The following is a 57,671-nucleotide window of genomic DNA, read 5'->3' as shown; positions in this document are numbered from 1 at the left end:
CACCGACAAACTTGGCAATTGTCTCCTGAATCAACTCTTCATTCAGTTCAGGGACTGGTTTTTCCAGCAGAATCTCTCCTTCGACATCACCTGTGGTGGTGCTATGTCCTAGAAAAACTGTGGTCTGGTAACGCTTGGTTGAATCCAGCAGATAATGCGAAAATTTGGTCGCCTCACCCAGACAGATCGGTAAAAGACCGGAGGCCAAGGGATCTAGTGCACCAGTATGTCCAGCTTTTTGCGCACGATATAACCAGCGTACTTTTTGCAATGCAGCATTCGAGCTGATGCCTAGAGGCTTATTTAATAGAAATACACCGCTGATATGACGACGCTGAATTTTAGGAGATGAAGCTTTCATGGCAAAAAGTCAGACATTTTATAAATTGGCGCAATGGTAAAACCCCTGCCAATTATTTACAACTTTTCTACAGCATATAAGGTGCAATATCTCCTATCCTGCCGAATGCAAAATCTAAAATAATCCGATAATTAAAATAAAGGTGCATAGGATATGCAGAAATATAAACTATGGATCGTGATTGCGCTCATCGTATTGTGCTTGATTACCCTGATTCTATGGCTTGCGCCCAGGGATGAAGCACAGGCACGTGTCTCAGGCCCGCAATCCACCAATGAAAGCAGTGCTCAGCAGGCAGCAGCACTGGCCAATGGCCCCGTAAATAATATATTCCCGAGTCCAAGCCAGCAGGATACGGAAATTAATTGCCAGATGCAGATGGATGCCAGCAATCGCCTGATTGTCAATGAACCGACCCGTAACTGTTTTGAATATTTTATTACCCAATATGGGGAAAAAACCCTCGAACAAATCCAGCGAGATTTTAAAGCCTATATTCAACAAAATTATCAGGATCCTGCACTCTCACAAGTTCTGGATCTTTGGGATCGTTATATCCAGTATCGTCAAGGTTTGGGAGAACTGACTCCACCTGCAGGTCTGGATCAAGAAGATCCAGCTTACTACCGCAGTATCTATGCCAGCACCCAGAACCTGCGTAAACGCTTTTTCTCTGATTATGAAATTGAAGGACTGTTTGGCACTGAAGATACCTATCATGAATATACCTTAGACCGGATGGCAGTCATGGCGGATAAAAAGCTGAGCGAAGCAGAAAAAGCCCAGAAGCTAAAAGAACTGTTTGCGCAGTTACCGCAGGACTGGCAAGAAAATCTGGAGCAACTGAATAAACTGGAAGATCTGCGTAAACTCACCGCTGATATTAAAGCCCGGGGTGGTTCTGCGGAAGAAATCCGTCAGATGCGCCTGAATCTGGTCGGTCCTGAAGCAACCCAACGTCTGGAAAAACTTGATGATGAACGTGCGAATTGGAAATCCAGTGTGACGCGTTACTTGGGCGAGCGCGATAACATCCTAAAAAGTGGCCTGAGTGAAAATGCCAAACAGCAGGCAGTTGATCAGTTGCGTCAGAAACATTTCCAGCGCCCTGAAGAACGGCTCCGTGTAGGTACATTTGAACAGGTACATGATCAGGGTGGAACCTTACCCTTTGCCAATTAATTTTCAGCTAAAATTGCTCATTGACGCCGTAGCTAAACAGTACTGCTATGGCGTCGAATATCTTCTCTTATTCCCTTTCTTTTTGTCTCATCTCTTATATAAAAACAGTAACAACGAACCTCTATTTTGAGAGTTTAACAGAGCCATTTCCCTCTGAAAGCCTTGATTTTCTTGGGCTGATTACTTTTTTTAACATTGTTATTTGTTTCTAACTATTTCAGCCTAAACATTCATCAATCTTAGATTTCAAGGAGTTAACAATAAAATACATACGTATATAAATTGCAAATTTATGTGCTCACAAGTGCTCACCGGGCGTGGCCCAAAATGACATGGAATTGGCTCATCAGCATGAAAAAATGCTTCTGCTTCAAAATAATAATTTTTGCACGTGATTGAAGATTTGGTCTGCATGATCGAGGTATTCAACTTCAATATTTATCGTGCATCAATACTCCCGAGCAATGATTGCTTTTTATAACAATAAAATGAACAAAGGAACGGTTATGCGTACTTTTATTAAAACAACACAAATGCTGGCACTTTCCTTGGCAGCAGGCCTCGGTTTTGGCTTTTCAACACAAACCCAGGCGGCAGCAAGTGCAGTTCAGGTCACCGAAAAAGCCAAATCAGACTATGCCAAAACCAAGTATCCCATTCTGATGGTGCATGGCTGGTTAGGCTGGTAACGCATAGGTACCGATACCATTGGGCTGGATTACTGGTATCAGATTCTGCCGGATATGGCTCGTAATGGCTCTACCGTTTTTGCCGCCCAATTGTCGCCTGCCAATACCACGACCCACCGTGGTGAACAGCTCATTCATCAGGTTGATGAAGTGCTGGCAATTACAGGGAAGGAAAAAATCAATCTCATCGGTCACTCACATGGTGGCCCGACTGTACTCTATGTGGCAGCGACTCGACCACAGCAGATTGCATCCATTACAGGGGTCGCAGGCACCTATCATGGCTCTAAAATGGCCGATGATATTCAGAACAATACCCTCACCCGCACTGCTTTCAATATTCTCGGTGATTATATTATTGGGCCACTGATCGCACTGGGACAGTTCAAACCTGAACTGGAAATTGATTTCGATGCATCCATGAAATCCCTGACCCAAACTGGCTCCAGCTCTTTTAATGCCAGCGTGGCCAAACAGATGGTGCAAGATGGTGTCTTAGCCTCCATAGAAAACTGTAATAAGAACCTGAAATCAAAAGACCGTAACGGTATCTATTATTATTCTTGGACCGGTGTGGCTCAAGCGACCAATGCACTGGATATCGATACCATCCTGATGCAGCTTGGCCCTTTATCTTACGGCAATAAAGACAACGATGGCATGGTTGCCCGTTGTAGTGCATTCATTGGTAAGGTGATTAATGACCAGTACAAGCTGAACCATACCGATCTGGCCAATATGATGTTTGGTCTTAAAGGCCTGTTTGCTCCGGATCCGGTGGCGATGTACCGTCAACATGCCAATCGTTTAAAACTTCAGAATCTATAATTTTCATCGCCCTTCTATCTGCGGATATAAGGGCTTTTTCGTTATTTTCACTTAAAAAAATAGGGAGATAAAACACTCAAAACGCTTAATGGGTCAGCTTTTCAGCTGGCTATTCCCCACATTATGGCGAGGATCGCCTTAACACAACAACAAGAATGAGGAAATAATGATGAAATATGGAGTATTAACGGCGAGCCTGCTCATGGCAGCGACCTGCTTCACGGCTCATGCCTCCACTCAGGCCAGTCAGGTGACGGCAAAAGCCAGTTCACAATATGCCAAAACCAAATATCCGATTGTATTTTCACATGGTATGGCGGGTTTCATCCAGGTTGGCACTGACCAGTTTGGACTGGATTACTGGTATCAGATTTTACCTGATCTGGCCCGTAATGGTGCGAATGTCTGGGCGACACGGGTCTCCCCTTTTAACTCATCTGAAATTCGCGGTGAACAACTTTTGGAGCAGGTTAAGGAAATTGCCGCAATTACCGGAGCAGATAAAGTTAACTTGATCGGACACTCACATGGTGGACCAACGATTCGTTATGTGGCTGGTTCAGAACCTAAACTGGTGGCTTCATTAACCACAGTAGGTGCACCACACAAAGGTTCGCCGGTTGGAGACCTGATTTTAAAAGCTGAAGGGACTGCTATTGAAGCGCCACTGGTCGGTACGATAAATCTGGTTTCTAAAGCCATTACCTGGGCCCAAGGTCTGGATCCAAACTCTTATCCGCATGATTCACTTGCGGGTGGCGGCAGTTTAACGGCATTAGGTTCTGCGAAATTTAACCAGAGATATCCAATTGGTATACCCACCACCGCCTGTGGTGAAGGTGAATATAAATGGAAATATGGTAATAAAGAGATCTATAACTATTCCTTTACTGGCGTAGGAACAGTCACCAATCTTCTGGATCTTGACTCTGCACTCAAAGCCACGAGCCTCTTAATTGATGAGGGTAAAGAAAATGACGGTTTAGTAGCGCGTTGTAGTGCCAAGTTTGGCAAGACGATTCGGGATAACTACAACTGGAACCATCTGGATGAAGTGAACCAAGTCCTCGGATTAAAGAGTATATTCGCACCAGACCCTGTAGATGTTTATCGTCAGCATGCTAATCGTTTAAAACTACAAGGTTTATAAAATATAAACATAAAAAATGCGCCCAAAGGCGCATTTTTTTGCTTAAAAGCAAGGCTAAAATTAACCTTGTTTACGAGCTGGCAATTTTTCACGAATACGTGCAGCTTTACCAGACAATTCGCGTAGGTAGTAAAGTTTAGCACGACGAACGTCACCACGACGTTTCACTTCGATTTTAGCAACGATTGGAGAGTGAGTTTGGAATACACGCTCAACGCCAACACCGCTAGAAATTTTACGTACTGTGAACGCAGAGTTCAGACCACGGTTTTTCTTAGCAATGACAACGCCTTCGAACGCTTGTAGACGTTCACGGTCGCCTTCTTTTACTTTTACTTGGACAACTACTGTGTCACCTGGTGCAAAAGCTGGGATGTCTTGTTTAAGCTGAGCATTTTCAACAGCTTGTACTAAAGGATGCTTACCGCTCATGGGGTATCTCCAATATGTGCGAGTCAGAAGAGGTCTGATTATCGCTGGGTATAGAGGCTGAATCGCATAGACCCGATTGACTTTCCCTTTATGCTTGACCGCTTCAATGCATAAAGAGCCTATTTTAAGTATTTAAACAACATTGCTTAAATACAGATTTGGACAACAGGTTTAGTTGTTGCCACTTTTTAAATCTTTTAGCCATTTCTTTTGCTGCTTGGTCAGTTCAACTTTTTCCACCAACTCAGGTCGGCGTTCCAAAGTGCGCTGATATCGCTGCAAAAACCGCCATTTCTCAATATTGGCATGATGTCCCGATTTCAAAATATCTGGCACATCCATCCCTTCAAAATGGTCTGGCTTGGTATATTGTGGGCAGTCTAGAAGGCCATCCACAAATGAGTCTTGCACGTGTGATTGTTCATCTGACATTGCACCCGGAAGTCTCCGGATAATACTGTCCAATAACACCATCGCAGGGAGCTCGCCACCCGATAATACGTAATCTCCAATCGACCATTCCTGATCAACATATTTCTGGATCAAACGTTCATCGACACCTTCGTAACGACCACAAAGTACAATCAATCCGTCATAGTTTACGAAGTCCTGTACCGCAGGTTCATTTAAGGTTTTTCCTTGTGGTGACATATACACCACAGGAACGTTAACTGCACCCGCTTGCGCTGCAAGCTCTTTGGCACGATGAATGGCTTTCGCTAATGGCTCAGCCATCATCACCATACCGGGACCACCACCAAATGGACGTTCATCCACCCGTTTATAGTTCCCTTCAGCAAATTCTCGTGGATTAATACAATGAATTTGCATCAAATCACGTTTTGCTGCGCGCCCGCTAATACCGTAGGCTGTAATCGCTTCAAACATTTCAGGAAAAAGCGTAATGACTGCAAAGAACACCGCAGACTCCTCATTTTCCTGCTGTGTTAACCCTTTTTAAGGATTAATAATCTACGCCCCAATTTACGTAGATACGACCAGCTTCGAGATCAACCCGCTGTACCACATCTTTATGCCATGGAATCATTCGCTCTTCGCCATCGACGCTGTCAGCAGTAGCGCGAACTACCATTACGTCATTGGCACCTGTTTCAAACATTTCATGGATTTGACCGAGATTCACTTCCTGTTCTTCTTCATCCAGACCTAATACAGTTAGACCTTTCAAATCAGACCAGTAATACTCATCCACGCCTGGTTGAGGCAGTTGCGATTTAGAAATCCAGACATTAGCACCCACCAGGCCGTCTGCTGCGGTACGATCACTCACACCTTTTAGCGAAACAACCAAGCCCTTGCCATGTGGTTTCCAACGTTTTACATCGACAATTTGCCAACCTGCTTTGGTCTCAATGTACCAAGGAAGGTAGTCAAATATGTTGCTCATAGGTTCTGTATTGGAATAGACCCAGAGCCACCCATTTAATCCATATGCTGAACGTAACTGTCCAATCTGAATACGATCTTCGGGAACATTCTGTGTTGGTGTCATGGGCTACCTGCTACCTTAAAATTAAGCAGCAGCTGCAGCTTTCTTAGCTTGAGCAGCTAAAGAAGCAACACGTTCAGAAGGTTGAGCACCTTGAGAAACCCAGTGAGCAAAACGGTCAGCATCTAAACGAAGTTTTTCTGCTTTACCTTGAGCTGTAGGGTTGAAGAAACCGATACGTTCGATGAAACGACCGTCACGTGCATTACGGCTATCAGTCACAATGATTTGATAGAACGGACGTTTTTTAGCACCACCGCGTGCAAGACGAATAACAACCATGATAGAACCTTATAGTTTTTACGGATTATCCATGTACCGACCACCGGAACACTTCAAACCCCTTTCATAGAGGGCAATATTTTACGCGAAGTTTGCCCTGAATGAAAGATTAAAAATTGGTTGGCTACAATTTTGGGTTTATTTACCGTCCCATGGCTCACATGCACCGGAAGTTTTCTCCCAGCACTGTTTGCCTGTGCTATCTAACGTTATTGCACCAGTACCTTGTAATTTTCCAGTAGGCACCGGAGTTGCTGTGAGTTTCCATGTCTGATCATTATTGGCAAGCACTAAACCTAGAGCATAATTATTCTTTACGTCATCGGGTACATTCGTTGTAATAAATGCTGCTGTCGATGAATCTTTATAACTTCCGTGTGCAACTTTGTATGCTGATAACTGTTGCGCAATATCTAACATCACACTTTGAGCTTCAACGCGTTTGGTTCTTTCTTGGTAACCCGTATAGCTTGGATAAGCAATTGCAGCCAAAATACCAATTATGATCACAACAATCATTAATTCAATGAGCGTAAAACCTTGTTTATATGATTTCATTTGACTCCTCATTGGCAATTAACTGGTACTGTACAAGAAGTATCAGACCATTCACATGTTGCCCCCTGACTATTCGATGCATAATTTTTATATAAACTTGAATCATCTAAGGCCTGATTAACACAAGACTTTATTGACCATTTTCTTAACTCTGAAGTGACAGTAGTTGTATAAACATGTTTTGTTCCTGCATTTGCTGTCACACTTTTTCCATTCATACCTTCATAACTAAAGTTACGTGACTTCTCTTTCTCAAGCTCAAGACTCAGATCAGCAATTTGTTGTAATGCAAGCTTTTCATTACCTTTACGCACATAAGCTTGATAGCTGGGCAGCGCTATAGCTGCCACAATTGCCAAGATGACAACAACGATCATGAGCTCTATTAAAGTGAATCCTTTAATACTTTTCATCATTAGTCACCACCAGAATTAAATGGTAAATATTCAAACCATCGTTTAGGTATCAATTTGTCAGACACCGTATATTCTGGTGGCTTAGGATCAATATCCTTATTAAAAATTAAGGTTCTATTAGTCGCTGTTGAGCGACCAGTACCAAATGTTAAACCTATAATACCTGAACCTAAATCTCCAATTTTCTCAGGGTTGGTGGATGTAGTCGTTCCAAAACAAGTTTTATCACCATAAGGCAGGCAAAATTTGTAAGCTGAACTACTACCTACAATCCCGCCAGTACATTCTGTTGCATCCCCATCTTTAGCAGTACTTTCATCAGGATTAAAAAGTGAATAGTACAGATCATTGTCTAATGCTATACCTTCTTCCATTGCTCTTACTTGATGCTTCGCATCTTTACCTACTTTAGGCATTGGAAAAAACCAGCCTTTATGAGTACCTCTATTAAAGCTACCAGTACCACTTATATCGTGCATCGAATCTAGGGTAATTAATGTAGGAGTACCTACTGGACTAGACGCCACAGTATCATCTTTAATTGCAACAACATAATCTTGAGGATAAGACGTGCCCGTGTCTAATGGACTACTACGATCACCTGAAGCCAAGGTCACCATTGCAAAGCGTTTACCGTTATCATCTTTATGAATGGTAAAGGTAGGAGCCTCATAGAAACGTCTTGGAGATTTACCAGTGGTATTTAGGTCTGCTATTTTGTTTGCTTGATATACTAGGTTACTACTCGCGGCACTTGAACCCAACTTTGAATTAAAATCAATACGGAAAACCTGTCCACCCAAATCACCCACATACAAGTGATCTGTAATACCATCACCATTACGGTCGACCGCTTTCACACGTGATGGAATACTATGTGTCATTGCTTTAATTTCTGTAGACTCAATAGCACCACCTTTAGAAGTGGCATTACTACTTCCCCACCACAACAAAGTACCCGCTTTGGTATTAGTATCCAAATCTTCAGCAGCAAAGATATAGATTCCATTACCATCTACCTTTCCACTTAAGTCAGCATTACTCAGTTGCTGTTCATACTTACGATCATAACCACCACCCACAATCATGGCTAACTTTTTCTGACCTTTCCAAGGAATATAAGTGATGACTGGTTTTGACCAACTTTCTCCCATATAAGACAAAGCTCCAGTCGTATGATCATCCGGTTTAATAGCAAATAGAAGTTTTGGTTTTCCAGAGGTCTTGCCCAAATTAGTTAAATCCAGTGCATAATAACTTCTACCACCCATACGTAGACCACCATAAGCATATTGCTTTTTAGCAGTCATAATTTCTTTATCACCTTCAAAGCTATACTCGTATTCAGTATGGGCTACCCATGGTCCATCTACACCATAAAAGAAATTATCAGTATTTTGTGTTGAAAAACGCCTCATTGCCAAAGATTCTGCAAAACCTTTTTCTTGAGAGTTATTTTGGCGTGTTAAAAACTCGCTTGGTAAGAAGCTAAAGACTTCTTTACCATTATCTGCATTTACAACCTGAACTAGACCTTGTGTCGTCCCTGCTAAAATATAGTCCTCCCGCTCAGAAACACCATATTCACCATCTTTTTCCTCAAAGGTACCTTTTTGCGTCAACATGATTGGCGTTGAGTGAATCACAGATCCCATTTGGAAGTCTTGATTGGCTGTTTTTGTTTGTAAATAGCTTACTTGGTCATTGTATGATTTACTTGCCAATGCATCGAAGTCACTTTGAGTGAGTTTTGAGTAGCCTAATAACCCATATAAATATTGTTTATTGTTTAAAGATGTAGTCCCATTCAGAATATCAGTCACTGCATGCTTTAAAGCACTGCCATTATTAACCCCAACATCTAAATAAACATTCCGATTAAATCCTAAATGTCCAGAAGCAGCTAATGGCTTATGATGGACTTTAAGCTTACTTAATAAACCACCCCATGCCATATAGACATCATCATCTGAACTACCATTCGCTTCAAACCAATAATCGCTTAACTTTTCTTGTATTTTTCCATCTTTAAATACAGGCTTATCTGATTGATCTACGACTGTACCCGTACTAGTTTTAACTTTAAATTTCTTGAGGTTGCCAGCCCATAACTGCTCTTTACCTCCAGCAATTGGTTTAAACATCGGGAAATATGAATAGTTTTGTAATTGTGTTGGATTCAATGCATCCACAGGAATAGTATTGGTTCCCATGGTAGAACCTTCGATTTCCACAGAAACATCATCAACAAATTGTTCAATACTTTTTACAAGATCCTGTGTTGATTGAGCATTATAAAATCCACCATTTCCATTGCTCTGTGCTTTTTCTCCCCACTTACATAATGACTTATGATCATTTTTAGTTAATGAATCACAATTGAAGAATCCCCCATTTCCTCCACTTTCTTTTAAGTCATATCCTCCACCAAACCCTACTGTTGCTGTTAATACACCATTCACCGTCCTTTTAGAAGCGGCATTAGTATGGATATTTGACCAATAATTATTACCAGCACTACTAGGCTCTCCATCGGTCAAAAAATATATCCCTTGACCTAAACAGCTTTGTTTGGCATTTACAGCAGTTTTATCAAACAACCCCCTGGAAACTTCATAAGCTTGCGATATTGGAGTCCCACCAAATGCTTTTAATTTGGTAATTTCGGATAAAAACTTTTGCTTACCCTCTTTATCCATAGCTAAGAATTTTTTTTGGTTTGTTGAGGTTCCAAAATTAATGACAGAACCATTTTGTGTATTATCTGTTAATGGATAATAACCTAAACTATAATTCATATGGGGTTGAGTCGTATCACTAGCCACTAACTCAAGTAAACCTTTTTTCATTTTTGCTAGTCTTGTTAAACACCTATATGTATCTGAACCGGAGCTTTCTGGTTCACAAGATCTTTTAATTTTATTTTTATATTCTTCTTCTACATTTGATGTTCCCATTACACCTAATTCTACTCGACAATAGGCTTCTCCTTGAGGGGCATAAATATATTCATTTCCACCAAATTGAACAGTTAAATTTTCTGGTAAATATTCACCATTGTAAATATAGTAGGTACTATATTGCTGGAATAATGCCCCCTTACAAGCATATTCATCATTACAAGATTCCACAGATTTAGTCACCAAGTTATCTTTCCAGACATATAAATTAGATCTATCCCCACGTTTAGCATCATAATAATCATCTATTTTATAATCTCCACCACTACTCACTTCATAGTAATTACTTCCATCTTTTTTATAATTCTTCCCGTTTCCATAACTTGTGAAGGTGATCACCTTTATACCTTTATTCGCAGTAAAAGTACTTACCTTTTCAAACCCTCCATAACTAACGTTTTTTGTAGTACAACTTTGACCTAATTTTTTAATATTATTATCAGAATCATAGTATTGGTAATCATCAAACAATGAATAGACCCCCATACTTCCTGAAATATCAAGCATGAAATGTACATCGATATTTCCAGTACCACCCGCCTGATAAATATCAATATCGGACGCTGAGATTTGAGTAGGAATACCACTTAAAATTAAAGCTGTCACTAATGCAGATAAAGCCGATACTTTAAATTGCATCCATTTTTTTTTCATCTGTGTGCTATTTTTCATAACGGCTCTCCTATGAGCTTGCTGGAGCAACATATTTCTTAATAAACTGTCCTAAATTGTATTCTGCGACTTGAGTTTTATAAGGCACACTTGCACCACTTAAGCACTCTGAAACCGTTTGCAAGTCAGAACTAGAATCATCGATATAACTTAAGTTTTGCATACACATATTAATAGTTTTATCTTTGGTAGAACTAAGTGTAGGCATAACAGTCGTGGAGGTAATCACTACACGTAATGTATCCTCTAACTTTGCATTTTCAACATCAGTCCCAATTTGATAATGCGCAAATGGCTCATCCTCAGGATATCCAGCAACACGTACAGCAATTTGAGTCATTGCGGCACCACGCCCACTTACATAGTCAGCTTTAGAGTCGTTGGTTTGACAAAAACCCATCTTGGTTGAACCACCTATATGTTGAATATGTACTTTATCTTCAGGTATATCATCATCATTCATCGAAATATCAGAGTAAATTAAACTCGCATTTCCTATTTGATAGAACTTTGGTGACTTTCCTCGATAACAAATAACTAATTCTTTATTCCGATTACTTTCCATCTTTGGAAAGCCGAACAACCCCGTTCCAACCAGCTGACTCTTAATAAAATCCAAGTTTTCAATATAATAAAAAGAGGCATCATTATTTTGATCCATAATATTATTCGCTTGGCTATTGGTCGCAATTCTTAACCCAAACATACCGCCACGCATAGCCATAGCACCAATGATCGTTAGTAAAATAACAACCACCATAACCACAATAATTGTTGAACCTTGTTGATTGACTTTGTTCATAACTCTTCCCCCAGTCCATTACGAAGCGCAATCGTACGTTCGACTGGAATCCACACATATTTAGTCGTTACAGATGGCGGCTTTTTGATCGTATATTTATCACCAAATATCTTATGCTCTAATTTTTCTTCCGAGTTCGTATTAATGCTATCTAAAGACCTTGCTAAAACTCCAATCTGTAGAGAGACAGCTTTAGATGTATTAGGTTCATCAGCAAACTCATCTAAAGTTTTATATGACAAATTATTATCTTTATCTTTAACACCTATTCGCACTTTAAAAAGATCAACCCCTTTCATAATAATTTGGCCCTTCCCATCTAGACCTGAAAGTGCTACACCATCTTTGTATTTCCCGGCATCACAAGCCAATACAAAGTCGTTTGCGCTGCCATTATCGTCTTTACGTATAAAGTAACGTTGAACAACTATGTCATCAGCATTAATCGTATTTCCTTCGCAATCATATTCTTTAGATTGATCTGGTTTATATTGAATAACCAATACGTCACTTTTATCAGCTATGAAAGATGATTTAACCCCCTCGCCAGAAACACTTGTACTCGCAGCTCCAGTCAGATAATTGCTCGTATTTACAATTAGCCCCGACACCTGATCAGGTTTAATTTCTGTAAATGGCAAATTAAGGTTTGTAAGCTTAATATCATCTGCAACATAAGTAATGCCTATGTTCGCATTATCTTGCAGTCCTTGAATTGATTCTTGAAACGCTAAACTGCGCTGCCCAGACAGCAACATCTGAAAAGCCGCCCCGACAATAATGAGGCCAAGTACCAGAGATACCATAAGCTCAACAAGTGTGAAACCTAGATGAGATTTATTCATTGAATGCCTCCACCACTACACACTTGGCATCAGACTTATATGCAAATTTAGCAGTTTCAGTGCAAGAACCAGGCTTAGCATCTGTCTCGCCCCAAGCAACATAAATACATTGACGCCCATTTGTCGTTTCTGGACATTTATAGACTCCTATATTCATACCTCTAGCGGCTGCCAACTCATGCATTTCATTCCAATCCTTACCTGCAAATGTATCTCCAGAACATGACCCTTTAAAACAATTCGTATAAGAGGTACGACTCACATACATCCGCTCAGATAAATTCCGAGCTATATTGACAGCTTCAACACGACTTAAAGATTCGGATGCCATTTCCAAGGTTCGATATTGCAAGGCAACAAATCCCATAGCAGCGATTGCAAGAATGACTAAAGAAGTAATAATTTCAATTAAGCCCACACCTTTTTGACTACTTATCATTCACTCAACCTCAAGAACAACTGTTACTAGTTGAAAGTATTCCCAATTTTTCTATTTTTAATGCTTTAGTTCGCTCCCCATCAATATCAGAAATACTCAAACATGATCCCTCAGAAGTGTCAGCCAAACCATTACTGTAAAAAGTTATTTTTTTACTCTTCATATTAAAATTAAATTTAGAACTATCTACATCAACAAAAATTGTATTAGATGCACCCGAACTTGATGCACTAAACACAACTGTCATAGGTTTATTTTGCAAACGTGCCTCTGTACGCGCCTCTGTAAGTGCCAATTTAATTTTATTTTCCTGTTCTTTTAACTGTTGGTTCTTTCTAAAATCATTCATAGAAGGAGCCGCCATCATCGCGATAATCGCCATCACCGCAATGGTCACCATGAGCTCAATTAACGTAAAACCTTTATTCTTTTGCACACTCTTCCCCAGCTCCAAAACTTTCCCCTATTAAAAATAATATCTATAAATTTTACAAAACCTACACAGAGTAGATAAAAGGCATAAAAAAACAGATAACTGTCATATTATAGCTATCTGTTTGTTTTTTAATAAAAAATAAATTGTTAAATAATTAACAATTTAAGCCTGTGTTACAGGAATACGTAACTCTTTTGGCAGACTAAATGTAATATTCTCTTCTCGCCCATTCAGCTCTTTGGGTGCCTGTGCACCCCAATCCTGTAAACGCTGAATCACCTGCTTAATTAAAATTTCCGGGGCGGAAGCACCTGCAGTTACCCCAATTTTAGAAATATTGGTAAACCACTCCTGCTTGAGCTCATCTGCATTATCAACCAGATAGGCCGCCTTCCCCATACGTTCCGCCAGTTCGCGCAAACGGTTTGAATTGGATGAATTCGGTGATCCTACAACCAACACAACATCGCAACGTGCAGCTAAATCACGTACAGCATCCTGGCGGTTTTGTGTCGCATAGCAAATATCATCTTTGCGTGGACCTTGAATATTCGGAAATTTTTTGCGAAGCGCATCAATGACTTTCGCTGTATCGTCAATCGACAAAGTCGTTTGGGTCACAAAAGCGACTTTCTCAGGATTGCGAACTGTTAAAGCGGCAACATCCTCTTCATCTTCAACCAGATAAATGTCACCGCCATTATTTTTATCATATTGCCCCATGGTGCCTTCAACTTCTGGATGACCCTCATGACCAATTAGAATCGCTTCTACTCCCTCACGGGCATATTTGGTCACCTCAATATGTACTTTAGTGACTAGAGGACAGGTTGCATCAAAAACTTTTAAACCACGGCGTTCGGCTTCCTGCTGCACAGCCTTAGACACACCATGTGCACTAAAAATCACGATATTGTCATCCGGAACTTCATCTAGCTCATCGACAAAGATTGCACCGCGTTGACGTAAATCATCTACGACAAATTTGTTATGCACCACTTCATGACGCACATAAATTGGTGGATTAAAGCATTCTAGGGCGCGGTTCACGATCGCAATGGCACGATCCACACCGGCACAGAAACCACGCGGGTTAGCTAAAACAATTTCCATAGAAATCCTCAATACTCACTCAATTTATGGCGCTACAATTGAAATAAATGTAAAACAATCGACGTACAACTATTTAGTTTAAAGCCGGTCTACTCTAAAATAGAGAAGATATTTTATCATATCAGGAAAAATATCATGTCGGGTCTCTTGTTTGTCGTTTCTGCAGCGTCTGGAACGGGCAAAACATCCCTCGTTAAAGCATTACTTGAACGCGTCAACAATCTTCATGTTTCTGTTTCTCATACGACACGCGGTCAACGACCTGGCGAACTCGATGGCGTACATTATCATTTCTCGACTAAAGAAGATTTTTTAAACCTGGTTGAAGAAGGTGGTTTTATTGAATATGCCGAAGTCTTTGGTAATTATTACGGTACAGCACAAGCGACTGTAAAAGAACAACTTGCTAAAGGTCATGATGTATTGCTTGAAATTGACTGGCAAGGTGCACAACAAGTCCGTCGACTTTTTCCTGAATCTAAACAGATTTTCATTCTTCCGCCAAGCCAGTTTGATTTGCGTCAGCGTCTTTCCAACCGTGGAACAGATTCTGTTGAGGTGATTGAACACCGTCTTAGCTGTGCAGTCGAAGACATGCAGCAGTATGTCAACTTTGATTATGTCATTATCAATGATGACTTTAATAAGGCATTACATGATCTTGAGTCTGTGATTATTGCCAATCGACTGGTACTTTCCCAACAAGCGACCCGCCATGAAAAACTGATCCAGGCTCTAATTACTCCAAGCGAACAGTGATTAAAACTTGAGTCTCCAGACAAAGCATTTTATACTGTGCAGTCTGTTGAAATTTACTATTCAAAACGAGAATTCTTATGGCACGCGTAACCGTTGAAGATTGTTTAGACCATGTAGACAACCGCTTTGAGCTTGTACTAGTGGCAAGCAAACGCGCGCGTCAATTGGCACGTCAAGGCATTGAACCAACTGTAGAATGGGACAATGACAAACCGACTGTAGTTGCTTTACGTGAAATCGCTGCAGGTCATGTATCAAAAGATATTTTGAAACAACGTGATCAAGATTATCAAACTTCAAGTTTAGACCTTGCTCTTTCTGCAAATAATCTAAATTTAGATGGTTTTTCTTTCCAATAAGAATAAACCATTCCGAAAAGCCTAGTTTTAAACTAGGCTTTTTTTGTTCTGTGACTTTTATATTTTGCGCAGAACGGTTATAACATAAGGGTTAGCTCTAAAGTCAGTATAAATTTTTCACTTGTTGATATGAAAAAACTGACCCACTTTATGTTATACATTTCATACGAGCTTTTTCTGTTTTATTTGTTAAAAAATCCAGTTTTAAAGGTGTTTTATGCCAGGCCCACAGGTCAGTGAAGCTAAGCAACAGTTAAAAATCATCATCGACGCGTATTTAAGTGAAAGCGATGTCGAACGTGTGCTTGCGGCCTGTGATTATGCCGATATCGCCCATGATGGCATTACCCGTAAAAGTGGTGAACCTTATATTCTGCACCCTATCGCGGTGAGCTGTATTCTGGCCCATATGCGTCTAGATACTGAAACCTTAATGGCAGCGCTGCTGCATGATGTCATTGAAGATACCGACTTCAATAAAGATGACATTACAGAAAAATTTGGCAGCACGGTTGCAGAGCTGGTTGATGGGGTCACTAAGCTCAGCCATTCCAGCGATAAAGAGTATAATAAAGCAGCCTCTTTCCGTAAAATTCTGCAAGCGACTTTACAGGATCCACGTGTCATTATTGTGAAACTGGCAGATCGCTATCACAACATGACTACGTTGGAAGCATTACGCCCGGATAAACGTGCTCGTATTGCCCGTGAAACCTTTGAAATTTTCGTTCCAATGGCACGCTTGGTCGGCATGAACGAAATGGCAGATAATCTGGAACATCTCTGTTATCAGAATCTGGATCTGGATATGTATAATGATGTCCAGGCTGCCCTTTTAGAAACCAAGCCTAAACGCTGTGAATATCAGGCCAAGTGGGAACAGAAACTTAACGAATTACTACAGCAATATGCCATTGAAGGCCGGGTTAAAAAGAAAAACAATAATATCGAGCTATTACGCCATTTTGTAAAAAATGATATTGATCTGCAGGAACTTACACATAGCCACGCATTTGAAATTATCTTACAGAGTATTGCCGATTGTGACCGCCTTGCCGATATCCTGACTGAAAGTTTTACGGTTCAAAATTATCAGGACAATATTCGCCGTCCCCTTCCAGGCGGCAACCAGTCTTTAACCATGCGCTTAAAAGGCGAAAAGACTACTTTATCGCTAACTATTCAAACTGAACTGATGCGTAAAGCTGCACGCTTTGGCGTCGTACTTGGTGAAAATGCCCCTCAAGCCTGTCGCTCTGCCATTCAAGCATCCATGCAAAATCTGAACGTATTGGTTGATGGTGAATGCGCCAAAACTACGTTCAGCGAATTACTGGATTATTTGCATCAGGAAAAAATTTGGGTTTATACCCCTCACGGTCATCTGCATGAATTACCGCAAGGTGCGACTGCAGTTGATTTTGCCTATGCTGCCAGCCTGTTCCTGGGTAACCACGCTATTGGCGCTAAAATTAATGGTGAAACCAAACCGCTTTCTACGCCATTATTGAGTGGTCAGGTCGTTGAAGTTATCACTGATGTTCTTGCAACCCCAAACCCGGACTGGCTCAGTTTTATTAACACCCAAAAAGCCCGTCGCGCGATTCAGAATATCCTGCGTGATCAGGACATTGATGAACAACGCCTTGTGGGTCAACAGGCCCTCAACCGTGCCTTAAAACTTTTCCAGTGTTCTATTCGTGATCTGACCGAAGCTGACTGGAAGAATGTACTGGAATGGCGTCATGTTCCGACTAAAGAGCAACTATTTGAACAGATTGCTGTAGGTGACTTATTACCACAACTGGTCGCCAACCATTTATTCGCACATGACCAGCATCAAAATGCGAATAGTTCAGGTCGCCTGATTCAAGGTACTGAAGGTGTAGATGTTAAATACGCCCATTGCTGTAACCCGGTACTTGGTGATCCGATTCAAGGTCATCTGACTCGTCGTGGCCTGATTGTACATCGTGCCCGTTGTCATAATTTATTGCAGGAACAACATATGCATCCTGAAAATATTATGCCTCTACAATGGACGACTGAAGACCTGGATGATGTCAGCTTTACCGCCTACCTCTGTATTGATCAGGCCATGGACGATGAACAGATTTCTGATCTGATTTATCAATGTCGTAAAGGCCATACAGGTGTAGAGATGGTACGTAATTATGATGGCAAAACTTATGTAAATATTGTGGTGCATAACCGTAAACAGATTGCCAAGATTATTCGTGATTTACGCATGCATTTTGGTTTTCCACGTATTACCCGCTTAGAACAACCGCTCAATATTGCTGAAACCTCTAAAGCCAGTTAATCATTTAAAACGATAATGCTTTTGTCAGTTGAATTGATCTAATATGATGTATGTTGATGTTGACATCCTCCAGCTAAAGCAAGCGGATTCCTACTGCTAGACGCTCATGCCCAAGCGCAAGTATGTTCTTAGCGGAATTTAAATCACGATGATTTATACTTCCACACTCACATTCCCATACTCTTATTCGCAAATCTGTTCTACCTTTGGGACTGCTAGAGGTGATTTCACCGCAGCACGAACAGATTTGGGTTGTGAATTTCTCACTGAATTCCTCAAACAATACCCCTGCGTTCTCGCATTTATACTTGAGCATTGTTTTCAGTGCTGAAAATCCTGTGTCCAAAACAGATTTCGCCATCTTGGTTTTTACAAGTTTGCTCGCACTTAAGTCACCTACAACAATCAGTGCATTTTCTTTCACAAGCAGAGTGCTTGCTTTATGCAAATGGTCTTTACGACAATTGGCAATTTTAGCGTGTAATGCACGTACACGTTTTTTATTTCTTGCTCTTTGAGCAATCCCTAATTTCTGCTCGTAATTACGGTAAAACTTAGGATTTGAAATTACAGTACCATCTGAGCAGGTGGCAACGTCTTTTAGACCAAGATCAATACCAATCGCTTTAGTTGCCGTTGGTTTGTCTTGTTTAGGTGAGTCCACAACAAGACACACATACCAGCGCCCACGACTATCCTCAACGAATGAGCCTGTTCTCACGCTGTATTTACTTATGCCGTAGCTATCCCATAGCTTAAATTTCTGCTTGCCGTATTGCACATATCCATCAGCATATTTAATCGCTACTTTTTTAAATGGTATCCAACCAAGCGAACGTCTTGCTGACTTCTTGTTACTCACACGCCATTTCAGCTTTGCTTTCTTGTGTTGTCTTCTTTTATCAACATATTCTTCTGTTATCCCTTGCACTGTTTGACTATGCAAACCACACAATTTTGAAGTTCCTTTTGTGTATTGAGTCATATCAAATGCTGAGAAAAAGTCACCTGTTCTTTTCAGGTGTTTGAAACTCAAATCATTCACATAATTCCAAACAAAGTTCACCTCAGATGCTAATTGGTCTAGCACCTTGCAATGTTTGTCTTTTATGCGTAATTTAAGTGTTTTCATGAGCTTATTTTAGATCATGTTAAATTAAAGGTGTTGATTTTAAAAAATTCAACGACATTTTATGTCGTATCGCTTATATCTCTGCCCTGAAGGACAGAGTTTTACGCTCCATTTGATAAAAGGAGAAATTAATGTTCCGCCAAGTAATCCATACTGAAAATGCCCCTGCTGCCATTGGCACCTATTCGCAAGCCATTCTTGTGGGCGATACCCTGTATCTATCTGGTCAAATAGGTTTAGATCCATACAGCATGGAACTGGTTGAAGGCATTGAAGCACAGATTCGCCGTGTATTCGATAATTTAAAAGCCGTCTGCGAAGCGGCCGGTGGCTCTCTGGCAGACATCGCCAAACTGAATATTTATCTGACTGATTTATCGCACTTCCAGCTGGTGAATCAGATTATGGGTGAATATTTTGCCCAGCCTTATCCAGCACGTGCAGCACTCGGTGTTGCCAGCCTACCGAAAGATGCTCTGGTCGAGATGGATGGCGTAGTCATCATTCAGCAATAATTTTTAAAATTTATGTAACACCTAAGCTTCTATATTTCGTTTGCAATCATGAATCACTCAAGCAAAAACCCGAGCAATAATCGGATTTTTGCTTGAGTGATATTTTTTTATCTAAATCATCAATCATTATAAAAAGCATTTTCAAATGATTTTTATTGACAAACGATAACAATTATCAATAATATCTCTTATCTTATTTATTCACTGTGGTTGTATCCTATGTACGTTTGTCTATGCCGTGGCATTACAGATCAAGACATTAAAGATGCTATTGCAAATGGCGCCGAAAGTTACCGTGATGTACGCGAAATGCTTGATCTAGGGACGTGTTGTGGCCGTTGTGCTCCAGAAGCCCGTATGATCATTAGTGATGAAATTTCCCAGATTGCTGCACGGCTAGCGGTTGCTGCCTAAAGCGGATAACGATAATTATAAAATTAATGGTCTCGTATCATTACTCCTCCCCCGCCTCTGACTCTGGCGGGTTTTTATTGCTTTATATTTCATCTGAAGCTTTTTGATTGCGATTTTCATTTGCAGTTCAATAAATTACTCGCCATTGTTTGCTCGATTGATTTAAGATAAGTTAATCAAAAACCCATAGTAATAAATGGGTCAACAGGCTATATGGAGTGATACGATGAAAGGCAATCGTGATGTAATTAATCAGCTGAACCAGGTGTTGTATCACCACCTTACAGCGATTAACCAGTATTTCCTGCATTCACGCATGTTTAATGACTGGGGCATTGAAAAACTGGGTTCGGCAGAATATAAAGAATCCATCCGCCAGATGAAGCACGCCGATAAAATCATTGAACGTATTTTATTTCTGGAAGGCTTACCAAACCTACAACATCTTGGCAAATTATATATTGGCCAGCATACTCAAGAAGTACTGCAGTGTGATGTCCGCAAAGTTAAAGAAAATATTGAAGTCATTCAGCAGGCTGTGGCTTTGGCAGAAACACAGATGGATTATGTGACTCGAGACTTAGTGCGAGAAATTCTGGAAAAAGAAGAGGAATATCTGGACTGGACTACGACTCAGCTAGATCTTATCGAAAGTGTTGGTATCGAAAACTATATTCAAAGCCAGCTCTAAACTTAGAATGAATCAATAAAAAAGCCAGCTCTTGCTGGCTTTTTTATATGGAATTTATCTTGGCATATCCTGAATCAATTCTTCATAACTGAGTTCGGTTTTTTGAATAACTTTTAAGCGTTGCAGCTGATGCCTGGCTTCATTTTCATAACCATTAAAAGCTAACAGTTTGGCGTATTTAATCAGATTATATTTAGTTGGATAACTTAATACCATCTGCTCACCTGCTTGAATCTGTTCAGGGGATGCTTTGCTATAAGGGTTAAGACGAATCCAATCAATACGATGATTAAACTCTGTTAATAAATAGATTGGCTGCTGATTGGTGATTTTTTCGGGCTGTTGCTCATAACGAATACTTTGACCAAGTTTTGGCACAGCGACATCATAATCCCGATAGACCACAATCAATAACAGTAGTCCAAACCCAAAAATGATTTTCATTGCTATAGCGGGTAAGGTCACGGTTTTGATATTCGGATTTTGGGCTAGAACAGTACCTAAAATAAAACCTACTGGTAAAAGGAAATAGGCATAGTGCTGCGGAAACTCAAACATGGCATGCGTAAGAAAAGTCCCAATCATTAAAATACCAATGACTGACTCTGGTGTCTTTACCCAGCGCTGTAACTGATAGCCCAGATAACCGAAATAAGCCAAGAAAGGAATACCGATCACTACACCATTCCAGATCAAGAAATCAATAATAAAATTATGCGCACTACGGATCCAGACTGGACCCTGTACCGTATCGGTAATTGAGACAAATGCCACACTGGTCTGATACCAGCCATAACCAAACCATGGCTGTGCCTGAATTGCCGCTAGCATTTGCTGCCAAATCGCTAAACGAGACATATCTCCTGTCGCACGTGCTACTACATCACGGCTTTGCACTACATCTGCATCTATCGCTTGAGCTGCTAGCTGGCTGAGTAATGGAAAAGCAACAATGCAGGAAATAAAAAAGACGAGCCAGGCTGTGCTGTAATACCATTTCAGGCGAATAATCCCTTTATATTGGTAGAATGCCAGATAAAATATGATCGCGATCGCAGCCACCCAAGCAGTACGTGACTGACTTAACGCCACTCCCATAACAATCACAGCAGCACAAGCAAATAGCCATTTGGTTTGGATTTTTTTCTTTTCATACAGATAAAGGCAGCTCATCAATGCCATGACCAAGAAAGTCGCCATATTGTTTGGTTGGGCGAAATTGGCATAAGGGCGCTGATTACCACTAATATTGACCATGCCTGGCAATATTGAATCCAGATTAGACCACTGACACAGCGCAATTAAACCCGTAATCGTCCCTGAAGCCAAAAACACATAGCTCAGATTAGTGAAAGTTTCTTCCCGGTTATAGTTTTCTCTAGAAAAGTTATAGCCAAGTACACTTGCCAGCCAAAAGCTAAAAATAAAAATAAAGCCCATCATGGCGGTGCTAAAGAAAAATACCTGTCCTGTCAGAAAATGTATCAGTGGTACACAGGCGAGTAGCAATAATGGCAGACTGAGAGCTGGAATTTTGAGTTTTTCTTTTAGATAGAGTGTAGCAAGCGCGAATAAAGCGAAGAAGGCATAGAGTTCACCCGTGTAGGTGACCCACGGCCGATAATGAATGGGCATGAGCCACGCGAAGGAGATCAGGATTGCTGCGATGAGGGCTAGCGTGAATTTCATGAGAACTTTAGTAAAAATAAATTTTGCACATAATACACAAATAAAGTTTTAAAAATATAGCTATCCAACTTAGCGCAGAGGCTTTAAATCCACAATTTTAACCACTTCACCTTTACGTTTATTCACCAAAACAATCATACTCTGCACAGGAGCTTGTAATGGTAACCAAGCATCTGCTTCTGGATATTGACTCAAAATCTTAGCTACACGTTCAGGCTCATTACTCTGGTTTAAAACTTTTAAATCTAAGGCATATTGACTGATACGGGATTGCACTGATGCGATATCTGTATAATTGGGTGGATAACTCGTCCAACCACGTCTTTGATTTACAAAGTTATTATTTTGATAATTTTCTTCGCCTTTCAAAGCAACAATTTTTGGGCCAAAGAATGAACGCTGTTGATATAGCTTTTCTGCTTTAACTAAATCTTTTTCGTCGATCTGTTTATTCTGCACGACATTAAAATAATATTGACTATACACAATCCATAAAGGTCTACCCTGTGCAACACTATACATGCCGTAGCCATAGGCAAAAATTTGCAACAGCACAATTACCAATAAATCAAACTTTAAAGTTTTCTTTCCTTCTTTATAAACAATCCAACCCAATAAAGGGCCTAAAATCATATCCACCAGCAACAATAAGCCAAATAATTGAGTCACCCCAATCGCTTGTGCCAATGGCATTGGATACCAGATAAAGAAAATGAGCCAAGCAGTTAATAAGCCAATAAAAATAGATATAGCCAAATGCAGAATGCAAAATTTTTTCTTTGATAGCATAAATATCACTAGATATAGTTTTGACTATGAAATTAAATGAAAAACGCATCTTTAAAGATGCGTTTTTTAGATCAAATTAAATTAACAAATTTATGGTCAGGAGTACTGCCACCAGCAAAAACATCCTTTACTCTTTTAATACACAGTTAGCACCAGTACTGAAAGTACACTCAGTTTGACGTGTACCTTTAGATGGTGTACCTGTTACAACAGTGGCCATATCTTCACCTGTTGCCACTATATCTGAACAAGCAGATTTATTTGGTTCAGGCGCCGCATCAGCATCATCATTTGGATCAACTAAATTTGCATATAAAGCATTCGCATAGCCCTTAGTTTCAGACATACATGCGCGTTCACCAGCTTTATTAGTGTAATTTTGATAAGCAGGAATCGCGATTGCAGCAAGAATACCGATAATCGCAACAACAATCATTAATTCAATAAGGGTGAAACCTTTTTGAGCGTTCATAACATTCTCCACAAATGTTTTTTGTTTATTTATAAGCCTAAAGAAAAGCTCATTTAGCTTAATTTTATATTTAGCACTAAGTGTGCCAAGTTTTATTATAATAAAATTGAGAGAAAAAACAGCACTTTAAAAAAATATTTTTATTTTTGTAATTCTTATGTTTTATTTTGTGTAACTAACTGACAAATTTTGTCAGTTAGTTGACTAAAATCACCCCAGAATAATCGGTTTATTCCCTAATTCATTCTTTAAATCATCTATTTTCCGATCATAGTACTGATCTAACACTTCTCCAATCTGCTTTATCCCTTCAATTACACCCTCTTTAAACTTCTGCTGGACTAAATGCTGAATAATATTTTGGCAAATTTCATCCCAAACGTGTTGGGTCGTTGCATCTTTAATTCCCCGATCAATCACAATTTCAACCTTGTGCTCACAGAGGTTTAAATATACAAGTACACCACTATTATGCTCTGTATCCCAAACCCCAAGTTCAGCAAAGAGCTGGCGGGCACGACACAGCGTATCCTGGTAATAAGCAGAACGAGAAGGTAGAGAACCTTCAATCACGACCTGAATTTCCCCCACATGCCCATGCTCGGCTTCTTCTACAGCTAATGCAATGGCATGCTGATCCTGCTTGGAGAAAAACCGCTTGGTTGCAGGCATATAAAAGAAGTGCTTAAGCCAGCGCTTAAAACTCGGCTGCGCATGTTCTTCCAGTTTGGGCTGTGTGACAATATCTGTTGTATCTGTAGTTGTTACCATGAGCCTGATGCTCCTCCCCCACCAAAACCACCGCCGCCTCCACCGAAGCCGCCGCCTCCAAAACCACCACGTCCACTACCACCGCCACGACCTCCACCTGCCATAAAGGCATGCAGGATCAACTGAGCAAGTGAGGTAACGAGCAAAAAGAAAACTCCAGCACCAATTAATAGGCTAGCGACCAATCCCATTCCATTCACTAATCCAGCTGCAGTTCCAGCCACTGCGGCAGTGGCCGCACTCAGCTTCCTGCCAAAGATCATGGAACCAATGACGCCAGCGACGATAATAAAAATAACCGAACCAAAAGTCGCTTGAGATGCTTGCTGCGCTTTATAAGCCTGCTCCTGACGCGCTTTAAGCTCAGCTGCTGCTTGAGCTGCAATTTCAGGATCCAGATTTAGAATACGCTCGATTTCTGCCAGCCCAGCATCTATCCCTTGCGCATACTGCCCCTGCTTAAACAAAGGTGTAATTTTGTTATTAATAATCCGTCCAGCCACAATATCCGGCAGAACGCCTTCTAGCCCATATCCCGTTAAAATCTGGATACGATGGTCATTTACCGCAATGGTCATTAACAGACCATTATCATGTTCTTTTGACCCCAGTTGCCAGCGATCTGCCACACGCATGGAATAGTCAAAAATATCTTCCTGGCCCGTGGTAGGGACAATTACTACGCCAATCTGAGCCTTACCTGCCTGATAGAGATTAATGATTCTTTGACTAAGTTGCTGTTTTTCTGCTGCCGTTAATAAATTTGCCTGATCAATCACCGGTTCATTCATGCTGGGCAAGTTGCGCTGAACCTGACCTTCTGCCATATCATTGACAATTTGGGGCTGCGGTGCTGTATCTGCAGATTCTACATTTTGATCCTTAGTATTCGTTTTAGGCTGCAAAATTTCACGTGCAACAATGACTTCTTCTGTATCAGTTGCCGTTGCTGTTTCACTCCAGGCAGAATTCATCAGGCACATAATGAGGCTGAGAAATAGACCTGTACAAAGTTTTACAGCGCTCGTATACATCATTGCAGCCACCTTATTAGTGATTATCCAAGATCAAGCTTAGTCAAATGAAACCTTAGGTGCCTGTTGCGCGCTTTGCTCTGCACTAAAGTTTGGCTTGGTATCCATCCCAATGACTTTGGCCGTCATCACCTGCGGGAACTGGCGTGCATAAGAGTTAAAATCTTGTACAGTCGTAATATAACGGTTACGCGCTACCGCAATACGGTTTTCAGTACCCTCAAGTTGTACCTGTAAATCGCGGAACTGCTCATTGGCTTTTAGATCAGGATAATTTTCAGTTACTGCCAGTAGACGTGACAAGGCACTGGTCATTTGTGCCTGTGCCTCCTGATAACGCTGGAACAATTCAGGATCTTCCAGCACTTCACGATCAACTTTCAAACCTGCAACATTGGCGCGTGCCTGAGTCACCTCAGTCAATACCTGCTCTTCATGCGCTGCATAGCCTTTTACCACATTTACCAGATTCGGCACCAAGTCAGCACGGCGCTGATACTGGTTCTGCACTTCAGACCATGCCGCAGTTACTGCCTCATCCTTGACTTGTAAGGTGTTATAGCCACAACCTGTAAGCGTCAGGGTACTGGCTAACATCAGAGCAATGAAAGATTTTTTTAATACAGGGATCATCTTTTATCCTCAATTCTTTATTGATATTTATTTAATTAATTTGATTTTAAACATATTTTTCCTAGTTTTTGTTAATTTTTATAATTTTTTACTTTTATCGTTTTTATTCCTTCTGTTCTGCTTCAGAGCTACGAATTAATATTGGATATATTGATAAGTTCAAATTCATATTTTATAAGCTCATAGGATTAAGCTAACCAAATATTCAAAACAAAGAAAAATAAAAAAACCCGCCGTAGCGGGTTTTTTTTAAATAGATGATTAAATTAGATTAAATATCAAGATAATCGAGAATACCTTCTGCAGCCTGACGACCTTCCCAGATCGCAGTCACCACCAGGTCAGAACCACGGACCATGTCGCCACCAGCAAAGATTTTTGGATTTGAAGTCTGGAATTTGTATTGCTGTTGTTCAGCTGCAAGTACGCGACCTGAACCATCCAGATTGATTTCTACATCAGTGAACCAGTCTGCTGGGCTGGTACGGAAACCAAATGCCAGCAATACCGCATCTGCAGGCAGAATTTCTTCTGAACCTGGAATTGGTTCCGGACTACGGCGGCCACGGCTGTCTGGTTGACCCAGTTGAGTCGTTACCACTTTTACGCCAGTCACTTTGCCATTTTCACCCACGATTTCGATAGGTTGACGGTTGAACTGGAATTCCACACCTTCTTCACGCGCATTTTTTACTTCACGACGTGAACCCGGCATGTTCGCTTCATCACGACGATAAGCACAAACCACTGACTCAGCACCTTGACGGATTGAAGTACGGTTACAGTCCATCGCGGTATCACCACCACCCAAGACAATCACTTTTTTGCCTTCAACGCTGATGTATTCGGATGGATCTTTTTCCCACCCCTGGCAACGGTTCACGTTAGCAATCAGGAAATCCAGTGCATCATATACACCATCCAGATCTTCACCAGCAAAGCCACCTTTCATATAAGTGTATGTTCCCATACCCATAAAGACAGCATCATAGTCAGCAAGTAACTGGTCAATGGTGACATCTGTACCAATTTCAGTATTCAGACGGAATTCAACACCCATACCCGTGAAGATTTCACGACGGCGTTTCATCACGTCTTTTTCCATCTTGAATTCTGGGATACCGAAAGTCAGCAGACCACCAATTTCAGGACGTTTATCAAATACAACAGGTTTAACACCATTACGTACCAGAATATCAGCACAGCCTAGACCGGCAGGACCTGCTCCAATGATAGCAACCTTCTTGTCAGTCCATTTCACATGAGACATGTCTGGACGCCAGCCTAAAGCGAAAGCGGTGTCATTAATATATTTCTCGGCATTACCAATGGTGACTGCACCAAAACCATCATTCAAGGTACAAGCACCTTCACACAGACGGTCTTGAGGACAAACACGACCACAGACTTCTGGCAAAGTATTGGTTTGGTGACACAGTTCTGCTGCCTGGAAAATACGGCCTTCTGCCAGTAACTTCAACCAGTTTGGAATGTAGTTATGAACCGGACATTTCCATTCACAGTACGGGTTACCACAACCTAGACAACGATGTGACTGATTTGCAGCCACTTCTGTTGTGAAAGGTTTATAAATTTCCACAAATTCTGCTTTGCGGACGTCAATCTCTTTTTTCTCTGGATCTTGGCGTGCGACATCCAGGAATTGAAAGTCATTATTTAGGCGCTCTGCCATCTCTCTCTCCGTGGGTAGACCCAAGGCTTTATTCGCATTACCTTAGGTCTGCCTATATCTGCAGTAGTGGAATTATTGTGGATCAGCTTGAGTTGTTTTCAACAAGGTCAATAAGTTAGCTGCTTTTGGTTTTACCAGCCAGAACTTACGACTATAGAAATCAAACTCATGGCGGATCTTGTACGCCCAAGCACTACCTGTTTCTGCAATATGTTCATCTAAAATGCGAAGCAAAAAGGTCTGATGTTCTTCCATCGCTTCAGTTGAGATACGGTTCAGTTCAATCAACTCATGGTTGTAATGATCTACAAAATCATTGTCCAGGTCCAATACATAAGCAAAACCACCGGTCATACCTGCACCGAAGTTATGACCTACTTTACCTAGGACAGTCACAATACCGCCAGTCATATATTCACAGCAGTGATCGCCTGCACCCTCAATCACAGCAAAGGCACCAGAGTTACGAACTGCAAAACGTTCACCCGCAGTACCCGCAGCAAACAATTTACCACCAGTCGCACCATACAGACAGGTATTACCAATGATGGCAGTATTTTGAGTCTGGAATGGAGAACCTTTTGGCGGGAAGATCGAGATACGACCACCTGCCATACCTTTACCCACGTAGTCGTTCGCATCACCTTCCAGTTTCAGATGCAGACCACCGGCATTCCAAACACCGAGTGACTGACCCGCTGTACCAGTCAGATTTACTTTAACCGGATGTGCTTCCATACTCAGGTTGCCATAACGTTTGGCAATTTCACCTGACAGACGCGCACCAATCGAACGGTCACAGTTACCTACGGTAAAGCTGTATTCACCACCTGTACCTGCTTCGATTGCTGGAAGAATTTCTTCTACCATCTTCTCAGCCAGAATACCTTTATCGAACGGTTCATTACCCTGTACTTCACAGTACTGTGCTTTGCCTTCTGCTGCTGGATGTGACTCTAGCAGTTTGCTCAGATCAAGGTGAGCATGTTTGTCAGTTTCACCTGGCAGGATTTCCAGCAAATCTGTACGACCAATCAGGTCTTTCAGACTAGATACGCCAAGTGCCGCCAACCATTCACGTGTTTCTTCAGCAATGAAAGTGAAGAAGTTGATCAGCATTTGTGGTTCGCCGATGTAGTGCTCTTGGCGCAGATGATCCTGCTGAGTTGCAACACCGGTCGCACAGTTATTCAAGTGACAGATACGCAGGTATTTACAGCCCAATGCGATCATTGGCGTTGAACCAAAACCAAAGCTTTCTGCACCCAGAATTGCTGCTTTTACCACGTCAAGACCGGTTTTTAAACCACCATCGGTTTGTACACGGACTTTGCCACGCAGGTCGTTTACACGAAGTGCTTGATGCGCTTCACTTAAACCTAATTCCCATGGAGAACCCGCATGGTGAATCGAAGACAATGGAGATGCTGCTGTACCACCGTCATAACCAGAAATGGTAATAAAATCGGCATATGCTTTCGCAACACCTGCTGCAATCGTACCTACACCCGGTTCAGATACCAGTTTCACCGATACCATCGCTTGGGGATTAACTTGTTTCAAGTCAAAGATCAACTGAGATAAATCTTCAATTGAATAGATATCATGGTGTGGTGGTGGTGAAATCAGAGTCACACCTGGAACTGAATAACGTAAACGGGCAATCAAGCCATTCACTTTACCACCAGGTAACTGACCACCTTCACCTGGTTTCGCACCTTGAGCCACTTTAATCTGCAACACTTCTGCTGAAGTTAAGTACGCTGGGGTTACCCCAAAACGACCAGATGCAATCTGTTTAATTTTCGAGTTACGGATGGTGCCATAACGCGCTGGATCCTCACCGCCCTCACCAGAGTTAGAACGACCGCCAATGGTGTTCATGGCAATCGCAATCGCTTCATGTGCTTCAGGAGATAACGCACCCAAAGACATACCCGCAGAGTCAAAACGAGGCAGGATATCTTCTACAGACTCAACCTGATCCACTGGAATTGAGTTGTCAGTTTTCAGCTTGAATAAATCACGGATGGTTGCAATCGGACGGTTATTTACCAGCTCTGCATATTCTTTAAAGTCAGCATAATTACCAGAACGTACTGCTTTATGCAGTGAGTTAATCACGTCCGGGTTAAACGCATGGTATTCTTTGCCGAAGACGAATTTCAGCATACCACCCTGATCGATTGGCTTACGGTTTTTCCAGGCCAAATCTGCCAGTTGCTTCTGGTCATTTTCAAGGTCAGCAAAAGTTGCACCCTGAATACGGCTCGGAACACCTACGAAGCATTTGTTCACAACTTCATTGGATAAACCGACTGCTTCAAACAGCTGACCGCCACGGTAAGAAGCCACAGTTGAAATACCCATCTTAGAGAGGACTTTCAGCAAGCCTTTTTCAATACCCTTACGGAAATTGTTTTGTGCATATACTGGATCACCCAGCAATTCACCTTTAGCCACCAGATCATTGATCACGTCATATGCCAGGTACGGATAAATTGCTGTCGCACCAAAGCCAAGCAGAACGGCAAATTGATGTGGATCACGTGCAAAACCGGTTTCAACAATCAGGTTGGCATCAGTACGCAGGCCAGTATTGATCAGATGATGGTGTACTGCACCAGTGACCATCACAGCATTGGCTGGCAAGAAACCTTCACGGATTTTCTTGTCTGAAAGTACCAATAAAGTTTTGCCATCACGAATCGCTTGCGCTGATTCTTCGCAAATACGAACAATCGCAGCTTCTAGGCCTTCAGTTTCAGCATAGTTCAGATCAATATCCGCAATCTCATAACCTGTACGACCTAGCGTACGGATCTGATGCATTTTTGAATTAGACAAGACCGGACTTGAAATAATCAGACGGTCTGCATGTTCTGGACCCTGTTCGAAAACGTTTTGTTCACGACCTAAACAGGTTTCCAGCGACATTACAATCGATTCACGTAATGGATCGATTGGCGGATTCGTTACCTGAGCGAACTGCTGACGGAAATAGTCTGATACATGACGTACCTGACGTGACAGAACCGCCATCGGGGTATCATCACCCATAGAACCCACAGCTTCCTGACCACTTTCAGCGATTGGACGCAGCAACTGGTCACGTTCCTCGAAAGTCACCATAAACATTTTCTGTGCCGCTTTCAGGTTGTCACCTTTCAAGCCTCGCTCACATAGATATTCTTCTAGCTCAGGGCTGCCTTGTAGACGTACAGCATTTTCACGTAACCATTCACGGTACGGACGCATACGTTTCAAGTGATTATTCACATCCTGAGTATCTAATACTTTACCGGTATAAGTATCGATCACCAGCATTTGGCCAGGACCCACACGACCTTTAGAAATGACATCTTCAGGTTCATAGCCCCATACACCGATTTCTGAAGCCAGTGTAATGTAGCCATTTTTAGTGATGACCCAACGTGCCGGACGCAAGCCGTTACGATCCAGCATACAGATCGCATGACGACCGTCTTGGATAACTAAACCTGCAGGACCATCCCATGCTTCCATATGTTTAGAGTTGAACTCATAGAATGCACGTAAATCAGCATCAAGCGTTTCGACGTTCTGCCAAGCAGGTGGAACCAGCATACGTAGCGCACGGAAGAGATCCATACCACCCCCCACTAGAATTTCCAGCATGTTATCCAGACTAGATGAATCTGAACCAGTACGGTTTACGATTGGACTCAGCTCAGTCAGACCTGGCAGTAACGGGTTTTCAAATTTAGGCGTACGCGCCATTGCCCAGTTACGGTTAGCCGTAATAGTGTTGATCTCACCATTGTGCGCAAGGTAACGGAATGGCTGAGCCAATGGCCAGCGTGGCAATGTATTGGTAGAGAAACGTTGATGGAAGACCACGATATGTGATGCCAGACGCTCATCAGCCAGGTCAGTATAGAAGTCAGCAATAGCTGCTGGCATCATCAGACCTTTATAGCTGATTACAGTTGAGCATAAGGTCGTCACATAGAAATATGGATCACTGGTTAACTGCTGTTCAGCACGACGACGCGCAAGGAACAATTTACGGTTGAATTCAACTTCAGTCACACCGATTGGGCAGTTAACAATCACCTGTTCAAAAGCTGGTAGAGACTGCATTGCAATCTCACCGAGCGCATCATTATTCGTCGGTACAACACGCCATGCGATAACGCGACAGCCTTCTTCTTCAATTTCTTTCGTCAGGACTTGTTTTGCATGTGCAGCTAATGCTGGGTCCAGATTCAGGAATACTGTACCCACAGCAAAAATCTCACTTAAGGTAATGTCGCTTAAGCGTTTGGCCTCTTCACGGAAGAATTCTTTAGGCATTGCCAGCAATAGACCACAACCATCACCGGTCTTGCCATCAGCAGCAATACCGCCACGGTGGGTCATACAACTTAGACTATGAATTGCGGTCTTGACCAGATCATGACTGGCATCACCCTGCATATGGGCGATCAAACCGAAACCACAGTTATCTTTAAACTCATCCGGTTGGTATAAACCTTGAGCGGGAGCTACATTATTAGGCGATGGCATGTGCATAGCGTACCCTTCTTTTCACTAAGCCCGATAGGCTATTAAACAATCTAAATTCTGCTGTGCGTGACTGTCTGATTTACTCCGCAAGCTAAGCAGCTTTATAGAGCAAAATATCATTGAGTATCTTTTCAACATAATCCTTTTTCAGACGGAATGCATGAAAAATAACATTCATTTTGCTGATGGATAAGATAAAAATAAGCAACAAAGATGACAGTTACGTCTATTCATCGAATCATTTTCGCGCCAAAACAGGGAGATTAATTCAATTCATGCACCAATAAAGCAAATTTCATGCCAACTTAAGGAGCAAAAATCAAAACAACACAAATGACAAAGATTTAGTCTACAAAAGGAAAATTATGATTATTTATGGTGCGTATTTTTTGCACCAAAAGCGCACATTTATAATAAAGATAAAGTGTCCGTGCGCTATTTTAGACCGGCCTAGTTAAATGGATCACTAATCTCGTTTTCTTGAGGCCGAGAATTGCCATTTGATGAGCGCGGACTTCCTTCGACATGACTTTGAGATTTCTGTACATCCACTACATTACCTTCCTGATCACGTCGAACAATCGTGGTACTCGTGGTGCTTTCTTTAGGGGTGACCACAGGGGCTGAAGGTTGAGCTTTCGGTCTGATCTGTACGGATTCATCGACTTTCGGTAAAGGTACATTTTTCAACTGAATTTCATAGAGTTTTTGATTACTTGCCAGTTCTTCCGAACCCATACTGTTGACTAGACTGGCATATTGTTGCATGGCCACAACTTTAGGCTGGACGGATTTAGGCAGATTCAGATTGAGCGCTGATAAAGCCTGTTGAGCTTCTGCTGCGGTTTTATACAGGCCATATAACAATACATATTGTTCAGGCTGGTTCTCACCTGAAAGCCTTAAATAAACAAAGGGTTTACGATCCTGCTGCTTTTTCAGGAAAGTTTTTAGAATGGCTTCATTACCTACACGAAATAGCTCAATCGCATGCTGTTTTTTTACTTCACCAATATATTTGGTTCCACGGAATTCAGGCTCATGGCTAACATTGACCACAATCCGAGTATTGAGATCAAGAGGTTTAACCTCATCAGAAAGTGCACCAAGATAGGTCATTGAGGCCACTTTTTCCGGTTGAATCTGTAATTCAACTTCGGTTTCCGGCTTCTTCTCTACTTCTACAACTTCATCTGTATCAGTGATAGCCCAAAAAACCAAGGCAGCAAATAGACAGCATACGCCACAGACCAGCCAGAAATAATGCTGAATCTTTTGCCAAGGGGTACGTAATGCTGTCATAAAAATTTAAACCTATGCCTGATGAGCTAAAATCGCCTGTTGCATCAACTCGACATCAAAGTCTCGAGTAATGACCGCTTTTCCAAGTTGCTGCAATAATACAAGACGAAGCTGCCCATTTAAAACTTTCTTGTCGTGAGCCATATAAGCCAGGAAATCGTCAAGTGGGATTTTAGGACAAACAATAGGTAATTGCGCACGAGAAATGATTTTTTTTGTACGCTCAAGGTCTTCTAATGAAATCCAACCCATGCGATGGGATAAATCTGCTGCCATCACCATACCGGTTGCTACCGCTTCTCCGTGCAGCCATTCACCATAACCCAGATAAGACTCAATCGCATGACCGAATGTATGACCGAGATTAAGTAAAGCACGCTCACCCTGCTCTTTTTCATCATTGGCTACAATACGAGCTTTATGTGCACAAGAACGATAAACCGCTTCGGCCAGCAATTGCTCATCACGGGCAATAAGACCTTCCATATTGGCTTCTAACCAGACCAGAAAATCTTCATCTCCGAGTAAGGCATATTTGATCACTTCAGCCAGACCCGCAGACAGTTCACGATCCGACAAAGTTGCAAGTTGTGACATATCTGCCAGCACCACTTGTGGCTGCTGGAAAGCACCAATCATATTTTTACCCAGTGGATGATTAATGCCGGTTTTACCCCCCACACTGGAATCCACTTGAGAGAGTAACGTCGTTGGCACCTGAATAAAATATACTCCACGCTGGAAACAGGCAGAAGCAAAGCCGGCCATATCTCCAATAACACCACCACCGAGTGCCAGAACCGTACTGTCTCGGTTAAAGCCTGCCTCAAGCAATGCATCAAAAATTAGGTTTAGATGCTCAATATTTTTGTATTTCTCACCATCCGGCAAAATACAGGTCGCCACAGTTTTACCCAAATTTTCTAATGCAGCCTTATAGCGATCCAGATAGAGTGGTGCCACCGTATCATTACTGACAACCATCACCTGCTTGCCATGAATATAAGGCTCAAGCAATTCCTGAGGATTCAAGTTACTACCAATAAAAATGGGGTAACGACGTTCACCGAGTTCGACATATAAGGTTTTCATGAGGGGATAACCACTTTTTCAACTGAACTTATTTTTTTGGAAGGATGAGATTCAGAATACGCTGCGCCAGATCCCGTGCAGCTCCCTGATTGGTCTCAATGATGTAATGTGCGACTTCCCGGTATAACGGATCCCGCACTGCAAGCAGGTCTCTGAGTTTCTGTTCAGGATTTTCGACTTGTAACAAGGGACGGTTTTTGTCGCGATAGGTTCGCTGAAGCTGAATTTCAACTGGAGTGTAAAGATAAACAACGATGCCTCGCTGCTTTAAATAATCCCGATTAGGAGCCTGAGTAATTGCACCACCACCAGTCGCAAGTACCAGCTGTGGACGTGAGGTTAACTCATCAATGACAACAGTTTCACGATGACGAAAACCCTTTTCACCCTCTTTTTCGAAGATCCAGGGAATTGTAGCTCCTGTTTTCCGCTCAATTTCATGATCGCTGTCCAGAAATTCTCGTCCTAACAGTTCTGCTAAATGTCGTCCTACTGTTGTTTTACCGGCCCCCATCGGCCCTACCAAATAGATATTTGGCAGGGTTTCAAACTCTTTGCTTGGCAAGGAGTCACCTATTCATTTTGTTAAATTCAAAATATATTAATGATTTCTTGAAACACTGTCATTAACAATTCGAGGTGTAACAAAAATCAGTAACTCACGCTTGTTATCCGCTTTTACATCTTTACGGAATAAACGACCTAAATAAGGTAAATCGCCCAAGAAAGGAACTTTAGTTTGTGCATTTCGAGTTTCTTGCTCAAAAATACCACCAAGTACTACTGTTTCGCCATTATCAACCAGTACATTGGTGTTTAAACGGTTTTTATTTAGATAATACTCACCCATTGGCGTTACCCCAGCAATACTGTCACTGGAGATATCTAAAGCCATTTGAACTTTACCATCAGGTGTAATGCTAGGAGTAACATCAAGCTTCAATACCACATCTTTAAATTCAGTTGTTGCTGTTGCATTCGCCCCAGACCCTTCAGTCGACTGGTATGGGACTTCCAAACCGGACTCTACTGTTGCTTTCTGTTTATCAGCTGTCAAGACTTTTGGCGTAGAAATCACTTCACCATAGCCATCTGCCTGGAGTGCTGATAATTCAAGATCCAGCATAAAATCTGAAAGGCTAATTAAACCAAAGGCAATACGCCCAGCGGCATTCTCGACACCTAAATCAACATTCAAGTTACTAGGGCGTTGAATTTCATAAGTTGGAATACCCGTCGCGCTATCAATTTCAGGTGTTCTTAAATCCCAAAGAGTCGTATCACTACCTCCTACAAGTAGATGATCGTTATTAGTAATACCTTGAGATAAAATCCCCCATTTCACACCCATTTCTTTCGCAAATTCGGTGGATGCACGAACAACACGAGCTTCAACCATCACTTGTTTGACTTGAACATCAAGCAAGTCGACCATACTACGAATTTTATCAATAAACGGTTGAGTATCATTCACGATTAATGTATTGGTACGAGCATCAATAGATACAGAACCACGTGAACTTAATAAACTTTCTTTATCTTCATCATTAGAATTATTGGAAGAGTTATTCGAGGAGTTAGAAGAGTTCTGGGCTGATTTATTTTGTGTAATCAGTTTTTCAATATCTGCCGCCTTCGCATAACTAAGTTGCATATATTCTGTTTGGATTGGAGCTAGTTTAGTACTTTGCTTTAAAGCCTTAGCTTCTTCCTCTTCAGCCTTAATGAGTTCTGCCACTGGTGCAATCCAGATCACATTACCATTACGACGCTTATCTAGATTTTTGGTTTTTAATACAATATCTAAAGCCTGATCCCAAGGCACTTCCTTAAGGCGTAAGGTAATATTACCCTGTACGCTATCTGCAGCAACCATATTGATATCGGTAAAATCGGCTAATAACTGTAGAACTCGACGGACTTCAATATCCTGAAAATCTAGAGAAATCTTTTTACCTGTATAAGCGACTGATTTAGGACGTAAGGGCCCTTTAACTTCTGGACGCTTCAAACTAATCGTCAGCTTATTATCTGTCTGGAAAGCCACATATTCATAGCTTTCCGCAGACTGAATGGTAATTACGCCTGATCCATTCTGGTTGACCGCATCTACCGTTGAAACGGGTGTAGCAAAATCATTTACATTTAAACGTCGGGTCAAATGTGCCGGAATCTTGGAGCCCAAAGTCCGTACAATCACTTTGGTTCCCTGCTGCTGAACATCGACTGGTGTGTTCTGACCTGCCAGATCAATTACCACCAGTCCTTCACCTTGCGCACCCCGCTGGAAACCAATATTAGTAATCCCCTGAGCGACCTGTTGTTGTACAGGCTGAGCAATAGCAACTGGAGTAGCAGAATTAATTTTTAAAATAAAGGTATTGCCTTCCACACGTGTCGTAAATGCACCTGCATTAGCGAGATTCACCGTCAGTCGAGAACGCTGTGCATCTGAGCTAACATCCACTGAACTAGCTTCAGCAGTTGCGACTGGAATACTAGACTGTTTTAGATTTTGTTGGGCCTCATTAAAATCCAGAATCAGACGTGATGGAGATTCCAGCTGATAGGCTTGAGGCTGAGGTGGCAGACCATTAAACATCACTCGGATTTCAGTTCCCTGTCCAGGAATCTGCATTGGTACCACATTGGTCATTGAAACCTGCGCACTAGCCGCTTGCATCACAGCAATCGCGACAGCCCCCATAGAAAACTGACGAAACACATGATTCATTGTATTAGCATCCCCAAAAATAAATTCTTTAATACTCTTATTCATTTTTATTCCTTAAAACTTATGGCGCTGGTCCAATCAAAACCAGACTTCGTGGACGTTCCACATATCCCTCACGGCCATCTGGAATAATCTCAATCAAGTCAATCTGTGTCGGCGTAATTCTCGTTACACGACCATGATTAAGTCCCATATAGCTGCCACGTTGTATCCGTTCAATTTCCCCATCAGGCGTTTGAATTAGAGCCAGAATCTGCCCCGCCTGATTCCGCATACTGCCTTTCATGCTTAAAGTTTCCAGTGGATAACTCTCTAAAGGCTGTAATTGGCGTGACAAGTTTGGATAAACCCGCTTACCCGCCATAATTTTCAATTCAGCTGCTAAAGAGCTCGGCAGAAAAGGACTTTTCAGCTGATGAGCTGCATAATTAAACATTTCTGTCGGAATAAAATCCGGCGCCGGTTCAATTGGTAATGGCGGTTGATTACGAATATTGGCCATTTCCTGATTGACTGCATCAATTCTTGATTCGCAACCCACCAATAAAAATCCGAGCGTTAAAGCTGAAGTAATTTTAATGATATTCATTACTGGGCTCCCTGCGTATCAGTTGTAGCCGGAGTAGATGAAGCATCTGCATTACCTACATAACGGTAGGTTTTCGCTTTCACTACATAATCAATAACAGGAATTTCAGATTTCTTTTCTTTATTTTCAGTTCCTGTAATGGTGAAGTCATGCAGTGTAACAATACGCGAAAGCCCCGCGATACTACTTACAAAAGAACCAAAGGCGTGATAATCCCCAGTGGCTTCAATCGCGATCGGCTGCTCAATAAAGAATTCCTGCTTGATTTCAGGTTCAAGACGAATATTCTTAAATTTCAGTCCGGAGTTCACTCCACTCAGGTTGATATCTTCAACCAGACCTGGAATTTCAGTTTCTTTCGGCAATTGTTCCAATTGCTGATTAAAACGTGCTTCCATCTCCTGCAACTGAATCTGATACTGCTGTAAATTACGCAGCTTAGATTCCTTTTCCCGGAATTCATTTAACAGGTTTTGTTCTTGAGCACTGGCTTGTGAAATTGCTTCTATCTTGCCGCGAATAAATCCGAAATACCCCAGCATAAAAACCAGAATAACAATAAAGATCCAGCAGGTAATCTTGACTGATAATGGCCAGCTGCCATAATTATTTGGATCTAGTGTATTGAATTGTTGAAAGAATTTCTCAACTGTCATTTTTTTTCTAGGAACAGCCACTACGTCTTGGCTTAATTCATCGAATTCGTCATTACTCATGATGATGCCTCCGCTGTAGTTGTGGCTGGTGTTTGTCCTTCTTTAAGTGTTGGCTCAGCGATTTGATCCAGATCAACCGTGACCGTAAAGCTGCCATAAGATTCTTCCACTCGAGGAATCACTGATGATGGCGCTTTATCTTTTGGTTCTTCAGCAACCAGGAAAGCATTCATAAATGCATTACGATACCAGGTAGAAGCCTCCAGATTACGTAGCAATTCAGCCACTGTATTCGGACTTTCTGCCTTACCTTCAATAGTGAATTTATCGCCGGTACGCTGAAATTTGGTAATGTACATATTGCTTGGTGTGACCCGTACAATTTCATCAATCAGGTGAACTGCAATCGGCCGTTGAGTCTGTAGACCCTGAATCAGCTTCATACGTTCAACAATTGCATTACGCTGATCTTGTAAACCATCCAATGCTTTTAGCTGTACATCCAGATTCTGGTTAGTACTGACCACCAGCTGGTTGGCCTGTTCCTGATCCTGAAGTTTTTGATCATAGTAGAACCAGGTTGAACCTGCTGCTGCCAATCCTAGAAAAAGTGCCCCTGCGCAAATCGCTACAAATTCATTATTTCTTTTAATTCTTAGCTCATCGCGCCAAGGGAGTAAGTTAATCTTTGCCATTAATCAAAACTCCTCAATGCCAAACCACATGCAACCATGAGTGAGGACGCGTCATTTTCAATTTTTTTAATATCAATTTGAGGAGAAAAGCCCATTTGCAGGAATGGATTGGCAATCGTGACCCGGTAGCCGAGTTTTTGCTGTAATAGTTTTGCCAGACCTGGAATATTGGCATTTCCCCCTGCCAATAAAATATGGTCAATCTCGTTAAACTGAGATGAAGAGAAGAAGAACTGTAATGAACGGGCTGCTTGTTGGACTACAGCATCCAAGAAAGGTTCCAGCACTTCGATGTCATAGTCATCCGGTAAGGCACGGGTTTTTTTAGCACGACCTGCTTCCTCAAAAGACAATCCATAACGGTTCTGGATTTCCTGAGTCAGCTGTTTGCCACCAAAAACCTGCTCACGGGTATAAATGATCTTGTTATTCTGCATGACGGATAAGGTCGTCATACTATGACCAATATCCAGGATCCCGACAGTATTTACCCCCATCGGTAAGGTATCCGAAAACACCTTGAATGCATTTTCTAATGCAAAACTTTCGACATCTGCAATTTTTGGATTAAGATTGGCAATTTGCAGTACTTCAGAACGCGCTTCAACATTTTCTATTCGGGTCGCTACCAACAGGACATTGACCCGGTTCGGATTGGTTAAACGGTCTGGCAGAACTTCAAAGTCCAGACTGGCTTCATCAAGTGGGAAAGGAATATATTGTTCGGCATCTTCACGAATCTGAATTTCACGTTCATCATCCGACATATCGGCATCCATTTCGATGATCTTGGTGATGACCATAGAAGTTGGAATCGCAAAGGCTGACTGACTGGACTGGGTATTGGCCAAATTAATCGCACGCCCCAACGCATCACCCACCGCTTCTGGATTTAAAATATTTTTTTCAACGACACTACTTTCTGGTAATGGGACCAAAGCATAACTTTCTACCCAGTACCGACCGTTCTTTACAGAGAGCTCTAAAACTTTAACAGAAGTCGAACTAATATCGACTCCTATTAACCCCTTATTTGGCTTACGATATAACCTGCGCACAATACAATTCCTATTATTTTTTTATCCCCAATAAAAACAAACTCACCAATCTGTGCCGGCCTATAATTTTATACAGATACAATAACTCATCTAACAATATGTATATCTAAAGGATATACTGACCGGTAATTAGTTTGCCATTAGCTCTTATTAAAACTTACTTGTTATGAAAAAGCTATCTTGTTCAGGCCTTGTTCATCCATTTTTTTTGATCATTATCATTATTTTGATCTCAATTCCGATGGGTTTCTATGGCATGTATCTCTATATTGCCCCATCTTTGCCTGAAATGTCTACGCTTAAAAAGGCACCTTTATTAAAGCCTTTACAAGTTTTTAGCTCAGATAATGAGCTCATTGCAGAGTATGGTGGCAAGCTTTCTGTTCCTGTGAATTATGAACAGATTCCGAAAGAATTTATTCACGCCTTCCTCGCTGCAGAAGATTCCAGTTTCTTCGAACACAGCGGGATCAGCTTTAAAGGCTTAGGACGTGCAGTCAGTGAAACTATTACCGGCTCTGATGTACAGACTGGTGGTTCGACCATTACCATGCAGGTCGCCAAAAACTACTATTTAAGTCCCGAACGTACTTTAAAGCGTAAGCTGACTGAAATTTTCCTGGCACGTAAAATAGAACAGAATTTAAGTAAAGAAGAAATTCTGACTTTATATGTCAATAAAATTTTCTTGGGGAAAAATGCTTACGGCATTGCGGCAGCAGCGAAAATCTATTACAACAAAAGTTTAGATGAGCTTTCGATTGCGCAAATGGCAATGATTGCTGGCCTACCTAAAGCACCTTCTCGTTATAATCCGGTGGCCAACCCTAAACGTGCATTAGAACGCCGTAACTGGATTTTAGGTCGCATGCTGCAATTGGGGTATCTGAATCAAAGCCAATATCAGGAAGCCATTGCTGAACCGATTAACCTGGATATGCCTGACCGCAGTACCCGCAACAAATTTCCCTACGTCGGTGAAATGGTTCGCTCCGAACTAGTAGAAAATTTTGGTGAACAGGCCATAGATTCAGGTTATAAAGTCTACACGACGATCCATAGTGAACGTCAGGCTTATGCTGAACAGGCGGTACAGGACGGTTTAGAAGCTTATGATCGTCGTCATGGCTGGCGAGGTGCCGAAGCTCATGATCAGCCCCTGCAAAATTTCCGTGTCTATGCCAATACTTATCCTGCTGAAGTGACCAAGGTCAATAATAATAGCTTTGAAGCGTTGATGCAGGATGGTACAACCGTAACTGTGCCTTGGTCAGGCATGTCCTGGGCCCGTCCTTATCGTAGTGCAGATAGTGTAGGTGCTGCACCAAGCAGAGCCTCACAGATTGTTAAAGTTAAAGATATTGTTCGTTTAAGACCTAATGAGAATAAAAGTTCCTGGGCACTGGTACAAACGCCTCAGGTACAGGGCCAATTAATTGCCTTGAACCCGAATAATGGTGCGATTGAAGCCATTGTCGGTGGTTATAATTTTTATCAATCCAAATTTAACCGCGCGACTCAAGGCTGGCGTCAACCGGGTTCAACCATTAAGCCTTTTGTTTATGCTCTGGCTTTAGAACGTGGTATGACTCCACACACCATGGTCAATGATGCACCGATTACTATTGGTAAATGGAGTCCGCGTAATTCGGATGGCCGTTATTTAGGGATGATTCCTTTACGTCGTGCTTTATATCTGTCACGTAACACAGTTTCAGTTCGTCTATTACAAACCGTTGGTATTGAGCGTACCCGTCAGTTATTTATGGATTTTGGCTTGCAGGATAACCAGATTCCACGGAACTACACCATTGCTCTAGGTACGCCTCAGGTTTTACCAATCCAGATGGCCACTGGTTATGCTACGTTCGCCAATGGTGGTTATCGGATTCAGCCACATTTTATTACGCGTATCGAAGATGCCTATGGCAAGACTATTTTTGAGGCTAAGCCTGAATATGCCTGCATCTCGTGTATTAATGCTCAGGAAGAAAGTCCTCAACCAACAGGCGCACTCACTCCTGATGATGAAGCCATTGAAATCAATAACAAAACCTTAGCACAGAAACCAGAGACACCAAAAATCTCGGCTGAAGACAGTAATTACCGTCAGGCAGAACGTATTTTAAAATCTAGTTCTGCTTATGATATGACCAATATCCTGCGTGATGTGATTCAGCATGGTACGGGACGTGCTGCTTTAAGAATTGGTCGTAGCGATATTGGGGGTAAAACCGGTACCACCAATGATGCCAAAGATGCCTGGTTTGCAGGTTTTAATGGCAAGCTGGTCACCGTTGCCTGGGTCGGTTTCGACCAGCCAAAAACTTTAGGTCGCCGTGAATACGGTGGCGTGGCAGCCTTACCAATCTGGACCGACTTTATGGGTAATGCCTTAAAAGGTACACCAGAAACTTGGGTTCGCCTGGATCGTAATGCTAAAGCACCTATTAACCGTAATAAAGTAGTGCAAGGTGAGCAGGAACAGCATGATCCGTCTTCTCCACCTTTAGCGACGCCTCTATATCGCCCTGCCCCGGTTGTAGCACCTAAACGACAAAGCAATGATTTTGAAGATTTGCCTGATCAGGAAATTCGCATACCGGATGATGAAAGAGTGGCGCCAAGAGACCAGCCACTACAACCAAATCGGGTGGTGGATCCTTTGGAAAACTTGATTGAAGAAATTGAATAATCTGAACCAATAAAAAATCCCTCAATAATGAGGGATTTTTTATTTCTAAATAACCGATTTACTTCTTCTGAAATACATAAATCTGGAATTGGGCCATTAAATCGAATTGATCCTGCTGCTCAAGTGCCAAACGGCGTTCAGGTTTGGCTTTATAAGCATAGGGAGTCATAGCAACCAGGTTTTTTAAATCCGCTTGAGGCAAAGTCATTGGCGCATCAATCACCTGTTCACTTACCAGATTAAATACATCCTGCAACTGCTCAACAAATTTCTGTGGCTCGTGTGCTTTCACTTCCTCAAATAAGGCTTCACGCATCGCGTACAAATGTTGTGGTGCAGGCGTCACTACCATCAAATAAGATTTTGGCTTTAATACCCGCAAGATTTCCTGTTTCGGAATCGGGCTAAATAAGCTGGTACAGAGATCAATGAATTGATCCAATACCGGCAAGGTTGCCCCTGTCCCTACCACCCAGGTAATTTCTTTATTCAGTTTAGCTGCAACCTGAACTGCATTTTTGGCAATATCTACGCCGACACATTGCATGACTTCAGCCTGCATGGCATTGGTGTAATAACCTTCGCCACAACCAATATCGAGCAGATTTTCAATCCGCAGCTCACGGATTTTCTTAACCACAGCCTGTTGCAAAGGCGCATAATGACCTGCACTCAGAAATGCACGGCGTGCCTGCACAGATTCAGGCGTATCACCTGGATTTTTACTATGTTTATGCTGCACTACATGCAGATTCACATAACCCTGCTTGGCTATATCATAGCTATGCTGATTGTCACAGCGCCATGTACGTTCATTTAAGCGTAACTGCTCACGACAAACAGGACACATCAGTAAGTTCATTTTTTAATTTCTCCAAAACAAAAAAGCCGGCATGCGCCGACTTTTTCAAATGCATTTCTTAGCGTAATTTTAAGGTCATTAGGCCAAAAACTACCAGCATAATTGTAATAATCCAGAAACGAATGACGACTTGAGTTTCACGCCAACCTTTCTTTTCATAATGGTGATGCAAAGGTGCCATCAAGAATACACGTTTATTACGCATTCTTAATGAACCGATTTGCAGGAAGACTGAAATTGCTTCCACCAAGAATACACCTGCCATAATCGCAAACACGATTTCCTGACGCACCATCACAGCAATCGTACCCAGCATTGCACCTAAAGATAATGCCCCTACATCACCCATGAACACTTGAGCTGGGTGAGCGTTATACCAGAGGAATGCCAGACCGGCACCGATCATCGCAGCACAGATCACCACCAGTTCAGAAGAATATTTCACATAAGGAATATGTAAGTAGTTAGCGAAACGTACATCGCCTGCCAAATAAGCAAATACCCCTAAACCTGCCGCAACCAGGACAATTGGCATAATTGCCAGACCATCCAGACCATCGGTCAGGTTTACGGCATTGGATGCACCATTAATCACGAAGTAAGTGAAAATAATGAAGCCAATTCCCAGCGGAATCACAGACAATGGAATGGTGTGATCCTTAAAGAATGGAATTAACACATCCAGCATATTGGCAGTCACTACCGGATTCGGTTGCTGCTGGGCGATCACATACAGCGCAATACCAGCACCTAAAGAACCCACTGATGTCCAGAAGAATTTCTTACGTGCAGGTAAACCGGCATTGTCTTTATAACGGATTTTAATCCAGTCATCCGCCCAACCAACGGCGCCGAAAATCACCATTACCGAGAGCACAATCCAGACATAAGGATTCGTCAGGTCCGCCCACAGTAAGGTGGAGATCCCGATCGAGAGCAGGATTAATACCCCACCCATGGTCGGTGTACCCATTTTCTTGGCATGATTCTCAGGAGCAAACGAACTTACTGCCTGACCATATTTTAGTGCCTGCAATTTGCGGATCATGATTGGACCCAAGACCAAACCGATAGTCATAGCAGTCAAAACGCTGAGCAAAGCACGTAAAGTTAAATAACGAACCACCTGAAACGTGCTATCAAAGCCCGCCAGCTGGTCAAATAGCCATAACAGCATTTAGAGTTTCTCCATCAATGCAGCCATTAATGTTTCCATATGGGTAAAACGCGACCCTTTAAATAGAAAAGACATTGGCTGGGGATGATGTGTTTCAATCAAATCAATTAAAAATGGTAAAGCCTGCTCCTGATTGAGGAAAGCCTGCATCTTCTTACCATATTGCGTACTACGTGCACCTTCTTGTGCAGCTGGAGCAAATTCACCCACAGCCACCACAAAATTAATGCCTTTGACCGATACCAGATCCCGACCAAGTTTATAATGCTCGATCGCGGCAGATGAACCCAGTTCACCGATATCACCGGTCACCATCACTCGAATACCCTGCTGCTGCGCTAAAACTTCAGCCGCTGCACGCATCGAGCTTGGATTGGCATTGTAGGTATCATCAATAAATAAAAAATCTTTATGCGGTATAAAGTTCAAACGACCTTTGGCACCAACGGCCTGCTCAAGGCCAGCCACGATATCATCCAGACTGATACCAATCGCCAAAGAGAAAGCCACTGCTGCAGTTGCGTTTTGCACATTGTGTTCACCAGCAAATGGCAGATTTACGGTTTTACTGCCTTGTGGTGTATTTAGCGTGAAAGTCGCAGATTGCGGATGTAATTCTACGTCAGTTGCATAGATGTCACCGCCCTGACCAAAACTCAAAGTTTTCTCGGTTTTGACGGCTGCACGAATCTGCTCGGCATAATCATCCGCTGCAGGCACAATCGAAGTTTCAGAAATATGTGAATAGATTTCAGATTTAGCGCGACAAATCCCATCACGGCCACCAAACTCACCTAAGTGTGCAGTACCGATATTAATGATACCGGCCACATGCGGCTGTACCAGATTGGAAGTGTAATCAATTTCACCCTGATGGCTCGCACCCAGCTCCATCACCGCATACTGATGTTCAGCACGCAGTTCCAGCAACATCATTGGGACACCCAAATCATTATTCAGGTTACCGCGAGTGACTAAAGTCGGTGCCAGACGTGACAGGATACTGCCCAGCATTTCCTTGGTCGTGGTTTTACCGCTACTGCCAGTCAAAGCAATGACTTTGAGCTGTGGATTTTGCTGACGACGATATGCGCCAAGATGACCCAGCGCCAGGCGAGTATCTTCAACTACTAGCTGGCAAATCTCTGCGTCAACAGGTTGGCTGACAATCGCGATTCCACAGCCCTTCTCAGCCACTTGGGCGATAAAGTCATGCGCATCAAAACGCTCACCTTTCAATGCCAGAAAAGCATCACCTGCTTCGGCATGACGGGAATCAGTTAAAATCCGCTTAATCTGGCCTTCAGGTTTTTTATCATTCAGCCAATAACCCTGAGTGGCTTGCTGTAACTGTTCAATTGTCCATGGCTCTAGAGACACGGTACTTGTTGTTGAAGTATGCATGTAAAATCCTAATGCGCTGGAAATGCTAAATCACGGTTGTGATGCTGGGCATCAATCGCGGCCTGTACCTCGACCACATCATCAAACCAATGTCGCACCCCATCAATCTCCTGATAATTTTCGTGTCCCTTACCGGCAATCACCACAATGTCACCTGGCTGTGCCTGGTCGACTACAAAGCGGATTGCTTCACGACGGTCATGAATTTCATGATAGGTTTTGTCTGAAAAATCGATACCCTGCTTCATGTCAGCGAAAATCTGGTTTGGATCTTCAGTACGTGGATTGTCCGAAGTCAGCACTGCAATATCAGCACCTTCGAGGGCCGCCTGAGTCATCAACGGGCGTTTGCCACGATCACGGTCACCGCCACAACCAAAAGCAACCCAGAGTTTTTGACTGACATGGCGCTTCAGCGTAAGCAAGACCTGAGTGAGGGCATCTGGAGTATGTGCATAATCCACAACAAATAAACGCTCATCATCACGAATGACCTGCATACGGCCTGGGGCACCTTTCAGCTCGGGCACAGTGGCAATTAAATCGGCTAATGCAAAACCGGCTTGCTCTGCCACAACCAGGCTGGCAACCAGATTTTCGATATTGAAATGACCCAGCAAAGGACTATGCACAGTAAATGTATCTTGTGCAGTGATCAATTTAAATTCAGCACCGGAAATACTGTACTGGATATCCTGAACCTGATAATCAGCTGCTTGTGACAAAGAATAAGTCAGAATTTTCGGCTGATTCGGATTGGCTTTTGCAGTATTCAGCATCACCTCTGCGTATGCGTCATCAATATTGATGATTGCAACTTTCAGAGATTCAAAGCTGAATAAACGCGATTTTGCTTCTGCATAAACTTCCAGCGTACCGTGATAATCCAGATGATCTCGACTTAAATTGCTATAAGCCGCAATTTCAATCGCACAACCATTCAGACGGCCCTGCTCCAGACCATGCGAACTCGCTTCAATGGAAGCAAATTCCGCACCTGCCTGTGCATAGGCATGCAAGGCATTTTGCAATTGCAGGGCATCGAGTGTGGTATGAGAAGAGGCTTCCAGACTCGGCAAAATACCATTCCCTGTAGTCCCCATAACTGCACAGGCTTTGCCTTGCAGCATCAGCAACTCAGCAACCAGACGGGAAATCGTGGTTTTACCATTGGTGCCGGTCACGGCCAGAATACGGGTAGCCTTAACTGGCTGAGTCGCTTGCAGATAGCGCTTTTGCCACTCGCCCATCAAGTGACGGACATTGGGTACTACCAAAGCTGGAGTAACACCTAGCTCTTGTTCTGAAATTACGGCCAGTGCACCCAATGACAGGGCTTTTTTAGCATATTCTGCGGTTTTTTCAGGTTGAGACAAGCTGGTCAGGGCAATAAAAATTTGCCCCAGTTTAACTTTGCGGCTGTCCAGTTCGAAACCCTGAAAGGATTGTCGCATCCACTCAGCAGGTTCTTGAACGGCGTAGAGATCTTGAAATGTAATGGACATTGATCACCTATTTACTGGACTTTGGGAGATTCTAAAGGTTTGTCCAACGGGACATTTAGCAGGCGTAAAGATTCCTGCATCACACGGGCAAAGACAGGTGCAGATACCGTACCACCATAATAAGACCCTTGCGGATTTTCCACGACCACCACCATAGCAATACGCGGATCACTCACGGGTGCTACACCAGCAAATAAAGCACGGTATTCACTAGTTGAATAGCCTTTACGGTCGGCACGCAATTTATGCGCAGTACCCGTTTTACCTCCAACACGATAACCAGGTACGGTTGCACGGGTTGCTGTACCACCAGGCAAAGTTGCTGTTTCCATCATCAGCAGAACCTGTTCTGCGATTTGTGGATCAATCATCTGCTCGCCTTGTGGCTGTTCTTCTAACTTATATAGACTTAAAGGCACTTTCACACCTTTGTTCGCCAGCATGGCATAGGCATCAGCCAATTGCAGCACAGTCGCATTCAGACCATAACCATACGCCATGGTTGCTACTTCAGACACATTCCATTTACTTGGCGGCAGAATCAGACCGGAACTTTCGCCCGGAAATTTCACTGCGGAACGCTGACCAAAACCAAGACGTTTATAGAAAGTCGGTAAAGTTTCATACGGCAGTGATAAAGCCAATTTGGCCACACCAACGTTTGATGATTTCTGGATAATGCCACCCAGTGTCAACTGACCGTAGTTATGCGTATCACGGATGGTGTGGTTTCCGACCCGCATACTACCTGGACTCGTATTGATCACCGAATTGGCTGTATATTTCCCACTCTCCAAAGCCATCGCCACAGTTAGCGGCTTCATGGTTGAACCCGGCTCGAAGGAATCGACAGCGCCACGGTTACGCATTGCGTCTTTATTTAATAAGCCATTCTTGTCATTCGGGTTATAAGAGGGCCAAGAAGACATTGCCAGAATTTCACCGGTTTTGACGTCGACTGCAATCGCTGTTGCGGAGCGGGCATTATTGGCGACGCCTGCTGCAGTCAGTTCACGATACATAATGTACTGTAAACGTGAGTCGATACTCAGGGTAATGTTTTCACCCGGCTCGACTTCTTTAATCACTTCCGGTTCTTTAACCCGGTTGCCTTTCTTGTCACGGATAATCTGCTGTTCACCATCCTGACCGGCAAGACGGGTATTCAGCTGCATCTCCAGACCTTCGATCCCAATTCCCTCACTATTGGTCAGACCAATAATCTGGGAGTTTGGCTGGGGCTGAGGATAATAGCGCTTATAGTTTTTCTCGGTATACACACCTTGGAAATTACGCTTCATGATCAGTTCCGCCTGTTGTGGCGGCACTTCTTTTTTCAGGATCAGATAACGTGAACGTGGACGCTCTTCCATCTTTTTGCGCAATTCAGCACGATCCATGCCCACTGCATCAGCCAGCTCATCCAGATTCAGGTTTTTATCTGGGAGCTGGCGTTTCAGTTTACGGCTATTCGGCTCTTTCTGTAGTGCCAGCATGGTTTCATCATAGAGTTTTTTATTATCAAAATAGTCACGTGGGTCAATCACGATTTTCATAATCGGCGTACTGATCGCCAGCGGAATACCATTACGATCATAAATTACGCCACGCATGGCCTTGATGGTATTGGTTCGTAAAATATTGGCATTGGCTTTATTTTGCAGAAAGTCTTTATTGATAATCTGCACATAGAAAGCTCGGCCGATCAGTGTCACAAAACACAGTAGCACCACAGCCCACATGATGTAAAAACGGTTGATATAAACATTTAAGGCATTTTTCTCGGTGACGGACTGCTTTTTACGTACCGGTTGCTTCTTTCTCTTGTCTACCATGTTCGAGCGCTAGCCTTATTTTTTCTCATCTGAAGGTTGTGGTAAGGAAATCACGACACTCTGTGAAATCGGAGGTGAATACATCCTTAACTGGGTCACTGCACGGGTACCAATTTGCGCGGTCGCACCAAAGGTCTGCTGTTCAATCAGCAAACGTCCCCACTCTGCATTCAGGTCATCCCGTTCGCGCAGATAGGTACTTAGTTTGCGGTTATCCTGACGGTATTCAAAGACTTGGAAGACGACAAATACCGCACTGATGAAGACCATCAATATCAATATGAGGTAAACAATGACTTTTTTCAGCCATAATTTTTCTGTTTTTTTATCAACCACTTCAGTTTTCATGATGTGCCTATTAAGCTAAACGTTCTGCCACGCGCAGCCATGCGCTACGTGAACGAGGATTGGCTTTAACTTCCTCATCACTTGCCTTGACCCGGGCGATTTTCTTTAAACGTCGCGTATCCTTTTGTTGTTGCGGCATTCCCCAGCCTGAATCTTCTTCAAGCGTTGATTCTTTTTGAATAAACTGTTTAATCAACCGGTCTTCTAATGAATGAAAGCTGATCACAGCCAAACGTCCCTCTGGTTTTAAAATTTCAACCGCTTGAGGGAGGAAAGTTTCAATATCTTCTAATTCTTTATTAATAGCAATACGAATTGCCTGGAAAGTTCGGGTGGCAGCATGTTTATTTTTTTCCCATTTTGGATGGGCAACTTTCACAATTTCCGCCAGTTTGGCTGTGGTATCAATATATCCGGCAGCCTTGATCGCTTTGGCTATACGACGACTATAACGCTCTTCCCCATACTGAAAAATCACATTGGCCAGTGCTTCTTCTTCAATATCCACCAGCCATTCTGCTGCAGTCGGACCTTGCGAGTTGTCCATACGCATATCCAGCGGGCCATCTTTCATAAAGCTGAAACCGCGTTCTGCCTGATCCAGCTGCGGTGAAGACACCCCTAAGTCAGCCATCACACCATCTACACTTTCAATACCCTGCTCAGCTAATGCCTGTTTTAAATCAGCGAAGCTGGCATGGATAATTTTAAAACGTGAATCTCCCTGTTCCAGTTCTGCGGCAACAGCCAATGCTTGCGGGTCTTTATCGAAAGCATAGACGCGTGCATTTTCATCTAATTTGGAAAGTAATAAACGTGTATGCCCACCGCGACCAAAGGTTCCATCCACATAAATTCCCGTATTGCGACCAGCCAGTAAGGCATCAATCGTTTCGTGAAGTAATACAGAAATATGTGACATAAAAACTCAATCAATAGGGCGAAAAATTTAACTGCACATTATCACTCTGTTTAGCTAAAGCTCCAAACGACTTTTTGTAGATAAATATTAATTTCTATAGAGAAAACCGTTTTTATTTTTCGACAGCCGATAAAAAAGCCTCCATCGAGGAAGCTTTTTTATATTTTAAATTTATTTTCTAATCAACAGATTAACGCTTCGAGTTATAGATCTGGTCGAAGATTGCGCCATTCACAAAGTGAGTTTTCTGTGCATTGGCCCAGCCACCGAATACTTCATCAATGGTAAAGGTTTTAATTTTTGGGAACTGTGATGAATATTTGGCTAATACTTTCTCATTACGTGGACGGTAGAAATGTCGTGCTGCCATGTCCTGACCAAGTGGAGAGTAAAGATAGTTGATATAACCTTTAGCTAACCATTTATTGCCATTTTTATCCACTGTACGATCTACGATGGCTACAGAGGGTTCAGTCAGAATGGTCAAAGATGGATAAACGATATCAAACTTATTCTTACCTAAAGTTTTTTGCGTTACCAGAGCTTCATTTTCCCAAGTTAACAACACATCACCAATATTACGTTCAGCAAATGTGGTCATCGATGCACGTGCAGCAGAGTCCATCACTTTTACGTTTTTATAAAGCTTGCCGACAAATTCTTGAGCTTTTGCTTTGCTACCACCTGGCTGTTTCTCTGCATAACCCCAAGCTGACAGATAGACCCAACGTGGCAAACCACCAGTTTTCGGGTTCGGTGTAATAATTTCTACACCCGGCTTAGTCAGATCTTTCCAGTCTTTAATTCCTTTAGGGTTACCCTTACGTACCATGAAGACAATCGTTGAAGTATAAGGTGCAGAATTATGCGGGAACTCTTTTTGCCAGCCTAGCTGAATCTGACCAGATCTTACGATCTCTTCAATATCGTTTGCCAATGCCAAAGTAACCACATCACCTTTTAAACCGTCGACCACAGAACGGGCCTGTTTACCTGAACCGCCGTGAGACTGTTTAAAGTTCACATCAATACCGGTTCGTTTTTTCCAGTAGGCACCAAAAGATTTGTTGAATTCGTCATAGAATTCACGGGTCGCATCATAAGAAACGTTCAGGAATTCACGATCCGCGGCTTGGCTCGCAGTTGCAGTAAATGTCAGACCTGTTGCCAATAAGGCAGCACTAACCAGTGATTTTAATTGAGTTTTCATAAGAGCATCGGGAGATTATCTTCATTAGATATAACTATATGAAATAAAGTTATTTTTCGCAATTGAGCAAACAAAGTGCATACAGGGTAATATTTAGTTATTTTTTGTTTTAATTTCATGTTTTATATAATAAAAATTTCTAGATTAAAGGCTTATCCCATTTTTATAGCATTTTATGCTTTAGATATAAAAAAAACGGATAATAAATTATCCGCTTTCTGACTTTGCTTCAGTAATTAAAATTATTTACGGTTTTCCGCAGAGATTTGATCGTAGATGGCTCCATTCACAAAATGGGTTTTCTGCGCTTTTGCCCAGCCGCCAAAGACTTTATCAATAGTAAAAGTCTGGATTTTCGGGAATTGCGCTGCATATTTCGCTGCTGCTTTGGCATTACGTGGACGGAAGTAGTATTTCGCTGCCAGCTCCTGTCCTTTTGGTGAATATAAATAGTTCAGATAACCTTTGGCCAAATTTCGGTTGCCATTTTTATCCACGGTCTTGTCGACAATCGCCACTGAAGGTTCAGCCAGAATAGAAATTGAAGGATAAACAATTTCATATTTATCTTTACCCAAACCTTGCGTAGCCAATAACGCTTCATTTTCCCAAGAGAGTAATACATCACCGATTCCGCGTTCAGCAAAGGTCGTTAAGGAACCACGCGCACCTGAATCCAATACTTTGACATTGGCATAGAGTTTTTTCACCAGTTCTTTGGCTTTAGCATCATTACCACCCGGCTGTTTCAAGGCATAACCCCAGGCGGATAGATAAATCCAGCGCGGTGCACCCCCAGTTTTTGGGTTTGGCGTAATAATTTCAACGCCTGGTTTGGTTAGGTCATTCCAGTCTTTAATCTGTTTTGGATTGCCTTTACGAACCAGAAATACAATCGTAGAGGTATAAGGAGCCGAATTACTTGGAAATTCTTTCTGCCAGCCCTTTTCGATTAAGCCTGCATTGACAATTTCTTCGATGTCATTGACTAGCGCCAAAGTGACTACATCGGCCTGCAAACCATCCACCACAGAGCGTGCCTGTTTGCCTGAACCACCATGCGACTGTTTAAAATTGACCGCCTGCCCGGTTTTCTGTTTCCAGAACTTGCCAAATTCTTCATTATATTCCTGATAGAATTCACGGGTCGGATCATAGGAAACGTTGAGAAAGTCTTTTGCAGCATAGCCAGGAATGGCACTTCCGCCAAGTAATACTAAAATAGTAGAAGTTATTATCTTTTTCATGATTAGTGCTCATTGCTAATTTACCCAGCACTATATAAATAAAAAAATTACTTAACAATCATGATCTTATAATATTTTATCCAATCATATTCTATTTTTGATATATATGCTCACAATTCATTTCGGATACATTTTCCACTAAAAATTTAATATCCTGCTACAATATAAGACAGTTCTTCACGATCTCTACACAGTTATCTGTTACAAATAGGCAACTTAAATGTGGAAATTCTGAGATTTAGTAATTTTCCACAGAGAAATATTAGTTTTTTGTAAAAAATGTGACTTGGTTCTACTTTTTCATATCTGAATGTGATTAGATTGTAGCCAGTATTATAACAACATTTTTAACAAAACAAGATTAACCAGAGCCAAGGAGGAAGTTTGGATATGAAATTTAAAATATTTACAGCCAGCATCCTAAGTCTTATCACGCTGTTCTCGATCCAACTTGGCCATGCCGTAGTTGTGAAAACAGAGCTACCTAAAGCCTCTGTAAGTGCAATTGAAGTGAAAACCTCACCAATTGAAAAAGCAATTCAGCAACATAAGGCTGATAAAAATGCTTTTCATACTGAGGATGAACTTAAAGCGCTGACTGCGTTCAAATCAAATCCGACTCAAAGCTTTTTTGCAGCTCAAAACCTGCGCTTTACGCGCTTTGTGCAAAGTATCTTTTCTCCGAGCAATTCATAAGACTTAGTTTTAGTTCTCCACATTCGTTATATTTTGCTCATCCTGAAAAGCCGCATCATTCAATGTTGAATAAAGCATTAAGTGATGTGGCTTTTTCGTTATAATAGCTGCAATTTTATATTTAAGATTAGATCCGGTTATGACTGTTCGTACTCGTATTGCACCTTCTCCTACCGGTTTCCCGCATGTGGGAACTGCCTATATTGCCCTGTTCAACCTGTGTTTTGCCAAACAGCACGGTGGCGAATTCATTCTTCGTATTGAAGATACGGATCAGCTGCGTTCTACTCCTGAATCTGAAAAAATGATTCTGGACTCCCTACGCTGGTTAGGCCTGAACTGGTCAGAAGGCCCAGATGTCGGTGGTCCACATGCACCGTACCGTCAGTCAGAACGAATGAGCATCTATAAAAAATACGCAGAAGAACTGGTAGATAAAGGTCATGCTTTCTACTGTTTTGCAACAGCGCAAGAACTGGATGAAATGCGTGCTGAACAGCAGGCTCGTGGCGAAACTCCACGCTACGATGGCCGCGGTCTAAAACTGTCTAAAGAAGAAGTGACACGTCGTCTGGCATCTGGTGAACCGCACGTGATCCGCATGAAAGTGCCGACTGAAGGGGTATGTACCTTTAATGACATGCTGCGCGGTGAAGTAGAAATTCCATGGGCGCAAGTCGACATGCAAATTCTGCTAAAAACGGATGGTCTGCCAACTTACCATCTGGCAAACGTGGTTGATGATCACCTGATGCAAATTACCCATGTGATTCGTGGTGAAGAATGGATTCCATCTGCACCAAAACATCAGTTGCTGTATAAATACTTTGGTTGGGACATGCCAGTCCTGTGCCACATGCCTCTACTGCGTAACCCGGACAAATCAAAACTGTCTAAACGTAAGAACCCAACTTCAATCAATTACTATAAAGACATCGGCGTATTGCCAGAAGCATTGCTGAACTATCTAGGCCGTATGGGCTGGTCAATGCCAGATGAGCGTGAAAAATTCACTTTGGCTGAAATGATTGAACACTTTGATATTAACCGTGTCTCTCTAGGTGGTCCAATCTTTGATGTTGAAAAACTAAACTGGTTGAATGGTCAATGGATTAAAGCCCTCTCTCCTGCTGAACTGTTAGATACCTTACTGGCCTGGAAAGCAGACCGTGCCAAACTGGAAGAAATCGCTGCTGCAATTCAACCACGGATCAATCTGCTGTCTGAAGCAGTGAACTGGTCAGCGCATTATTTCAACCATTTCCCGACTTTGACTAAAGAACAGTTCGAAAGCAAAAAACTTTCTGAAGAACAAGTGCGTCAAAGCCTGCAATTTGCGATCTGGCGTCTAGAAAGCCTGTTCACCTGGAACAATGACACTGTTAGCCAAACGTTGATGGATCTGGCGAATCAGATGGGCATTAAATTACGTGACTTTATGCCAGCGTTCTTTATTGCCATTGCCGGTTCAACCGCTTCTACCCCAGTCATGCAGACCATGGTCACTATTGGTCCGGATCTAACTTTTGCCCGTCTGCGCCACGCGCTGGAAGTGGTCGGTGCTCCTAGCAAGAAAGAAGTAAAAGCTTGGGAAAAACTAAATGAGAGTCTGAAACTGCCGAAAAATGAAGCAGTTGATCAAGCTTAATTTATTTTTTAGTTGACGGCTGAGCGTTATATCCATAATATAACGCTCACACAGACTGGGGTCATAGCTCAGTTGGTAGAGCGCTACAATGGCATTGTAGAGGTCAGGAGTTCGATCCTCCTTGACTCCACCAAATAAGTCTTGCTTTACCTGTGTATTTGCCTCATTTGTCCCTATCGTCTAGAGGCCTAGGACATCGCCCTTTCACGGCGGTAACCGGGGTTCGAATCCCCGTAGGGACGCCATATTCAAGATGGCAACATCTTAATAAAAAACCCAAGCATTGTGACTTGGGTTTTTTATTGTCTGTCTGTTTTATATTGGCGGTATTTCGGTTTTTGCGTATCTTCCGATAAAATAATCAGTAATTTAGAATTTTGGAGTTGTAATGCAATATCGTTGCCCTAAATGTCAAAGCCCAAAAATCATGCCTGTGGCTCAGCCAGGTCAACCAGCGGCGCGTCCTGTCGTGCCTAAAAGCCTGATCATGCTGGTGCCTGCCCTGTTTGTATTATTGCTGCTGGTCATCATTAGCATCGCGATGTGGATTTTTGGAGATGGTGCAGGTACGACTTTACAGACCGCCACTGTGATCGTGTTTATTATCTGTCTGATCGCAGGCTTCATGTTCTATAAAGATTTGCCTGATTTTAAAATTTCTATGCAGGCTTTCATGCAAAGCCAAAAGAAATGGAAATGCCGTGAATGCAATCATGAGTGGGAAATCTGATTTTTATAGTTCACTCATTTTCAAAGCTAAAAATCTTGCATGCTTATGCAAGATTTTTTTATTAGTAAAACTAAATTTTCTACCATCCAATATTAAAGTGTCGACTAGAGCAATAAATTCATATTTTTTTCTAATTTACTTCACTTTTAAAATGAAGTTTTTTTATTTCTACTGCTTGTTTTTGCTCATTAAATACACAAAAATATCAACATGAGACTAAAAGCATGTAATTCATTACCGAAATAAAACCGCTTTATATTGTAGTCTTTAGTGGATAGTTTAATTAATTGTTAATAATGGCAAAGGTGAGGAATAAAAATGCTTAAACTTAAAAAAGTCATACATTTTCTGTTTTCTCATGATGAGCCAACAGGTTCAGAAATGGAAAATTATATTTCTGAAGCAGACACCTATTATCTGGAAGCTGTACAGTTTGAAAAGCTTTGCCATATTTTAAAGCAACGCCAAGCTGAACAATTTCAAATTACGCAGCTAGAGCAGCAAGAAAATTATCAACGCAATGCTTTCTGGAATTACTTAAGTGCAGCAACACGTGGTCACGCCGAAGCACAATATAGACTGGGTAAACACTTTCTTAAAGGTAGTCTGGGTTTAGATCAGAATTATTTTCATGCTGAAGAATGGCTGAATAAGGCTAAACAGCAAGGTCATTTAAAAGCTGCGCGGCTGTTATCAAATACTTATAGCCAAATGAGTATCCAATATTAAATAAAAAAACCAGCCCAAAGGCCACTGCTGTCCCATAGTT

General features: G+C 42.1%; 52 protein-coding genes, 2 tRNA genes and 1 pseudogene (1 of these 55 running past the window's edge). 16 read left to right on the top strand and 39 right to left on the bottom strand.

The features are described 5' to 3' along the window. A protein-coding gene (truB, locus tag B3Q46_RS06465) for a tRNA pseudouridine(55) synthase TruB (RefSeq protein ID WP_180053739.1) crosses the window boundary here: on the bottom strand, positions 1 to 361 show its 5' portion. Its footprint begins 545 nt before the window's first position; only the first 361 of its 906 coding nucleotides appear in the window; it begins with the start codon at positions 359 to 361; its stop codon lies beyond the left edge, outside the window. 153 nt (positions 362 to 514) lie between these two features. Here truB and B3Q46_RS06460 point away from each other — a divergent pair, with 153 nt between their 5' ends. The 3 genes and pseudogenes from B3Q46_RS06460 to B3Q46_RS06450 all read left to right on the top strand — a co-directional run bounded on the left by B3Q46_RS06460 (position 515) and on the right by B3Q46_RS06450 (position 4,210). After that, on the top strand, positions 515 to 1,543 hold the full coding sequence (locus B3Q46_RS06460) for a lipase secretion chaperone (protein ID WP_286714001.1): 1,029 nt from the start codon (positions 515 to 517) through the stop codon (positions 1,541 to 1,543). A 506-nt stretch (positions 1,544 to 2,049) separates the two neighbouring features. Beyond that, positions 2,050 to 3,060, top strand: a pseudogene (locus tag B3Q46_RS06455) (lipase family alpha/beta hydrolase). 169 nt (positions 3,061 to 3,229) lie between these two features. Further along, on the top strand, positions 3,230 to 4,210 hold the full coding sequence (locus tag B3Q46_RS06450) for a lipase family alpha/beta hydrolase (RefSeq protein WP_286714000.1): 981 nt from the start codon (positions 3,230 to 3,232) through the stop codon (positions 4,208 to 4,210). Positions 4,211 to 4,270: 60 nt separating this feature from the next. Here the strand turns inward: B3Q46_RS06450 and rplS are convergent, their stop codons facing one another. The 12 genes from rplS to ispH form a co-directional block, all read right to left on the bottom strand. Beyond that, positions 4,271 to 4,642, bottom strand: a complete 372-nt coding sequence (gene rplS, locus B3Q46_RS06445) for a 50S ribosomal protein L19 (protein ID WP_004787066.1) — start codon at positions 4,640 to 4,642, stop codon at positions 4,271 to 4,273. 171 nt (positions 4,643 to 4,813) lie between these two features. Further along, positions 4,814 to 5,563: a tRNA (guanosine(37)-N1)-methyltransferase TrmD gene (gene trmD, locus B3Q46_RS06440; RefSeq protein ID WP_034704491.1), complete on the bottom strand. Its 750-nt coding sequence runs from the start codon at positions 5,561 to 5,563 to the stop codon at positions 4,814 to 4,816. Between the two features lie 43 nt (positions 5,564 to 5,606). After that, entirely contained in the window at positions 5,607 to 6,155 is a 549-nt protein-coding gene (rimM, locus tag B3Q46_RS06435; RefSeq protein ID WP_004787070.1) for a ribosome maturation factor RimM, read from the bottom strand. A 21-nt stretch (positions 6,156 to 6,176) separates the two neighbouring features. Next, positions 6,177 to 6,434, bottom strand: a complete 258-nt coding sequence (gene rpsP, locus B3Q46_RS06430) for a 30S ribosomal protein S16 (protein WP_004826436.1) — start codon at positions 6,432 to 6,434, stop codon at positions 6,177 to 6,179. 138 nt (positions 6,435 to 6,572) lie between these two features. Further along, positions 6,573 to 6,992 (bottom strand): type IV pilin protein, encoded by a 420-nt coding sequence (locus tag B3Q46_RS06425; protein WP_286713999.1) that lies wholly within the window; start codon positions 6,990 to 6,992, stop codon positions 6,573 to 6,575. 8 nt (positions 6,993 to 7,000) lie between these two features. Then, positions 7,001 to 7,405, bottom strand: coding sequence for a type IV pilin protein (locus tag B3Q46_RS06420; protein ID WP_286713998.1), 405 nt, complete (start codon positions 7,403 to 7,405; stop codon positions 7,001 to 7,003). A gap of 2 nt (positions 7,406 to 7,407) precedes the next feature. After that, positions 7,408 to 11,040, bottom strand: a complete 3,633-nt coding sequence (locus B3Q46_RS06415; RefSeq protein ID WP_286713997.1) for a pilus assembly protein — start codon at positions 11,038 to 11,040, stop codon at positions 7,408 to 7,410. Positions 11,041 to 11,050: 10 nt separating this feature from the next. Beyond that, entirely contained in the window at positions 11,051 to 11,842 is a 792-nt protein-coding gene (locus tag B3Q46_RS06410) for a hypothetical protein (protein ID WP_286713996.1), read from the bottom strand. After that, positions 11,839 to 12,687, bottom strand: a complete 849-nt coding sequence (locus B3Q46_RS06405) for a PilW family protein (protein ID WP_286713995.1) — start codon at positions 12,685 to 12,687, stop codon at positions 11,839 to 11,841. Before B3Q46_RS06405 ends, B3Q46_RS06410 begins: the two co-directional genes overlap by 4 nt. Then, a complete protein-coding gene (locus B3Q46_RS06400; protein ID WP_179992164.1) occupies positions 12,680 to 13,126 on the bottom strand; it encodes a type IV pilus modification PilV family protein in 447 nt (148 codons plus the stop codon). Before B3Q46_RS06400 ends, B3Q46_RS06405 begins: the two co-directional genes overlap by 8 nt. Positions 13,127 to 13,136: 10 nt before the next feature. After that, on the bottom strand, positions 13,137 to 13,562 hold the full coding sequence (locus B3Q46_RS06395; protein WP_286713994.1) for a pilus assembly FimT family protein: 426 nt from the start codon (positions 13,560 to 13,562) through the stop codon (positions 13,137 to 13,139). Between the two features lie 162 nt (positions 13,563 to 13,724). Next, the gene (ispH, locus tag B3Q46_RS06390; protein WP_286713993.1) at positions 13,725 to 14,675 is read right to left on the bottom strand and encodes a 4-hydroxy-3-methylbut-2-enyl diphosphate reductase; all 951 of its coding nucleotides are present in this window, start codon (positions 14,673 to 14,675) and stop codon (positions 13,725 to 13,727) included. A 135-nt stretch (positions 14,676 to 14,810) separates the two neighbouring features. Between ispH and gmk the strand changes: the two genes are divergently transcribed. The 3 genes from gmk (at position 14,811) to B3Q46_RS06375 (ending at position 18,116) form a co-directional block, all read left to right on the top strand. Then, positions 14,811 to 15,434, top strand: coding sequence for a guanylate kinase (gmk, locus tag B3Q46_RS06385; RefSeq protein WP_004787090.1), 624 nt, complete (start codon positions 14,811 to 14,813; stop codon positions 15,432 to 15,434). A 77-nt stretch (positions 15,435 to 15,511) separates the two neighbouring features. Then, positions 15,512 to 15,793 (top strand): DNA-directed RNA polymerase subunit omega, encoded by a 282-nt coding sequence (rpoZ, locus tag B3Q46_RS06380; RefSeq protein WP_004650579.1) that lies wholly within the window; start codon positions 15,512 to 15,514, stop codon positions 15,791 to 15,793. A 217-nt stretch (positions 15,794 to 16,010) separates the two neighbouring features. Beyond that, a complete protein-coding gene (locus tag B3Q46_RS06375; protein ID WP_004787093.1) occupies positions 16,011 to 18,116 on the top strand; it encodes a RelA/SpoT family protein in 2,106 nt (701 codons plus the stop codon). A 73-nt stretch (positions 18,117 to 18,189) separates the two neighbouring features. Here B3Q46_RS06375 and B3Q46_RS06370 read toward each other — a convergent pair whose 3' ends face one another. After that, positions 18,190 to 19,248, bottom strand: a complete 1,059-nt coding sequence (locus B3Q46_RS06370) for an RNA-guided endonuclease InsQ/TnpB family protein (RefSeq protein ID WP_286713992.1) — start codon at positions 19,246 to 19,248, stop codon at positions 18,190 to 18,192. Between the two features lie 131 nt (positions 19,249 to 19,379). On the opposite strand from B3Q46_RS06370, the gene B3Q46_RS06365 reads away from it, so the two are divergent. From B3Q46_RS06365 to bfr, 3 genes are all read left to right on the top strand, one after another. After that, the gene (locus B3Q46_RS06365) at positions 19,380 to 19,763 is read left to right on the top strand and encodes a RidA family protein (protein ID WP_004787096.1); all 384 of its coding nucleotides are present in this window, start codon (positions 19,380 to 19,382) and stop codon (positions 19,761 to 19,763) included. Positions 19,764 to 19,982: 219 nt separating this feature from the next. Then, positions 19,983 to 20,177, top strand: a complete 195-nt coding sequence (locus tag B3Q46_RS06360; protein WP_004787097.1) for a bacterioferritin-associated ferredoxin — start codon at positions 19,983 to 19,985, stop codon at positions 20,175 to 20,177. 226 nt (positions 20,178 to 20,403) lie between these two features. Continuing rightward, positions 20,404 to 20,868 (top strand): heteropolymeric bacterioferritin subunit Bfr, encoded by a 465-nt coding sequence (gene bfr / locus B3Q46_RS06355; RefSeq protein ID WP_180025547.1) that lies wholly within the window; start codon positions 20,404 to 20,406, stop codon positions 20,866 to 20,868. 54 nt (positions 20,869 to 20,922) lie between these two features. Here bfr and B3Q46_RS06350 read toward each other — a convergent pair whose 3' ends face one another. The 16 genes from B3Q46_RS06350 to B3Q46_RS06275 form a co-directional block, all read right to left on the bottom strand. Continuing rightward, positions 20,923 to 22,557 carry a PglL family O-oligosaccharyltransferase gene (locus B3Q46_RS06350; RefSeq protein WP_286713991.1) on the bottom strand — a complete coding sequence of 545 codons (1,635 nt, stop codon included), beginning with the start codon at positions 22,555 to 22,557 and terminating at the stop codon, positions 20,923 to 20,925. A gap of 69 nt (positions 22,558 to 22,626) precedes the next feature. Beyond that, positions 22,627 to 23,346 carry a TfpX/TfpZ family type IV pilin accessory protein gene (gene tfpZ / locus B3Q46_RS06345; RefSeq protein WP_286713990.1) on the bottom strand — a complete coding sequence of 240 codons (720 nt, stop codon included), beginning with the start codon at positions 23,344 to 23,346 and terminating at the stop codon, positions 22,627 to 22,629. 127 nt (positions 23,347 to 23,473) lie between these two features. Then, complete coding sequence (locus B3Q46_RS06340; RefSeq protein ID WP_286713989.1) at positions 23,474 to 23,818, bottom strand: prepilin-type N-terminal cleavage/methylation domain-containing protein; 345 nt, start codon at positions 23,816 to 23,818, stop codon at positions 23,474 to 23,476. A 210-nt stretch (positions 23,819 to 24,028) separates the two neighbouring features. Beyond that, positions 24,029 to 24,589 carry a TPM domain-containing protein gene (locus B3Q46_RS06335; protein ID WP_286713988.1) on the bottom strand — a complete coding sequence of 187 codons (561 nt, stop codon included), beginning with the start codon at positions 24,587 to 24,589 and terminating at the stop codon, positions 24,029 to 24,031. Beyond that, positions 24,583 to 25,626 carry a TPM domain-containing protein gene (locus B3Q46_RS06330; RefSeq protein ID WP_414631440.1) on the bottom strand — a complete coding sequence of 348 codons (1,044 nt, stop codon included), beginning with the start codon at positions 25,624 to 25,626 and terminating at the stop codon, positions 24,583 to 24,585. The genes B3Q46_RS06335 and B3Q46_RS06330 overlap by 7 nt, the downstream gene beginning before the upstream one ends. Before the next feature lie 36 nt (positions 25,627 to 25,662). Further along, positions 25,663 to 26,256: a LemA family protein gene (locus tag B3Q46_RS06325; protein WP_004787108.1), complete on the bottom strand. Its 594-nt coding sequence runs from the start codon at positions 26,254 to 26,256 to the stop codon at positions 25,663 to 25,665. A 271-nt stretch (positions 26,257 to 26,527) separates the two neighbouring features. Further along, on the bottom strand, positions 26,528 to 27,949 hold the full coding sequence (locus tag B3Q46_RS06320) for an FAD-dependent oxidoreductase (RefSeq protein WP_180025542.1): 1,422 nt from the start codon (positions 27,947 to 27,949) through the stop codon (positions 26,528 to 26,530). A 72-nt stretch (positions 27,950 to 28,021) separates the two neighbouring features. Beyond that, the gene (gltB, locus tag B3Q46_RS06315) at positions 28,022 to 32,497 is read right to left on the bottom strand and encodes a glutamate synthase large subunit (protein ID WP_286714004.1); all 4,476 of its coding nucleotides are present in this window, start codon (positions 32,495 to 32,497) and stop codon (positions 28,022 to 28,024) included. A gap of 450 nt (positions 32,498 to 32,947) precedes the next feature. Continuing rightward, positions 32,948 to 33,799 carry a hypothetical protein gene (locus B3Q46_RS06310; protein ID WP_286713987.1) on the bottom strand — a complete coding sequence of 284 codons (852 nt, stop codon included), beginning with the start codon at positions 33,797 to 33,799 and terminating at the stop codon, positions 32,948 to 32,950. A 12-nt stretch (positions 33,800 to 33,811) separates the two neighbouring features. Continuing rightward, positions 33,812 to 34,891: a 3-dehydroquinate synthase gene (aroB, locus tag B3Q46_RS06305; RefSeq protein ID WP_286713986.1), complete on the bottom strand. Its 1,080-nt coding sequence runs from the start codon at positions 34,889 to 34,891 to the stop codon at positions 33,812 to 33,814. A gap of 28 nt (positions 34,892 to 34,919) precedes the next feature. Continuing rightward, positions 34,920 to 35,456 (bottom strand): shikimate kinase AroK, encoded by a 537-nt coding sequence (aroK, locus tag B3Q46_RS06300; protein ID WP_005233593.1) that lies wholly within the window; start codon positions 35,454 to 35,456, stop codon positions 34,920 to 34,922. 36 nt (positions 35,457 to 35,492) lie between these two features. After that, positions 35,493 to 37,625 (bottom strand): type IV pilus secretin PilQ, encoded by a 2,133-nt coding sequence (gene pilQ / locus B3Q46_RS06295; RefSeq protein ID WP_414631441.1) that lies wholly within the window; start codon positions 37,623 to 37,625, stop codon positions 35,493 to 35,495. Between the two features lie 61 nt (positions 37,626 to 37,686). Next, positions 37,687 to 38,214 (bottom strand): pilus assembly protein PilP, encoded by a 528-nt coding sequence (locus tag B3Q46_RS06290; protein ID WP_034169727.1) that lies wholly within the window; start codon positions 38,212 to 38,214, stop codon positions 37,687 to 37,689. Next, the gene (locus B3Q46_RS06285; protein ID WP_005233587.1) at positions 38,214 to 38,930 is read right to left on the bottom strand and encodes a type 4a pilus biogenesis protein PilO; all 717 of its coding nucleotides are present in this window, start codon (positions 38,928 to 38,930) and stop codon (positions 38,214 to 38,216) included. The genes B3Q46_RS06290 and B3Q46_RS06285 overlap by 1 nt, the downstream gene beginning before the upstream one ends. Then, entirely contained in the window at positions 38,927 to 39,565 is a 639-nt protein-coding gene (locus tag B3Q46_RS06280) for a PilN domain-containing protein (RefSeq protein ID WP_005233586.1), read from the bottom strand. Before B3Q46_RS06280 ends, B3Q46_RS06285 begins: the two co-directional genes overlap by 4 nt. Then, positions 39,565 to 40,623: a pilus assembly protein PilM gene (locus B3Q46_RS06275; RefSeq protein WP_180002742.1), complete on the bottom strand. Its 1,059-nt coding sequence runs from the start codon at positions 40,621 to 40,623 to the stop codon at positions 39,565 to 39,567. Before B3Q46_RS06275 ends, B3Q46_RS06280 begins: the two co-directional genes overlap by 1 nt. 166 nt (positions 40,624 to 40,789) lie before the next feature. Between B3Q46_RS06275 and ponA the strand changes: the two genes are divergently transcribed. Then, positions 40,790 to 43,318 (top strand): penicillin-binding protein PBP1a, encoded by a 2,529-nt coding sequence (gene ponA / locus B3Q46_RS06270; protein WP_286713984.1) that lies wholly within the window; start codon positions 40,790 to 40,792, stop codon positions 43,316 to 43,318. 58 nt (positions 43,319 to 43,376) lie between these two features. Here the strand turns inward: ponA and B3Q46_RS06265 are convergent, their stop codons facing one another. From B3Q46_RS06265 to B3Q46_RS06225, 9 genes are all read right to left on the bottom strand, one after another. After that, complete coding sequence (locus B3Q46_RS06265; RefSeq protein ID WP_286713983.1) at positions 43,377 to 44,180, bottom strand: putative RNA methyltransferase; 804 nt, start codon at positions 44,178 to 44,180, stop codon at positions 43,377 to 43,379. A 58-nt stretch (positions 44,181 to 44,238) separates the two neighbouring features. After that, entirely contained in the window at positions 44,239 to 45,357 is a 1,119-nt protein-coding gene (gene mraY, locus B3Q46_RS06260) for a phospho-N-acetylmuramoyl-pentapeptide-transferase (protein WP_004787138.1), read from the bottom strand. Beyond that, positions 45,358 to 46,761 carry a UDP-N-acetylmuramoyl-tripeptide--D-alanyl-D-alanine ligase gene (locus B3Q46_RS06255; RefSeq protein ID WP_286713982.1) on the bottom strand — a complete coding sequence of 468 codons (1,404 nt, stop codon included), beginning with the start codon at positions 46,759 to 46,761 and terminating at the stop codon, positions 45,358 to 45,360. It abuts the gene before it with no gap. 8 nt (positions 46,762 to 46,769) lie between these two features. After that, complete coding sequence (locus B3Q46_RS06250) at positions 46,770 to 48,266, bottom strand: UDP-N-acetylmuramoyl-L-alanyl-D-glutamate--2,6-diaminopimelate ligase (protein WP_286713981.1); 1,497 nt, start codon at positions 48,264 to 48,266, stop codon at positions 46,770 to 46,772. Positions 48,267 to 48,277: 11 nt separating this feature from the next. After that, on the bottom strand, positions 48,278 to 50,101 hold the full coding sequence (ftsI, locus tag B3Q46_RS06245; protein WP_034702203.1) for a penicillin-binding protein PBP3: 1,824 nt from the start codon (positions 50,099 to 50,101) through the stop codon (positions 48,278 to 48,280). 15 nt (positions 50,102 to 50,116) lie between these two features. Continuing rightward, positions 50,117 to 50,449 (bottom strand): cell division protein FtsL, encoded by a 333-nt coding sequence (gene ftsL, locus B3Q46_RS06240; RefSeq protein WP_034702206.1) that lies wholly within the window; start codon positions 50,447 to 50,449, stop codon positions 50,117 to 50,119. 10 nt (positions 50,450 to 50,459) lie between these two features. Beyond that, positions 50,460 to 51,371: a 16S rRNA (cytosine(1402)-N(4))-methyltransferase RsmH gene (gene rsmH / locus B3Q46_RS06235; RefSeq protein ID WP_034702209.1), complete on the bottom strand. Its 912-nt coding sequence runs from the start codon at positions 51,369 to 51,371 to the stop codon at positions 50,460 to 50,462. Between the two features lie 190 nt (positions 51,372 to 51,561). Then, complete coding sequence (locus B3Q46_RS06230) at positions 51,562 to 52,581, bottom strand: sulfate ABC transporter substrate-binding protein (protein WP_286713980.1); 1,020 nt, start codon at positions 52,579 to 52,581, stop codon at positions 51,562 to 51,564. Between the two features lie 242 nt (positions 52,582 to 52,823). Beyond that, positions 52,824 to 53,828: a sulfate ABC transporter substrate-binding protein gene (locus B3Q46_RS06225; protein ID WP_286713979.1), complete on the bottom strand. Its 1,005-nt coding sequence runs from the start codon at positions 53,826 to 53,828 to the stop codon at positions 52,824 to 52,826. Between the two features lie 390 nt (positions 53,829 to 54,218). Between B3Q46_RS06225 and B3Q46_RS06220 the strand changes: the two genes are divergently transcribed. The 6 genes from B3Q46_RS06220 to B3Q46_RS06195 all read left to right on the top strand — a co-directional run bounded on the left by B3Q46_RS06220 (position 54,219) and on the right by B3Q46_RS06195 (position 57,631). After that, a complete protein-coding gene (locus B3Q46_RS06220) occupies positions 54,219 to 54,524 on the top strand; it encodes a hypothetical protein (RefSeq protein WP_159122701.1) in 306 nt (101 codons plus the stop codon). A gap of 139 nt (positions 54,525 to 54,663) precedes the next feature. Further along, positions 54,664 to 56,172, top strand: a complete 1,509-nt coding sequence (gltX, locus tag B3Q46_RS06215) for a glutamate--tRNA ligase (protein ID WP_286713978.1) — start codon at positions 54,664 to 54,666, stop codon at positions 56,170 to 56,172. Between the two features lie 57 nt (positions 56,173 to 56,229). Further along, positions 56,230 to 56,305: transfer RNA gene (locus B3Q46_RS06210), tRNA-Ala, on the top strand. Positions 56,306 to 56,341: 36 nt separating this feature from the next. Continuing rightward, positions 56,342 to 56,417, top strand: a tRNA-Glu gene (locus B3Q46_RS06205). Between the two features lie 143 nt (positions 56,418 to 56,560). Next, complete coding sequence (locus B3Q46_RS06200) at positions 56,561 to 56,902, top strand: hypothetical protein (RefSeq protein WP_004787163.1); 342 nt, start codon at positions 56,561 to 56,563, stop codon at positions 56,900 to 56,902. Between the two features lie 318 nt (positions 56,903 to 57,220). Further along, a complete protein-coding gene (locus B3Q46_RS06195) occupies positions 57,221 to 57,631 on the top strand; it encodes a sel1 repeat family protein (protein WP_286713977.1) in 411 nt (136 codons plus the stop codon). The last annotated feature ends 40 nt before the right edge of the window (positions 57,632 to 57,671 follow it).

The sequence above is a fragment of the Acinetobacter sp. UBA2581 genome, from assembly GCF_002339435.1.
Taxonomy (GTDB): domain Bacteria; phylum Pseudomonadota; class Gammaproteobacteria; order Pseudomonadales; family Moraxellaceae; genus Acinetobacter; species Acinetobacter variabilis.
Note: the sequence above shows the minus strand (reverse complement) of the source record. Positions and strands in the feature narration are given on the sequence as shown.

Excerpts from the sequence above, each read along its gene's own strand:
- B3Q46_RS06330 (WP_414631440.1), bottom strand. The coding sequence starts at position 25,626 with ATGATGTATACGAGCGCTGTAAAACTTTGTACAGGTCTATTTCTCAGC.
- B3Q46_RS06195 (WP_286713977.1), top strand. The coding sequence starts at position 57,221 with ATGCTTAAACTTAAAAAAGTCATACATTTTCTGTTTTCTCATGATGAG.
- B3Q46_RS06450 (WP_286714000.1), top strand. The coding sequence starts at position 3,230 with ATGAAATATGGAGTATTAACGGCGAGCCTGCTCATGGCAGCGACCTGC.
- B3Q46_RS06280 (WP_005233586.1), bottom strand. The coding sequence starts at position 39,565 with ATGGCAAAGATTAACTTACTCCCTTGGCGCGATGAGCTAAGAATTAAA.
- B3Q46_RS06220 (WP_159122701.1), top strand. The coding sequence starts at position 54,219 with ATGAAATTTAAAATATTTACAGCCAGCATCCTAAGTCTTATCACGCTG.
- rimM (WP_004787070.1), bottom strand. The coding sequence starts at position 6,155 with ATGACACCAACACAGAATGTTCCCGAAGATCGTATTCAGATTGGACAG.
- B3Q46_RS06290 (WP_034169727.1), bottom strand. The coding sequence starts at position 38,214 with ATGAATATCATTAAAATTACTTCAGCTTTAACGCTCGGATTTTTATTG.
- aroB (WP_286713986.1), bottom strand. The coding sequence starts at position 34,891 with ATGAAAACCTTATATGTCGAACTCGGTGAACGTCGTTACCCCATTTTT.
- B3Q46_RS06400 (WP_179992164.1), bottom strand. The coding sequence starts at position 13,126 with ATGATAAGTAGTCAAAAAGGTGTGGGCTTAATTGAAATTATTACTTCT.
- B3Q46_RS06320 (WP_180025542.1), bottom strand. The coding sequence starts at position 27,949 with ATGGCAGAGCGCCTAAATAATGACTTTCAATTCCTGGATGTCGCACGC.
- B3Q46_RS06350 (WP_286713991.1), bottom strand. The coding sequence starts at position 22,557 with ATGAAATTCACGCTAGCCCTCATCGCAGCAATCCTGATCTCCTTCGCG.
- B3Q46_RS06460 (WP_286714001.1), top strand. The coding sequence starts at position 515 with ATGCAGAAATATAAACTATGGATCGTGATTGCGCTCATCGTATTGTGC.
- B3Q46_RS06335 (WP_286713988.1), bottom strand. The coding sequence starts at position 24,589 with ATGGTAACAACTACAGATACAACAGATATTGTCACACAGCCCAAACTG.
- B3Q46_RS06340 (WP_286713989.1), bottom strand. The coding sequence starts at position 23,818 with ATGAACGCTCAAAAAGGTTTCACCCTTATTGAATTAATGATTGTTGTT.
- pilQ (WP_414631441.1), bottom strand. The coding sequence starts at position 37,625 with ATGAATCATGTGTTTCGTCAGTTTTCTATGGGGGCTGTCGCGATTGCT.
- B3Q46_RS06365 (WP_004787096.1), top strand. The coding sequence starts at position 19,380 with ATGTTCCGCCAAGTAATCCATACTGAAAATGCCCCTGCTGCCATTGGC.
- gltB (WP_286714004.1), bottom strand. The coding sequence starts at position 32,497 with ATGCCATCGCCTAATAATGTAGCTCCCGCTCAAGGTTTATACCAACCG.
- B3Q46_RS06425 (WP_286713999.1), bottom strand. The coding sequence starts at position 6,992 with ATGAAATCATATAAACAAGGTTTTACGCTCATTGAATTAATGATTGTT.
- B3Q46_RS06420 (WP_286713998.1), bottom strand. The coding sequence starts at position 7,405 with ATGAAAAGTATTAAAGGATTCACTTTAATAGAGCTCATGATCGTTGTT.
- B3Q46_RS06230 (WP_286713980.1), bottom strand. The coding sequence starts at position 52,581 with ATGAAAACTCAATTAAAATCACTGGTTAGTGCTGCCTTATTGGCAACA.
- B3Q46_RS06310 (WP_286713987.1), bottom strand. The coding sequence starts at position 33,799 with ATGACAGCATTACGTACCCCTTGGCAAAAGATTCAGCATTATTTCTGG.
- rplS (WP_004787066.1), bottom strand. The coding sequence starts at position 4,642 with ATGAGCGGTAAGCATCCTTTAGTACAAGCTGTTGAAAATGCTCAGCTT.
- gltX (WP_286713978.1), top strand. The coding sequence starts at position 54,664 with ATGACTGTTCGTACTCGTATTGCACCTTCTCCTACCGGTTTCCCGCAT.
- B3Q46_RS06200 (WP_004787163.1), top strand. The coding sequence starts at position 56,561 with ATGCAATATCGTTGCCCTAAATGTCAAAGCCCAAAAATCATGCCTGTG.
- B3Q46_RS06285 (WP_005233587.1), bottom strand. The coding sequence starts at position 38,930 with ATGAGTAATGACGAATTCGATGAATTAAGCCAAGACGTAGTGGCTGTT.
- B3Q46_RS06255 (WP_286713982.1), bottom strand. The coding sequence starts at position 46,761 with ATGCATACTTCAACAACAAGTACCGTGTCTCTAGAGCCATGGACAATT.
- ftsL (WP_034702206.1), bottom strand. The coding sequence starts at position 50,449 with ATGAAAACTGAAGTGGTTGATAAAAAAACAGAAAAATTATGGCTGAAA.
- B3Q46_RS06410 (WP_286713996.1), bottom strand. The coding sequence starts at position 11,842 with ATGAACAAAGTCAATCAACAAGGTTCAACAATTATTGTGGTTATGGTG.
- B3Q46_RS06370 (WP_286713992.1), bottom strand. The coding sequence starts at position 19,248 with ATGAAAACACTTAAATTACGCATAAAAGACAAACATTGCAAGGTGCTA.
- gmk (WP_004787090.1), top strand. The coding sequence starts at position 14,811 with ATGTCGGGTCTCTTGTTTGTCGTTTCTGCAGCGTCTGGAACGGGCAAA.
- B3Q46_RS06415 (WP_286713997.1), bottom strand. The coding sequence starts at position 11,040 with ATGAAAAATAGCACACAGATGAAAAAAAAATGGATGCAATTTAAAGTA.
- ftsI (WP_034702203.1), bottom strand. The coding sequence starts at position 50,101 with ATGGTAGACAAGAGAAAGAAGCAACCGGTACGTAAAAAGCAGTCCGTC.
- B3Q46_RS06375 (WP_004787093.1), top strand. The coding sequence starts at position 16,011 with ATGCCAGGCCCACAGGTCAGTGAAGCTAAGCAACAGTTAAAAATCATC.
- B3Q46_RS06405 (WP_286713995.1), bottom strand. The coding sequence starts at position 12,687 with ATGAATAAATCTCATCTAGGTTTCACACTTGTTGAGCTTATGGTATCT.
- B3Q46_RS06250 (WP_286713981.1), bottom strand. The coding sequence starts at position 48,266 with ATGTCCATTACATTTCAAGATCTCTACGCCGTTCAAGAACCTGCTGAG.
- rpsP (WP_004826436.1), bottom strand. The coding sequence starts at position 6,434 with ATGGTTGTTATTCGTCTTGCACGCGGTGGTGCTAAAAAACGTCCGTTC.
- tfpZ (WP_286713990.1), bottom strand. The coding sequence starts at position 23,346 with ATGCTATCAAAGAAAAAATTTTGCATTCTGCATTTGGCTATATCTATT.
- rsmH (WP_034702209.1), bottom strand. The coding sequence starts at position 51,371 with ATGTCACATATTTCTGTATTACTTCACGAAACGATTGATGCCTTACTG.
- ispH (WP_286713993.1), bottom strand. The coding sequence starts at position 14,675 with ATGGAAATTGTTTTAGCTAACCCGCGTGGTTTCTGTGCCGGTGTGGAT.
- ponA (WP_286713984.1), top strand. The coding sequence starts at position 40,790 with ATGAAAAAGCTATCTTGTTCAGGCCTTGTTCATCCATTTTTTTTGATC.
- B3Q46_RS06225 (WP_286713979.1), bottom strand. The coding sequence starts at position 53,828 with ATGAAAAAGATAATAACTTCTACTATTTTAGTATTACTTGGCGGAAGT.
- B3Q46_RS06360 (WP_004787097.1), top strand. The coding sequence starts at position 19,983 with ATGTACGTTTGTCTATGCCGTGGCATTACAGATCAAGACATTAAAGAT.
- mraY (WP_004787138.1), bottom strand. The coding sequence starts at position 45,357 with ATGCTGTTATGGCTATTTGACCAGCTGGCGGGCTTTGATAGCACGTTT.
- bfr (WP_180025547.1), top strand. The coding sequence starts at position 20,404 with ATGAAAGGCAATCGTGATGTAATTAATCAGCTGAACCAGGTGTTGTAT.
- B3Q46_RS06265 (WP_286713983.1), bottom strand. The coding sequence starts at position 44,180 with ATGAACTTACTGATGTGTCCTGTTTGTCGTGAGCAGTTACGCTTAAAT.
- rpoZ (WP_004650579.1), top strand. The coding sequence starts at position 15,512 with ATGGCACGCGTAACCGTTGAAGATTGTTTAGACCATGTAGACAACCGC.
- B3Q46_RS06325 (WP_004787108.1), bottom strand. The coding sequence starts at position 26,256 with ATGATCCCTGTATTAAAAAAATCTTTCATTGCTCTGATGTTAGCCAGT.